Origin of the sequence: Klebsiella sp. MBT K-1, assembly GCF_002556465.1 — a bacterium.
In the GTDB taxonomy this organism is placed as follows: domain Bacteria; phylum Pseudomonadota; class Gammaproteobacteria; order Enterobacterales; family Enterobacteriaceae; genus Klebsiella; species Klebsiella grimontii.
In genome coordinates this window covers 284,387-342,057 of sequence record NZ_PDEL01000002.1, presented here as the reverse complement: position 1 = coordinate 342,057, position 57,671 = coordinate 284,387, and the positions used below count along the sequence as shown (strand labels likewise).

Annotated in this window: 51 protein-coding genes and 1 pseudogene (2 of these 52 running past the window's edge); 19 read left to right on the top strand and 33 right to left on the bottom strand. The window is 54.5% G+C overall.

Annotated features, from left to right (window positions below; translation table 11 throughout):
* Positions 1-548, bottom strand: partial view of a glycoside hydrolase family 10 protein gene (locus tag CMQ96_RS04125; protein ID WP_176518978.1) — the start only. The gene continues 742 nt to the left of window position 1, outside the view; the window shows 548 of its 1,290 coding nt (coding positions 1-548); the start codon lies at positions 546-548; its stop codon lies beyond the left edge, outside the window.
* A 308-nt stretch (positions 549-856) separates the two neighbouring features.
* On the opposite strand from CMQ96_RS04125, the gene CMQ96_RS04120 reads away from it, so the two are divergent.
* Together CMQ96_RS04120 and nqrE are read left to right on the top strand one after the other, a co-directional pair.
* On the top strand, positions 857-2,395 hold the full coding sequence (locus tag CMQ96_RS04120) for a cyclic diguanylate phosphodiesterase (protein WP_049090392.1): 1,539 nt from the start codon (positions 857-859) through the stop codon (positions 2,393-2,395).
* A 120-nt stretch (positions 2,396-2,515) separates the two neighbouring features.
* Positions 2,516-3,127: an NADH:ubiquinone reductase (Na(+)-transporting) subunit E gene (nqrE, locus tag CMQ96_RS04115; protein ID WP_255256979.1), complete on the top strand. Its 612-nt coding sequence runs from the start codon at positions 2,516-2,518 to the stop codon at positions 3,125-3,127.
* Between the two features lie 104 nt (positions 3,128-3,231).
* Here nqrE and ivy read toward each other — a convergent pair whose 3' ends face one another.
* Complete coding sequence (gene ivy, locus CMQ96_RS04110) at positions 3,232-3,675, bottom strand: Ivy family C-type lysozyme inhibitor (RefSeq protein WP_049090393.1); 444 nt, start codon at positions 3,673-3,675, stop codon at positions 3,232-3,234.
* 79 nt (positions 3,676-3,754) lie between these two features.
* Positions 3,755-3,916, bottom strand: coding sequence for a YqaE/Pmp3 family membrane protein (locus CMQ96_RS04105; RefSeq protein ID WP_004120471.1), 162 nt, complete (start codon positions 3,914-3,916; stop codon positions 3,755-3,757).
* A gap of 317 nt (positions 3,917-4,233) precedes the next feature.
* On the opposite strand from CMQ96_RS04105, the gene CMQ96_RS04100 reads away from it, so the two are divergent.
* The gene (locus CMQ96_RS04100; RefSeq protein WP_004137141.1) at positions 4,234-4,464 is read left to right on the top strand and encodes a hypothetical protein; all 231 of its coding nucleotides are present in this window, start codon (positions 4,234-4,236) and stop codon (positions 4,462-4,464) included.
* 50 nt (positions 4,465-4,514) lie between these two features.
* On the opposite strand, the gene CMQ96_RS04095 is transcribed toward CMQ96_RS04100, so the two are convergent.
* The gene (locus CMQ96_RS04095; RefSeq protein WP_049090394.1) at positions 4,515-5,399 is read right to left on the bottom strand and encodes an SDR family oxidoreductase; all 885 of its coding nucleotides are present in this window, start codon (positions 5,397-5,399) and stop codon (positions 4,515-4,517) included.
* A 247-nt stretch (positions 5,400-5,646) separates the two neighbouring features.
* Between CMQ96_RS04095 and treZ the strand changes: the two genes are divergently transcribed.
* Genes treZ through glgX form a run of 3 tightly spaced genes read left to right on the top strand, consistent with a single transcriptional unit; the run spans position 5,647 to position 12,049 of the window.
* Positions 5,647-7,434: a malto-oligosyltrehalose trehalohydrolase gene (treZ, locus tag CMQ96_RS04090; RefSeq protein ID WP_098065996.1), complete on the top strand. Its 1,788-nt coding sequence runs from the start codon at positions 5,647-5,649 to the stop codon at positions 7,432-7,434.
* On the top strand, positions 7,431-9,971 hold the full coding sequence (gene treY, locus CMQ96_RS04085; RefSeq protein WP_098065993.1) for a malto-oligosyltrehalose synthase: 2,541 nt from the start codon (positions 7,431-7,433) through the stop codon (positions 9,969-9,971). The genes treZ and treY overlap by 4 nt, the downstream gene beginning before the upstream one ends.
* Before the next feature lie 2 nt (positions 9,972-9,973).
* Positions 9,974-12,049 carry a glycogen debranching protein GlgX gene (glgX, locus tag CMQ96_RS04080; protein WP_049090397.1) on the top strand — a complete coding sequence of 692 codons (2,076 nt, stop codon included), beginning with the start codon at positions 9,974-9,976 and terminating at the stop codon, positions 12,047-12,049.
* A gap of 43 nt (positions 12,050-12,092) precedes the next feature.
* Here glgX and lpdA read toward each other — a convergent pair whose 3' ends face one another.
* Genes lpdA through CMQ96_RS04060 form a run of 4 tightly spaced genes read right to left on the bottom strand, consistent with a single transcriptional unit; the run spans position 12,093 to position 16,997 of the window.
* Positions 12,093-13,490 carry a dihydrolipoyl dehydrogenase gene (gene lpdA, locus CMQ96_RS04075; protein ID WP_049090398.1) on the bottom strand — a complete coding sequence of 466 codons (1,398 nt, stop codon included), beginning with the start codon at positions 13,488-13,490 and terminating at the stop codon, positions 12,093-12,095.
* A complete protein-coding gene (locus CMQ96_RS04070; RefSeq protein WP_098065990.1) occupies positions 13,474-15,003 on the bottom strand; it encodes a 2-oxo acid dehydrogenase subunit E2 in 1,530 nt (509 codons plus the stop codon). The genes lpdA and CMQ96_RS04070 overlap by 17 nt, the downstream gene beginning before the upstream one ends.
* Before the next feature lie 3 nt (positions 15,004-15,006).
* On the bottom strand, positions 15,007-16,026 hold the full coding sequence (locus CMQ96_RS04065; protein ID WP_004137131.1) for an alpha-ketoacid dehydrogenase subunit beta: 1,020 nt from the start codon (positions 16,024-16,026) through the stop codon (positions 15,007-15,009).
* An 11-nt stretch (positions 16,027-16,037) separates the two neighbouring features.
* Positions 16,038-16,997, bottom strand: a complete 960-nt coding sequence (locus CMQ96_RS04060; RefSeq protein ID WP_004137130.1) for a thiamine pyrophosphate-dependent dehydrogenase E1 component subunit alpha — start codon at positions 16,995-16,997, stop codon at positions 16,038-16,040.
* Between the two features lie 246 nt (positions 16,998-17,243).
* On the opposite strand from CMQ96_RS04060, the gene CMQ96_RS04055 reads away from it, so the two are divergent.
* Positions 17,244-19,997 carry a LuxR C-terminal-related transcriptional regulator gene (locus tag CMQ96_RS04055; RefSeq protein WP_098065987.1) on the top strand — a complete coding sequence of 918 codons (2,754 nt, stop codon included), beginning with the start codon at positions 17,244-17,246 and terminating at the stop codon, positions 19,995-19,997.
* 313 nt (positions 19,998-20,310) lie between these two features.
* On the opposite strand, the pseudogene CMQ96_RS04050 reads toward CMQ96_RS04055, so the two are convergent.
* Together CMQ96_RS04050 and CMQ96_RS04045 are read right to left on the bottom strand one after the other, a co-directional pair.
* A pseudogene (locus CMQ96_RS04050) lies at positions 20,311-20,445 on the bottom strand (transposase domain-containing protein); the annotation flags it as partial.
* A 235-nt stretch (positions 20,446-20,680) separates the two neighbouring features.
* Positions 20,681-21,046: a DUF596 domain-containing protein gene (locus CMQ96_RS04045; protein ID WP_064342704.1), complete on the bottom strand. Its 366-nt coding sequence runs from the start codon at positions 21,044-21,046 to the stop codon at positions 20,681-20,683.
* A gap of 721 nt (positions 21,047-21,767) precedes the next feature.
* On the opposite strand from CMQ96_RS04045, the gene CMQ96_RS04040 reads away from it, so the two are divergent.
* Positions 21,768-22,211 carry a helix-turn-helix domain-containing protein gene (locus CMQ96_RS04040; protein WP_004137028.1) on the top strand — a complete coding sequence of 148 codons (444 nt, stop codon included), beginning with the start codon at positions 21,768-21,770 and terminating at the stop codon, positions 22,209-22,211.
* 67 nt (positions 22,212-22,278) lie between these two features.
* On the opposite strand, the gene CMQ96_RS04035 is transcribed toward CMQ96_RS04040, so the two are convergent.
* From CMQ96_RS04035 to pgtC, 5 genes are all read right to left on the bottom strand, one after another.
* The gene (locus tag CMQ96_RS04035; protein ID WP_004137026.1) at positions 22,279-23,646 is read right to left on the bottom strand and encodes an L-serine ammonia-lyase; all 1,368 of its coding nucleotides are present in this window, start codon (positions 23,644-23,646) and stop codon (positions 22,279-22,281) included.
* 62 nt (positions 23,647-23,708) lie between these two features.
* Positions 23,709-24,992, bottom strand: coding sequence for an HAAAP family serine/threonine permease (locus CMQ96_RS04030; RefSeq protein ID WP_004120369.1), 1,284 nt, complete (start codon positions 24,990-24,992; stop codon positions 23,709-23,711).
* A 350-nt stretch (positions 24,993-25,342) separates the two neighbouring features.
* Positions 25,343-26,593, bottom strand: coding sequence for a two-component system response regulator PgtA (gene pgtA / locus CMQ96_RS04025; RefSeq protein WP_098065984.1), 1,251 nt, complete (start codon positions 26,591-26,593; stop codon positions 25,343-25,345).
* Positions 26,583-28,592, bottom strand: a complete 2,010-nt coding sequence (gene pgtB, locus CMQ96_RS04020) for a two-component system sensor histidine kinase PgtB (protein ID WP_098065981.1) — start codon at positions 28,590-28,592, stop codon at positions 26,583-26,585. Before pgtB ends, pgtA begins: the two co-directional genes overlap by 11 nt.
* On the bottom strand, positions 28,589-29,821 hold the full coding sequence (gene pgtC, locus CMQ96_RS04015; RefSeq protein WP_170960549.1) for a phosphoglycerate transport regulator PgtC: 1,233 nt from the start codon (positions 29,819-29,821) through the stop codon (positions 28,589-28,591). Before pgtC ends, pgtB begins: the two co-directional genes overlap by 4 nt.
* Before the next feature lie 394 nt (positions 29,822-30,215).
* On the opposite strand from pgtC, the gene pgtP reads away from it, so the two are divergent.
* On the top strand, positions 30,216-31,607 hold the full coding sequence (gene pgtP / locus CMQ96_RS04005) for a phosphoglycerate transporter PgtP (RefSeq protein ID WP_024358154.1): 1,392 nt from the start codon (positions 30,216-30,218) through the stop codon (positions 31,605-31,607).
* A gap of 106 nt (positions 31,608-31,713) precedes the next feature.
* Here the strand turns inward: pgtP and lysM are convergent, their stop codons facing one another.
* Positions 31,714-32,163 (bottom strand): peptidoglycan-binding protein LysM, encoded by a 450-nt coding sequence (lysM, locus tag CMQ96_RS04000; protein WP_004136991.1) that lies wholly within the window; start codon positions 32,161-32,163, stop codon positions 31,714-31,716.
* A 473-nt stretch (positions 32,164-32,636) separates the two neighbouring features.
* On the opposite strand from lysM, the gene CMQ96_RS03995 reads away from it, so the two are divergent.
* The gene (locus CMQ96_RS03995) at positions 32,637-33,170 is read left to right on the top strand and encodes a cysteine hydrolase family protein (RefSeq protein WP_004136989.1); all 534 of its coding nucleotides are present in this window, start codon (positions 32,637-32,639) and stop codon (positions 33,168-33,170) included.
* 28 nt (positions 33,171-33,198) lie between these two features.
* Here the strand turns inward: CMQ96_RS03995 and CMQ96_RS03990 are convergent, their stop codons facing one another.
* The 3 genes from CMQ96_RS03990 to CMQ96_RS03980 form a co-directional block, all read right to left on the bottom strand.
* Positions 33,199-33,759: a nucleotidyltransferase family protein gene (locus CMQ96_RS03990; protein ID WP_049089790.1), complete on the bottom strand. Its 561-nt coding sequence runs from the start codon at positions 33,757-33,759 to the stop codon at positions 33,199-33,201.
* 87 nt (positions 33,760-33,846) lie between these two features.
* Positions 33,847-34,491, bottom strand: a complete 645-nt coding sequence (locus tag CMQ96_RS03985; RefSeq protein WP_024358152.1) for a TenA family protein — start codon at positions 34,489-34,491, stop codon at positions 33,847-33,849.
* Complete coding sequence (locus CMQ96_RS03980) at positions 34,491-35,336, bottom strand: BtpA/SgcQ family protein (RefSeq protein WP_098065978.1); 846 nt, start codon at positions 35,334-35,336, stop codon at positions 34,491-34,493. The genes CMQ96_RS03985 and CMQ96_RS03980 overlap by 1 nt, the downstream gene beginning before the upstream one ends.
* A gap of 26 nt (positions 35,337-35,362) precedes the next feature.
* Here CMQ96_RS03980 and CMQ96_RS03975 point away from each other — a divergent pair, with 26 nt between their 5' ends.
* A complete protein-coding gene (locus tag CMQ96_RS03975; RefSeq protein ID WP_098065975.1) occupies positions 35,363-36,235 on the top strand; it encodes a PfkB family carbohydrate kinase in 873 nt (290 codons plus the stop codon).
* Between the two features lies 1 nt (position 36,236).
* On the opposite strand, the gene CMQ96_RS03970 is transcribed toward CMQ96_RS03975, so the two are convergent.
* Positions 36,237-37,190 carry a substrate-binding domain-containing protein gene (locus CMQ96_RS03970; protein WP_004136977.1) on the bottom strand — a complete coding sequence of 318 codons (954 nt, stop codon included), beginning with the start codon at positions 37,188-37,190 and terminating at the stop codon, positions 36,237-36,239.
* A gap of 344 nt (positions 37,191-37,534) precedes the next feature.
* On the opposite strand from CMQ96_RS03970, the gene CMQ96_RS03965 reads away from it, so the two are divergent.
* The 7 genes from CMQ96_RS03965 to tolA all read left to right on the top strand — a co-directional run bounded on the left by CMQ96_RS03965 (position 37,535) and on the right by tolA (position 44,268).
* Positions 37,535-38,557: a LacI family DNA-binding transcriptional regulator gene (locus CMQ96_RS03965; RefSeq protein ID WP_024358148.1), complete on the top strand. Its 1,023-nt coding sequence runs from the start codon at positions 37,535-37,537 to the stop codon at positions 38,555-38,557.
* Between the two features lie 380 nt (positions 38,558-38,937).
* Entirely contained in the window at positions 38,938-39,684 is a 747-nt protein-coding gene (locus tag CMQ96_RS03960; protein WP_024358147.1) for an ATP-binding cassette domain-containing protein, read from the top strand.
* An 18-nt stretch (positions 39,685-39,702) separates the two neighbouring features.
* Entirely contained in the window at positions 39,703-40,704 is a 1,002-nt protein-coding gene (locus CMQ96_RS03955; protein WP_176518974.1) for an ABC transporter permease, read from the top strand.
* Between the two features lie 3 nt (positions 40,705-40,707).
* A complete protein-coding gene (locus CMQ96_RS03950; protein ID WP_024358146.1) occupies positions 40,708-41,787 on the top strand; it encodes a phosphotriesterase in 1,080 nt (359 codons plus the stop codon).
* A gap of 13 nt (positions 41,788-41,800) precedes the next feature.
* A complete protein-coding gene (locus CMQ96_RS03945; RefSeq protein WP_049089785.1) occupies positions 41,801-42,556 on the top strand; it encodes a glutamine amidotransferase in 756 nt (251 codons plus the stop codon).
* Entirely contained in the window at positions 42,556-43,668 is a 1,113-nt protein-coding gene (locus CMQ96_RS03940) for a M20 family metallopeptidase (protein WP_004136962.1), read from the top strand. Before CMQ96_RS03945 ends, CMQ96_RS03940 begins: the two co-directional genes overlap by 1 nt.
* A gap of 171 nt (positions 43,669-43,839) precedes the next feature.
* Entirely contained in the window at positions 43,840-44,268 is a 429-nt protein-coding gene (gene tolA / locus CMQ96_RS03935) for a cell envelope integrity protein TolA (protein WP_049103445.1), read from the top strand.
* Positions 44,269-44,319: 51 nt separating this feature from the next.
* Here the strand turns inward: tolA and CMQ96_RS03930 are convergent, their stop codons facing one another.
* From CMQ96_RS03930 to ttrS, 4 genes are all read right to left on the bottom strand, one after another.
* Positions 44,320-46,314, bottom strand: coding sequence for a TonB-dependent receptor domain-containing protein (locus CMQ96_RS03930; RefSeq protein WP_004870348.1), 1,995 nt, complete (start codon positions 46,312-46,314; stop codon positions 44,320-44,322).
* A 10-nt stretch (positions 46,315-46,324) separates the two neighbouring features.
* Complete coding sequence (locus tag CMQ96_RS03925) at positions 46,325-47,383, bottom strand: YncE family protein (RefSeq protein ID WP_098065968.1); 1,059 nt, start codon at positions 47,381-47,383, stop codon at positions 46,325-46,327.
* A gap of 159 nt (positions 47,384-47,542) precedes the next feature.
* Complete coding sequence (ttrR, locus tag CMQ96_RS03920; RefSeq protein ID WP_024358141.1) at positions 47,543-48,130, bottom strand: tetrathionate respiration response regulator TtrR; 588 nt, start codon at positions 48,128-48,130, stop codon at positions 47,543-47,545.
* Positions 48,105-49,877 (bottom strand): tetrathionate respiration histidine kinase TtrS, encoded by a 1,773-nt coding sequence (ttrS, locus tag CMQ96_RS03915; RefSeq protein ID WP_098065965.1) that lies wholly within the window; start codon positions 49,875-49,877, stop codon positions 48,105-48,107. The genes ttrR and ttrS overlap by 26 nt, the downstream gene beginning before the upstream one ends.
* 176 nt (positions 49,878-50,053) lie before the next feature.
* On the opposite strand from ttrS, the gene CMQ96_RS28280 reads away from it, so the two are divergent.
* Positions 50,054-50,557, top strand: a complete 504-nt coding sequence (locus tag CMQ96_RS28280; protein ID WP_141522376.1) for a hypothetical protein — start codon at positions 50,054-50,056, stop codon at positions 50,555-50,557.
* A 314-nt stretch (positions 50,558-50,871) separates the two neighbouring features.
* On the opposite strand, the gene CMQ96_RS03910 is transcribed toward CMQ96_RS28280, so the two are convergent.
* The 9 genes from CMQ96_RS03910 to CMQ96_RS03870 all read right to left on the bottom strand — a co-directional run.
* Positions 50,872-51,846 (bottom strand): helix-turn-helix domain-containing protein, encoded by a 975-nt coding sequence (locus CMQ96_RS03910; RefSeq protein WP_024358139.1) that lies wholly within the window; start codon positions 51,844-51,846, stop codon positions 50,872-50,874.
* Positions 51,847-51,986: 140 nt separating this feature from the next.
* Positions 51,987-53,273: an FKBP-type peptidyl-prolyl cis-trans isomerase N-terminal domain-containing protein gene (locus CMQ96_RS03905; protein ID WP_098065962.1), complete on the bottom strand. Its 1,287-nt coding sequence runs from the start codon at positions 53,271-53,273 to the stop codon at positions 51,987-51,989.
* The gene (locus CMQ96_RS03900) at positions 53,270-53,665 is read right to left on the bottom strand and encodes a hypothetical protein (protein WP_226331231.1); all 396 of its coding nucleotides are present in this window, start codon (positions 53,663-53,665) and stop codon (positions 53,270-53,272) included. Before CMQ96_RS03900 ends, CMQ96_RS03905 begins: the two co-directional genes overlap by 4 nt.
* Before the next feature lie 138 nt (positions 53,666-53,803).
* Positions 53,804-54,763, bottom strand: a complete 960-nt coding sequence (locus tag CMQ96_RS28275) for a hypothetical protein (protein ID WP_141522375.1) — start codon at positions 54,761-54,763, stop codon at positions 53,804-53,806.
* Positions 54,764-54,807: 44 nt separating this feature from the next.
* Positions 54,808-55,323, bottom strand: a complete 516-nt coding sequence (locus CMQ96_RS03890) for a fimbrial protein (RefSeq protein ID WP_098065956.1) — start codon at positions 55,321-55,323, stop codon at positions 54,808-54,810.
* 10 nt (positions 55,324-55,333) lie between these two features.
* Positions 55,334-55,840, bottom strand: coding sequence for a fimbrial protein (locus CMQ96_RS03885; protein ID WP_148677672.1), 507 nt, complete (start codon positions 55,838-55,840; stop codon positions 55,334-55,336).
* A gap of 13 nt (positions 55,841-55,853) precedes the next feature.
* Positions 55,854-56,606: a fimbria/pilus periplasmic chaperone gene (locus CMQ96_RS03880; protein ID WP_098065953.1), complete on the bottom strand. Its 753-nt coding sequence runs from the start codon at positions 56,604-56,606 to the stop codon at positions 55,854-55,856.
* A 12-nt stretch (positions 56,607-56,618) separates the two neighbouring features.
* Positions 56,619-57,143 (bottom strand): fimbrial protein, encoded by a 525-nt coding sequence (locus CMQ96_RS03875; RefSeq protein WP_098065950.1) that lies wholly within the window; start codon positions 57,141-57,143, stop codon positions 56,619-56,621.
* Positions 57,143-57,671, bottom strand: partial view of a fimbrial protein gene (locus CMQ96_RS03870; protein ID WP_004136415.1) — the 3' portion only. It continues 65 nt past the right edge of the window; the window shows 529 of its 594 coding nt (coding positions 66-594); its start codon lies beyond the right edge, outside the window — the gene reads right to left on this strand; it ends in the stop codon at positions 57,143-57,145. The genes CMQ96_RS03875 and CMQ96_RS03870 overlap by 1 nt, the downstream gene beginning before the upstream one ends.

Here is a 57,671-nt window from a genome sequence, read left to right as displayed (position 1 = left end):
GGGTGCAGAACGTATACGCTGGCGGGAACCTGCGATAGCGTACCGTTAAGCTCGGTGACGGTTTTCGGCCGGGTGTTGACCGAAACGCGATAGGGGTTAAACCAGGCATGAACGCGCATACCGCGCTTATGGGCCTCGTCCAGCATGAACTTAAGCGGATCGTAGCCCGGATCCTCGCCGATTTTTCCGGTCAGCATATCGGACCACGGCAGGATCTTCGATGGCCAGAGCGCTGTGCCATCCGGTTTCACCTGGAAGAAGACGGTGTTAATGCCGAGGCTCTTTAAATTATCCAGCTTGGCAGTCAGCGCCTGCTGCTGGAGGGCGATACGTCGGTTGGCCGTAATGCCGCCATTCACCGATTCCAGCGGCGGCCAGTCGAGGCGCGAAACGGTTGTCAGCCACACGCCGCGTACCGGCTCATGACTTTTGGGTAACGTCGGCTGCCTGGTCGCGGGCGGCATGGGTGTGACGAGAGAAACGGGCGGTTTGCTGCCGCAGTGGGCCAACAGCAGCGCAGCAGCTATTGCTACGGCGGATATTTTCACCTTGTTCAGGAGAAATTTACAGGAGCGGATCGTCATGATATTTGCCAGCTTTTCTGGTCAGCGCACAAAAGAGTCATTTTCATATTATTCGACTTTAAGTCAATAGTTTAGCTACGGGTGCAGCAGCAAAAGCACGCAAACCTCAGGCGAAGAAAACGACTCTCGCATCACGCAACGGTTTGCCATGATATATCATTGATATGCATTAAAACTTGATCGGTTCAGGGCGAGTATAAACAGGATTTATTAAAATTTGGTCAAACTATTGGCCGTCGGCCCGCTGCGGCGCGTCAAACTGGATTAGCACAATGAACGACTCCTTATTACGCCATCGTCTGTGGATATTCTTATTTTTAATTGCGGTGCTGAGCTTCGGTACAGGGCTTTGTTACTGGCAAATGCAAAAAAAAGTGGATAACGATATTCATGCGCGGCTTCAGCAGGCGATAGCCAGCCTTGATGTGACCGTTTCTCATGCGGAGCAGGCCGCTAATATGGCTGAACCGTTCTATGGGAAAAGCTGTAATGAGAATGTCCTGACGGAGCTACGCACGCTGGTGGCTACTATTCCCGATGTGCGCACGGTGAATTTAGGTAAGGATAATGAAATATACTGCACCTCGGTTTATGGCGGACGGAAATTTCAGTTCGATCGCCGCCAATATACGCATGGCGCTTTACGTCTGCTGAGCGGCAGTGAAATCACGCCGCTCCATCCATTGATGGTTTACAGCGAACAGGACGACCGGGGAAATACGATTCTGGTGGGCGTGGATGGCTATTATTTATACAACATTTTAAACGTTCTCGACGGCGACGCTCATCTGTATCTTCAGGTTGGCGACCGGGTAATGACCCATAAGGGGGAAGTGACGACGACCCCGGGTATTCGCGTTCCTGTACGCATGGAATCAGAGCAGTTTCACTATTCGGTTATTGCCGACCGCCACTACGCGTCCGGCCCCGGCGCATTTATCCGTTATGAACAACACACCCTCATCGCCATTATTCTGGCCTCCCTGCTGCTGACATTTTTGTTCAGAAACTACCTCCGCTACCGGAATACGATTGAGTATCAGCTCAGGCAGGCTATCGAACTCAAACAGCTCAAACCCTATATTCAGCCGATTATCGGCAGCGACACCGGTCAGATCGTCGGCGGCGAAGTGCTGGTGCGCTGGGAGCATCCAAAACAGGGGTTTATTGCGCCGGATAAATTTATCTCCGTCGCCGAACAGACCGGTCTTATCAAAGAAGTGACGGCGATTTGCTTTGCTGAGGTGAGTCGCCAGCTCCGGCGACAGCAGTCCGTCATTCCCGCGGGGCTGCTTATCTGCTTTAACACCAGCTCGGTAAACTTCCAGGACGACGAAATTGTGACCCTGTGCCAGACGTTTACCCAACAGATGAAAGCGGCAAAAGTACGCCTTGTCCTGGAGATAACCGAGCGGGAGTCGATTGCAAATACCCTGCAGACGTCAGCGGTGACGGACCAACTCAGGCGTATTGGCGTGCAGTTTTCGCTGGATGATTTTGGTACCGGGTATGCAAACTACAGCTACATCCAGCAGTTTAATCCGGAGATTATTAAAATCGATAAAGTCTTTACCTTCAACATTGTGACCAATAACGCTTCAGCGCTGGTGGTGATGAATATGGTCAATCTGGCGAAAAAATTTCATTGCCAGATTATTGCCGAGGGCGTTGAGGATAAAGAGCAGCTTGAGATGCTCAAAAATATGGGCATTACCCTCTACCAGGGCTACTACTTTTCAAAACCGGTGCCGGTTGATGAATTTATTGAGATGCTTCCGCACACGTTTCTCCAGCGCAGAGAGGGCGAGTAAAGGCGGCTGTCCCGCCTTATCAAAACTCAGGAAATTAAAAGGTGATCGACTCGGCAAAACCGAGTCGTTATTGCCTGTTTCACCCGAAAGTTTGGCATGATTGAGAAACAACTCAACAACATGGAGGTTGTCTTGTTCGAATCTCACCTCAATATTTTTATCCGCGCGGTTTTTGTCGAGAATATGGCGCTTAATTTTTTCCTCGGCATGTGTACTTTTCTCGCTATCTCGAAAAAAATCGATGTCGCATTTCGTCTCGGCGTGACGGTAACAGCGCTGCTGGCGATAGCGACGCCGATAAACAACCTGATTTACAATCATCTGCTGAAAGAGAACGCTCTGATCGAAGGGGCCGATCTGAGCTTTCTCGATTTTATCACTTTTATCGGCGTTCTCGCGGCGCTGGTGCAGATCCTCGAGATGGTCATCGATAAATACTTTCATGCGTTAAACCACGCTTTAGGCCCGTTTCTGCCGTTATTAACCATTCACTGCGCCATTTTCGGCGCGACCATTTTTATGGTGCAGCGTGAATACAGCTTCTTTGAGTCACTCACTTACGGTACCGGGTGCGGTATTGGCTGGGCGCTGGCGATCGTGGCGCTGGCCGGCATACGCGAAAAGTTGAAATACGCCAACATGCCGAAGGGGTTGCGCGGGTTAGGCAGCGTATTTATTACCGCCGGGCTAATGTCGCTGGGGTTTATGTCATTCGCCGGCATCTCGTTGTAGCCGGAAAGGGACGTTATTCTGCCGTCCAGACCCCGGGTCAGAGCGGCAGAATGGGGATGACCGGATTACCGTTCCGGCCACAGGCGTCAATTTTTGGCTACGGGCTACTGCTGAAAGTTAAATGCGTCGGGATGATTTTCCAGGCTGCCGCTCAGGGCGGCAAAGAGCACCGTTTTACCATCGATGGAAAGATCGTCGCTAACGTTAAGCCAGGTCAGTTTCTCCTGGGCGGTTTTTTCATCAACGGTAGAGAAAAGCCCGGTCATCTGTCTGGACTTTTCAGACCACAGCACGGCGAAGCGTTCCGTCGCGCAATCGTGGGGTTTACAGACGCTGAGTACCTGATAAGTCTCTGCGCCAAGCTTCACCGTTCTGGCAGGCGAGGCGGTTCCGCCCGTCTTTACCCAGGCGGGCAGAGGGTGATCTTTTACCATTTGACTAAAGGCTGCCGGTTCCTTTTTGACCAGACTGTCCAGCGTCAAATCGTCTTGCGCCACGGCATTGGTTGCTGCAGCCAGCAAAACGATAGCGGTTAATTGTTTAAGCATGATATTGCTCCTGCGAACTTTCTGCTTCCGTTTAATGTCCGGGGATAAGCCGGCGAGTCAAACTGTAAGATATTTCTGATTAGGTGTTTTTGGTTTGAACCCAAAACGCGTGAATAAGCCCTGGAATATAACCGAGGATGGTTAAAATAATATTGAGAATGAAGGCCCAGCCAAACCCTTTACCCAGCAGCACGCCGAGTGGCGGTAGAATAATCGTCAACACAATTCGCCAAAAACCCATAATATCTCCCTGCTTAGTGAGTTAGCTCATGGTTATTTTAGCGGTTACGTCTGGTTTTGCAAATTTTAACTTTTTGAATAATAAGACTGCTAATATTACCAGCGCCTTGATACTACATATTTAATAAAGAGAAAAGTCGCAATTCACCTTTTTGACATATATAAGATTATTCTACGATATCGCTACATCAGCCGCGCTGACAGAACAAGAGCGTTCCAGCGTAAACATGTTTAAACGTCAATAAGGTATGCAGGTAACGAGGCGGGAAGTGCGCTACACTCGCAGGCAGTTTTATCCAATCGTAAAATGGCGGCGGCATGGGCAACATCATCCTGTATAAAGTTATCGTCATCATGGTCATTGTCTGGTGGGGCTGGAGTCTACTGAGGAGTAAGCAGAAAAAGCAGAGCCTGGAGCCCGCCATTGCGCAGGCGAATGCCAGAGAGCGTTATCAGTGGCGTTATTTCAGGTGGAGCTGGAGAGGTGTGCAAATCGTCTGCGGTTTTTATTTGCTGATAACCCTCATCCAGTTCCTTTTACGCTACTAGCGTCCGTCGCTGCGGCGCGCGAATAGAGCACGCCACAGCGACGATCTCTCTTATGCTACCCCGGTGCCGCCATCAGAGCACCAGACCTGGCCAGAAGCGTAGGAGCACGCGTCGGAAGCCAGGAGTACGTAAAGGGGCGCTATCTCAACCGGCTGTCCCGGTCTGCCGAGCGGCGTATCCTCGCCAAACTGCTGAACCTTCTCCTGCGGCTGTCCGCCGCTTGACTGCAGAGGCGTCCAGTACGGGCCCGGCGCCACGGCATTAACGCGGATACCGCGCGGACCCAGCTGCTTTGCCAGCGATTTCGTAAACGCAACGTTGCAGGCTTTGGTCTGGGCATAATCCAGCAGGATCTCGCTGGGTTTAAACGCCTGGACGGAAGAGGTGTTGATGATAGCCGCGCCCTCAGACAGATGGCGAAGCGCGGCTTTGGTTATCCAGAATGGCGCATAAACGTTGGTTTTAAAGGTCGCGTCAAAAGCGGCGGTAGTCAACTCTTCGATGGATTCGCAATACTGCTGCCTGCCGGCGTTGTTAACCACAATATCCAGCCCGCCAAGCTCCGCGACCGCCTTTTCGACCAGGGTATCGCAAAATGATTCAACCCGGATGTCGCCGGGAATGGCGACGGCTTTTCTGCCCTCGGCCTGTATCAGCGCGATAACGGCAGCCGCGTCGGATTCCTCCTCCGGCAGGTAGCCGATCGCGACATCCGCGCCTTCGCGCGCGAAGGCGATAGCGACTGCCCGGCCAATACCCGAATCACCGCCGGTAATCAGCGCTTTTTTCCCCACAAGCTTCCCGGAACCGATGTAGCTGGTTTCGCCGTGGTCGGGAAGGGGCTTCATTTCCGATGCCAGCCCCGGGGGTTGCTGCGGCTGCTCGACAAACGGCGGAAGTGGATAGTGTAGCGTTGAATTATTTCCTGTTGTCATACCGGCCTCCTTAATAAATGAAATTTAAGATTAGTCAATTATTGCGCATGGGGGATAAAAGAAAGGTAAACCAGGAATAATTAACTGCTTAAAACCAGGAATTATTTACCTGACTTTTCAGCCTATATGTATTACAGCCAAGGTCTTTATAAATAACAGACCCAACGCCGCCAGCACACTTGGCTCATCCTGGTCTAATCTTATATTTCATGCCGCGTTATCTGAATAAGTCGCCTGAGGACATTGAATGGAATCCATATCGTTTCACAAGCATTGGGGGGCGGAGTTTATTGCCGCTGATACTGTCCGTTTTCGCGTCTGGGCAGAAGGTCAAAAGACAATGACGCTGAGCCTGAAGACGCGGGATATTCCGATGGAAGCCGCGGGTGGGGGCTGGTTCCAGATTGACGTCCCTGGCGTAAAGCATGGCGATGAATATATGCTCCTTTTAGCCGACGGCAGGCGTATTCCCGATCCGGCCACGCGCGCGCAGCGCGATGATGTTAACGGTCCCTCGGTAGTTATCGACCCCAGGCTTTTTCAGCCGGTTAACCGCGTCTGGAAAGGGCGGCCATGGGAAGAAACCGTCATCTATGAACTCCATCCGGGCACCTTTACGCCAGAAGGCACCTTTCTGGCCGCCATCGATAAGCTGCCTTATCTGGCAGAGCTGGGGATCACCCAGGTCGAGATTATGCCCGTTGCCCAGTTTGGCGGTTCCCGCGGCTGGGGTTATGACGGCGTATTACTTTACGCACCGCACGCCGCGTACGGCTCGCCGGGGGATTTTCACGCCTTTATTGACGCCGCCCACGGGTTAGGGCTTTCGGTGGTTCTCGATATCGTTCTCAACCATTTTGGCCCGGAAGGCAACTATCTCTCTTTGCTGTCGCCGGGCTTTTTTCATCAAAACCGAATGACCCCCTGGGGTAACGCTATCGCCTATGAAACCGAGGCTGTGCGGCAGTATATTACCGAGGCGCCGCTGTTCTGGCTTACCGAGTACCATCTTGATGGGCTGCGCTTTGATGCCATCGATCAGATTGAAGATCGCTCCGCCAGGCATGTGCTGATAGAGATCGCCGAAAATATCCGCAAAGCCATCCCCGACCGCCATATCCACCTCACCACCGAAGACAGCCGGAACGTCATTTTCCTCCATCCGCGCAATGAGGATGGACAAACCCCGCTGTTTACCGCCGAGTGGAATGATGATTTTCATAACGCCGCCCACGTTTTCGCCACCGGCGAGACGCACGCCTATTATCAGGATTTTGCGCATCAGCCTGCCAGTAAGTTCGCAAGGGCGCTGGCCGAGGGATTTGTCTACCAGGGTGAGCTTTCTGCGCAAACCGGAAAGCCCCGCGGCGTGGCCTGCGCCGCTCAGCCGCCGCAGTTTTTTGTCGACTTTATTCAGAATCACGATCAGACCGGAAACCGTGCGCAGGGGGAAAGGTTGATCTCCCTTGCCGGCGCCGGGAAAACGCGCGTTTTGCTCGCCGCTTTGCTTCTGTCGCCGCATATTCCTTTGCTGTTTATGGGAGAGGAGTTCGGCGAGAGCAATCCCTTTTTGTTCTTTACCGATTTTCAGGGTTCCCTCGCGACGGCGGTGCGGGAAGGGCGGGCAAAAGAGTTTGCCGGACACGCGGGGCACGACGAATCCGTCCCGGACCCGAACGATCCCCTGACCTTTATTCGTTCTAAGCTCGACTGGCAGAAGGCGGCAAGCGAGGAGGGGAAATCCTGGCTGCGCTTCACGCGCAACCTCATCTTGCTGCGCCATCGCTATATCGTCCCGCTGCTGGCGGCAGGGGGCGGCGTCGAGGGCAAGATCCTGCACACGGAGCCGCAGGCGCTGGCGGTGAGCTGGCAATTTGCCGGCGGGACGCTCTCTGTGGCGCTGAATATCGGCGAGGAACCGCTTGCGATGCCGGAAATACCTGGCGAGGTCATTTTTAGCTGGCCGGAACAGCAGGAGGCGTTAACGCCAGACAGTATTGTTGTCCGTTTTGCACATGGAGAAGCCTCAGTATGATCCCTTCCGCGACTTATCGCATTCAGTTCCGTAACGGCATGACCTTCGATCGCGCGGCGGCGCTGGCCCCCTATCTTCAGGGGCTCGGTATCAGCCATCTTTACGCCTCGCCGATATTTACGGCGACCACCGGCTCCACCCATGGCTATGATATTACCGATCCTAACGAGATCGACCCGGCCATCGGGGGCCGCGAAGGGTTTGATCGGATGGTGAAGGCGCTGCGAAACGCGCAAATTGGCCTGATCCTGGATATTGTGCCTAACCATATGGCGACCTCGCTGGAGAATCGCTGGTGGCGGGACGTTATCGAGCAGGGCAAGAACAGCCGCTGGGCGAATTATTTCGATATTGACTGGACGCGTCCCGTTACGCTGCCGTTTCTGGGGGATACCTTTGAGGCGGAACTGGAGAGCGGGGCGCTCGAACTGAAACGCGACCCTGCAACCGGGAAACCGGCGTTCATCTATTATGACCAGGTCTGGCCCCTGAATCCTCAAACCCTGGCGACAGGTGAGCAACTACTAACATCCCCGGATCGCGACGCCATTCTGGCGCTGCACGAGGCGCAAAGCTGGCGCCTTATGTCCTGGCGGGAAGCGCCCAGGCAGCTCTCCTGGCGGCGTTTTTTTGAAATTACCGGCCTAATTGGCGTCAGGGTTGAAGACCCGGCGGTGTTTGACGACACCCATCGACTTATCCTTGAACTGGTGCATTCCGGCATCGTCGATGGTCTGCGTATTGACCATATCGATGGCCTTGCCGACCCGCTGGGGTATCTGCAGCGCCTGCGCCAGGCCACCGGGCCAGAGTGCTACATTACGGTGGAAAAAATCCTCGCGAAGGGCGAACAGCTGCCCGCAGACTGGCCGGTGTCCGGCACCACAGGGTATGAGTTTATCGCTTCGCTGGCGGAAGTGCTGGTGGATGACAATAACCTCGACCAGCTGCAGCAGGTGCATGACGACGCGCTCGGCGGAATGGTGGATCGCCACAAAGCGCTGCGCGAGGCGAAAGGCCTGATGGCGGATCGCAATTTTGAGGGTGAATTTACCACTTTATTGAAGCTGGCCAGCGAACTGGCGCAGCGTAACGGCATGGCGGTCGAGAGTGACGCGCTGCGCCACGCCCTGCGCGAACTGCTGCTGGCCTTCCCGGTCTATCGTACCTACGGCACCGCCGAAGGGCTGACCGCTGGCGATATTACGCTGTTAAACCGGGTGGTTGACCAGGTGAACGCCGAAGAAAACCGACCCGATGCCAACGCGCTTAACGTCATTATCGCTATCCTGACCGGCAATCTGCAGGCGAGCAGCCTCGACATCGCTTCACTCTTCAGGACCCGTTTTCAGCAGCTCACCGGGCCGTTAATGGCGAAATCGGTCGAGGATACGCTGTTCTTTCGTCATAACCTCGACCTGGCGCTGAATGAAGTTGGGGCCGATCCTACGCCTCGCGCCTTCTCATTGTCTCGCTTTCATCAGGAGATGCGCATCCGTCTTGCGCGCCAGCCCGATGCGCTGCTGGGGACGTCGACGCACGATACGAAACGCGGGGAAGATGCGCGGGCCCGGCTTTACACCTTAACGGAAGCCCCGCAGCTGTGGGCGGAAAACCTTGCGCGCTGGCGTCAGATGAATCAAACCCATGTGCGTTTTTTGAACGACGGCACGGCGCCGAACGCGGCGGATACGTGGATGATCTATCAGGCGCTGGCGGGCGCGTGGCCTGCAACACTGCTGCCGGACGATGCCGAAGGGCTGAAATCGCTCGAAACGCGTTTTCTCGCTTTTATGGAAAAAGCGCTGCGCGAGGCCAAGCAGAGAACCGACTGGATCGACAGCAATGAAAGCTATGAGAGCGTGGTGCTTAATTATGTGCAGCAGCTATTTTCTGCGGATAATTCGCGCTTTCTCAACGATTTTCACATTGCCTTGCAGCCCTTTATCCGTGCCGGACTGGTAAACAGCCTCAGCCAGACGGTGATAAAACTGACTGCGCCCGGCGTGCCGGACATTTATCAGGGGAGCGAGGCGCTGAACTTCAGTCTTGTCGATCCGGATAACCGACGTGAACCCGATTTCGCCGTCCTTGCGCAAAACCTTCATACCGGGAATGCGGGTCTGTTCACCCGCGAACCCGCCTGGCGAGACGGGCGCCTGAAACAGTACGTTACCGCTTCTTTTCTCCGATTAAGACAGCGGCATTCAGCGCTCTTCCATTATGGTGACTGGGTACCATTAAAAGTCTCCGGGGAGAGGGAAGATAATCTTATTGCCTACGCGCGCATCAGCGGAGAGGAGGCCCTGATCGTGGTGGTGCCTCGCCTGGCGTTTGACGTTGCGGCGCACGGATTGGCGGAATCTTCCGCAAGGCTATGGGGCAATACTGTGGTAACCATACCAGACGATCTGGCCGGGAAACGTTTTCGCGATGTGTTTAGCGGCGAGAGCCGTCTGGTGGAAACGTCGCTCGAACTGGCGTCAACATCCGGGTGGTTGTTGACGCTTATTAGCGCTGAGCTACGGGGAGAATAACGATGCGCAAGGAAAAAGCTTTTGCAATACGGCCCGGCGACAGCCAGCAGTTGGGGGCTCATTTTGACGGAAAAGGCGTTAACTTCGCGCTCTTCTCCGCGCACGCTGAACGGGTTGAGCTGTGCCTGTTCGATCCTTCGGGGAAAAAGGAAATAGCCCGGCTGGAACTGCCGGAATATACGCACGAAATCTGGCACGGCTACGTGCCCGATCTTCAGCCTGGGGCGTTATACGGTTATCGCGTCTACGGCCCTTACGATCCGGAAAACGGGCATCGTTTTAATCCGCATAAATTGCTTATCGACCCCTACGCGCGGGAGCTGGCAGGCGATATCGCGTGGAACGACGCCCATTTTGGCTATGAGCTGGGGCATGAGGAGAAAGACCTCAGCTTTGATACCCGCGATAGCGCGCCTTTTACGCCGAAATGCAAGGTTGTCGACCCGGATGCGTGCGACTGGCAGGGGGAAAATCGCCCCGACATTCGCTGGCCGAATACGGTGATTTACGAAACGCATGTGAAAGGGTTTACCCAGCTTAATCCGGCGCTCCCCCCCGAGCTGCGCGGCACATTCGAGGGGCTTGGGCATCAGGCCTCCGTCGAGTATATCAAAAGCCTCGGCATCACTTCCGTTGAGCTGCTGCCCGTACATTGGTTTCCCGACGACCAGCATCTGCTTGACCGGGGACTAAAAAACTTCTGGGGTTACAATACGCTGGGCTTCTTCGCCCCCGCGTCCCGTTACTACGGGCCCGCGGGTATTGCCGGGTTCCGCAATATGGTGCGCGCTTTTCATGACGCCGGTATTGAGGTGATCCTTGACGTGGTTTACAACCATACCGCTGAAGGGAATGAGCTGGGCCCGACGCTCTCATTTAAGGGCATCGATAATTTCTCCTATTACCGGACGATGCCGGATCGGCATCGCTATTACATCAATGATACCGGGACGGGAAATACGGTGAATACGTCCCATCCCCGGGTGCTGCAGATGGTGATGGATTCGCTACGCTACTGGGCTCAGTCCATGCACGTTGACGGCTTTCGTTTTGATCTTGGAACCATTCTCGGCCGTGAACCAGAGGGGTTCGATCCGCGAGGCGGTTTTTTTGACGCCATAACCCAGGATCCCGTGCTGGCAAAACTTAAACTGATCGGCGAGCCCTGGGATATCGGCCCCGGCGGCTATCAGGTTGGCGGTTTTCCGCCGGGCTGGGGAGAGTGGAACGACAAATACCGCGATACGGTGCGGGAATACTGGAAGGGGGATAACGTGTCTACCGATTTTGCCGCCCGTTTGCTGGGGTCGGGGGATCTGTACGATTTACGCGGCCGTCGTCCGTGGGCCAGCGTCAATTTTATTACCGCTCATGACGGCTTCACGTTAAACGATCTGGTTTCGTATAACGAGAAACATAATGAAGCCAACAGTGAGGATAATAACGACGGGCACAATGATAACCGTTCCTGCAATTATGGCGAGGAAGGGCCGACAGAAAATCAGGCTATCGTCGCGGTCCGTGAACGCCAGAAGCGTAACTTCCTCACCACGCTATTTTTCTCCCACGGCACCCCGATGCTGCTGGCCGGGGACGAATTTGGCCGTACGCAGCAGGGAAATAATAATGGCTACTGTCAGGACAGTGAGATTTCATGGATCAACTGGGAAGCGCTGTCCGAAGATGACCACGCATTACGCCATTTCACCCAGCGCCTGATCGCGCTGCGCGCGCAACAACCGCTTTTACGCCGTGAAAGCTGGCGCGATGGGCTCGAGATACGCTGGTTTAACGCCGGCGGCGGTTTGCAGCAATCTGAGCAGTGGGATGAAGGGTCAACGTTAGGCCTTGCCATCAGTCGACCCGATCTCGAAGAGGAGGAGGGGATCTGGCACGACGTTCTGATGCTGTTCAATCCGTTTGAGGGCGATGTTGCGTTCCAGATACCGCAGTTCGGCGAAGGCGGCTGGGTTCTTGAGCTGTCGACCGCTGAAGTGAAAAGTGACGGCGTCACCATTACGGAAGCGATTGATTTTGTTCTGGCCGGGCGCAGCATTGCGCTATTCAGACGGCCTTAGCGTACAGGTAAACCCGGCGTTGAATGCCGGGTTTATATTGTCATTATTGATGCAGCGGCTGACCGCTGGCGGCAAGGATGGATTCATGCATGGCTTCAGAAAGCGTTGGATGAGCAAAGATCATCGATAAGAGACTCTCATCTGTAGCCTCCAGATGATGCGCGATACCAAAACCCTGGATCTGTTCAGTGACCTGCTCACCAACCATATGCGCGCCCAGTAATTCGCCGGTTTCGGCGTCGAAAATAGTCTTTACAAAACCCTCCGTCTCACCGCTGGCCAGCGCCTTACCATTCCCCTGATATGCGAACTTACCGACCTTGATTGGCCGTCCCGTCTCGCGAGCCTTCGCCTCTGTCAAGCCCAGGCTGGCAACCTGTGGCCGGGCATAGGTACAACCGGGCACATAGTCGCGGTTAAGAGGGCGTACGCCTTCGACGCCAGCCAGCGTCTCGACGCAGATCACGCCTTCGTGGCTGGCTTTGTGCGCCAGACACGGCGGGCCAGCCACATCGCCGATAGCATAGAGGCCAAATACGTTGGTTCGGCAAGCTGCATCCGTCTTGATAAACCCGCGGTCCAACTCAACGCCCAGCGCTTCCAGCCCCAGGCCTTCCACATTAGGCTGCACGCCCGCTGCCAACAGCACACGTTCGACTTCCAGTGTCTGTTCGGCGCCGGTGGTTTTCAAGGCGCAGCGCACGCCCGTATCGGTGCGCTTTACCTGCGTCAGCAGCGTTTGGCTATGGACGTGTATACCGCGTCGTTCGAACGATTTACGCACGGTAGCGGATACTTCGGCGTCTTCAACGGGCAGAATCTGCGCGGCTTGTTCGACCAGCGTTACGTTGCTGCCAAGATCGTTATAAAGGCTGGCGAACTCCACTCCGATGGCCCCTGAACCGATGATTAATAGAGACTCCGGTAAGCGCTCAGGCTGCAGGGCCTCGAAATAGGTCCAGATTCGCTCGCCATCTGGCTCGACTCCTGGCAACGCTCGCGGCCGGGCGCCAGTCGCAAGGATCACATGATCAGCGCGATAGTCTCGCTCTTCCCCCTGGGGATCGGCGACCGTGACTTGCCCCTTACCGCACAGCCGGGCGGTGCCGGCTATGACCGTCACGCCATTTTTCTTCAACAGGTACTCGACACCTCCGGTCAGCTGTTGCGACACGGCGCGGCTAAACTGCACCAGTTTCTGCAGATCAAAACTCACCTCGCTGAGACTAAAACCCAGCCGATCGGCATGCGCAATAGTGTGCGCCACCTCTGCGCCATGCAGCAGCGCCTTGGTTGGAATGCATCCCCAGTTCAGGCAGATGCCCCCTAAATGCTGCTTTTCCACCAATGCGGTACGAAGCCCTAGCTGGCCGGCACGAATGGCGGCGACATACCCCCCAGGCCCGCCACCTATTATCAGTACATCATATTTGTCGTGCATAGCTCGTCTCCCCGATAAACAACAGCGTCGGTGTTTCAACCAGCCGCTTGAGCGCCTGGAGAAACGCCGCGCCTGACGCCCCATCGATGACCCGGTGATCGCAGGACAGCGATACGGTCAGTTGATGGCGGACGACGATCTGTCCGTCGCGAACTACCGCTCGGGGCTCGCCTGCGCCAATCGCAAGGATCGCGCCCTGAGGTGGGTTTATGATGGCGTCAAACTGCCGTACTCCGAGCATGCCCAGGTTTGACACGCTAAAGGTGCCGCCCTGGAACTCTTCGGGCTTGAGCATGCCCGCCCGGGCTTTGGTTATCAGAGAATGAACTTCGTTTGATATGTCGCTTATCGACCTGCTGTTGGCCGAACGTACGATAGGGGTAATTAACCCGTCCGGCAGCGCAACGGCCACGGAAATATCGGCATCGGCAAAACGTCGGATGCTCTGGGTCGCCTCATCAAACTGTATGTTGACGTCCGGCACCGCTATCAGCGCCATGGCGCAGGCCTTAACCAGCATATCGTTAACCGAAATCTTGACGCCGGGTACTTCGCTGTTGATTTCCTTACGCAATGCTAAGAGTCGGTCCAGGTCGAGATCGACGGTCAAACGGAAATGGGGTGCATGTTGCTTGGACATTTGCAAACGGCCAGCGATCGCTCGCCGCATACTGGACATCGGCAACGTCTCAAAGGCTGTCGCTGACGTGGCTTGTGGAGCTCCGGCCTGGGGTAGCCCATCAAGCAGCAAAGCGGCCGCCAGCACATCATCGCGACTCACCCGTCCAAGTGAACCGCTTTTGCGGCAGTCGTGCAGGTTGATCCCCAGTTTGTTGGCCAGACGGCGCGCCAACGGGGTTGCCGAGACCTGGCTATCATCGGTATGCGATCGCGGCGCTTTGCCGGAACGAACTGGCGGCGGTAGAGAGGCGACGCGGCCGCCTGCGGCAACGATCGCGCTCTCCAGGTCAGCCACGGAGATACGCTCGCCGCGCCCGCTACCGTGGACCTTTTTCAAGTCAACGCCCAACCGCGCAGACAGCCGTAACGCATGGGGAGTGGCATTCACCTGAGTCGGATCGGTTTTGCCTTGCAGGCTGATGGGTACCTCGGTCTGCCCAATGGATGCCGCAGGCTTATTGGCGGGGGCCGATACAAAGGAGGGCGCCGCGGTCGCTACAGCAGGCTCGGTAGTCTGCGTGACAGGAGCTGCTGGCTGCGCCGCGGCCAGACTGGCAGCGAAGGCATCCAGTTCAGCATCGCTTACCGCAGAGTCAGCGACCAGCGCCAAAACAGCGCCGACCGGGAGGGTATCTCCCACTCGGGCGATTATCCGCCGTAGCGTACCGGCGAAGGGGGCCTCCAGAACATTGACGATTTTGCTGGTCTCAATTTCACAGATTTCCTGCCCTTTGGCGAAGCGGTCACCCTCCTGGATGGCCCACCGCGCGAGCACGCCTTCCTCCATTGAAAGACCCCACTTCGGCATTTCAAGTGTCCTGATATCGCTCATAGCTTAATCCTCCAGCACTTGACGGACGGCAGCTTCGATACGTTCAACGCCAGGGATCCAGAGTTTTTCGAGAGCAGGGGAGAACGGTACCGGGGTGTGTGGTGGTGTCACCAGAACAATAGGCGCTTTGAGGAAATGGAATGCCTGGGAAGCAATCAGCGCGGCGACATCATGAGCAAAGCCAAAACGCGCGGCTGACTCGTCGACAATGACCACGCGGCCCGTAGAAGCCACGGATTCCAGAATACCTTCTTCGTCCAGAGGCGAGATTGTACGTGGATCGACCACCTCCACCGAGATCCCCTCCCTGGCCAGTTTGTCGGCGACCTGGTTTGCTTTATGTACCATTGCCGACAACGCGATGATGGTGACATCCTCACCTTCACGGGTATAGTTAGCGACGCCCAGGGGAATGGTATAAATCTCGTCAGGTACCTCGCCCTTGAGGTCATAAAGCATTTTATGCTCGCAGAACACCACCGGATCGTCGTCGCGTATCGACTGGATCAGCAGCCCTTTGACATCATAAGGTGTCGATGGCACGACCACCTTGAGCCCCGGTGTGGTAGCAAAAATATTATAGGGTGACTGCGAATGCTGGGCTGCGGCAGAAAAACCAGCGCCGATCATGCCCCGCATCACCAGCGGCGCCTTAGCCTTGCCGCCAAACATATAGCGGAACTTTGCTGCCTGGTTGTACAGCGCATCATGGCTAACACCGAAAAAATCCATAAACATCAGCTCCGCCACCGGCCGCAGACCCGTTGCTGCGGCGCCGGCAGCCATGCCGACGATCGCCGACTCCGTAATGGGGGTGTCGATCACCCGGTCGGAGCCGAACTGCGTCCACAGCCCTTTAGTGACTCCGAGCACACCGCCAAAAGCCTCTATCCTTGCTTCTTCTGGCGCATTTCCGCCGTGACCGCCACGCAAGTCTTCACCAATCAGAACGACGCGTTCGTCGTGCTCCATTTCCTGGGCCAGGGCTTCCTTGACCGCTTCTCGATAGGTTTTTATAGGCATTGTTATCACCCTCAGTATGAGACGTAAACGTCTGTAAGCAGGTCTTCCGGTGCCGGGTAGGCAGCAGCGCGGGCTTTGAATACAGCATCATCGACAAGTGCTTCAACCTCCGCGTCGATCGCCGCCAGTTCCTCAAGGGAGATGTGTTGTTTGACCCTGGCGGTGAAAATCTTCAGCGGATCATGTTGTTCGCGCAGACGTTGAACTTCGCCCTCAGCACGGTAAAGCGCCGGATCGCCCTCAAAGTGACCGTGCCAGCGGAAAGCTTTGGCCTCAATCACGCTTGGGCCTCCACCTTCTCGGGCGCGCTTGACTGCCTCTGCGGTGGCATCGTAAACGGCAAAGAAATCGGTGCCATCAACCGTCACTGCCGGTAAACCGAAGCCCGCGGCGCGCCCGGCGATATCACGACCACCGACGGCGTAGTCATGGCCCGTTCCTTCGCCATAACCGTTGTTCTCGAAAATAAAGATGGCAGGGAGTTGCAGCACGACTGCCATGTTGATGGCTTCAAATACCAGGCCCTGGTTAGAACCGCCGTCACCGGTAAAAGAGACCCCAACGTTACCGGTCTTAAGGGTTTTGGCCGTCAGCGCAGCGCCGATGGCTAACGGAGGGGCGCCACCCACGATAGCGTTCGCGCCCAGCATACCTTTCGACAGATCGGCAATATGCATTGAGCCCCCCTTGCCCCGGCATAATCCGCTGTCCTTACCGAATATTTCAGCCATCATGCCGTGAATATCGCAGCCTTTGGCAATACAGTGGCCATGTCCACGGTGCGTGGACCCAATGAAATCAGCGTTAGTCAGATTTTCGCAGACCCCCACCGCAATGGCTTCCTCACCGGTATAAAGGTGAATGAAGCCTGGAATATCACCGCTGGTGTTTTCCTGATGCAAACGCTCCTCAAACGTCCGGATTTCGCGCATCTTACGGTAAGCCTGGAGTAAAGCCTGTTTGTTAAGCATCACTTAATTCTCCTCAGTAAAGGTCGTCAGGCGGGCAGGCTGGAAGCCCCTTAACCACGCCGATGCAATGAATCTACGAGTGCGACGAGGAGGTGCGAAGCCACCTTCATGGGGGGGTAGGAGGGGGTTTACATGCTTGAGGTCAAACTTTATAAATTTTATGTATCTATCGAGAGGGGCGGTTCCATGTCGTCCCGGGCTCTGGCGTACAATTGATAAAAAAAGAATACGGGTAGATAACCACGGATGAAGCCATCGGATGTTAAAAGTCGTCAGGCAACTTCACTGGTCTCCGGAGCACTGCGGCTGACCAGAGATTTGCCGCTAATCCTGACCAAATTCGTCCCGCCACGCTCTTCGATACGGCTGCTACAGCGCTCACGGCTTCTTTTACTCCTCGATCGCATGCAGCAACGCCGTCTGGGCGTGGTTTGCGCGGGCGCTGGATTTGGCAAAACCACGCTGTTGGCGCAGTGGTATCAGCACATGATTGCCCGGGGCGAACGCGTTGCCTGGCTTAGCCTCGATGAGGATGATGATGGCGTATGGCAGTTCATTCCTTATCTGCTGCAAGCATTGCGGCCGCTCTATGGCGATTGGGACGCCGACTTTTGGCGCAACATAGAAGAACAGACGCCCTCCAGCTCGCAACAGCTGCTGGCCGGGTTGATTAACCAACTGCATTACTGTCCGCACGATCTGTATTTGATCGTTGATGACTTCCATATGATTAATGATGCCGGCGTATATGAAGCCCTGGGATATTTGCTCAAGCATGCTCCTGCCGCCTTGCATCTGATCATTGGCAGCCGTTTTCACCCCAGTTTGTCCCTGAGCCTGCTTCAGGCGCAGGACCAATTGGTGGAGATCTACGATCGAGACCTGCAATTCACGCTCGAAGAAACCAGAAACTATTTCAGCCAGACGATTGACGTACCACTCAGTAATCAGCATGTACAGCGGCTGCTTTCCGCGACAGAGGGGTGGATCGCCGGCATGAAAATCGCTTCGTTGTCCCCAGAATTGCTCAATGATCCAGAACATCTGCTGCGCAATATCCGTGGTGGAACCCGCGCCATCGCCCGTTATCTGAAAGAGGTAGTACTTGACCCATTGCCCGCGGAAATTTTTGATTTTCTTGTCAAAACATCGTTTCTTAATCGTTTAAATGCTGGGTTATGTAATGGGGTTACTGGGCGTGATGATAGTGAAGCGATACTGGCATGGATTGAGCGGCACAATCTTTTTTTGTCAGCCCTGGACGAACAAGGCTGCTGGTTTCGCTACCATCCTCTTTTGCAGGAAACCCTGCGAACGATATTGCAGCAGAACAACGATATCAACCTCAAGCATTTACATGAATTAGCCAGTCATTGGTTCGTTGAACATAGATTGTGGTCCGAGGCGGTACGCCACGCACTTGCTGCGGGCAAGCCGATCCATAACCCCGGGCAGGATGGCGCGGGCGCGCAGTCACTGGCGGAAGAAGGGGATATAGACACCCTGGTTTCCTGGATGCATCACTTACCTGCGAGTACTGACCCTTCGCGCATTGACCTGCAAATCAATCTGGCCTGGGCGCTGGCGCACTATTTCCGCTTCGATGAATCGAGGCAGTTGCTGGATAATCTTGACCAAATGGTCGTTAATCATCGTGATGATATAGCCCCCAACGCCTGGCTCAAATTACGTGTCGTGCGCGCAATTTGCGAAGCTTTTGCCGAGAAAATCCCGGAAAGCCTGGCGATTGTGGAGCCGTTGCTGGCTAAAGTGCCCTGCGGAGACACCTGGGTCGATGGTCTTATTTGCAATATTCTGAGCTACTGCCACGTGGTTAATCAGCGCTATACCGACGCTCTTGAGGTTCAGCGGCATATGCCTTGCCCGGAAAGTCCATTAGACAATCTGTTTGTCTCGGTTTATCGCGCTTTTATCATTGCTCAGTGCCATCTTGGTCAGGGGGACCTGGAGAACGCCTGGGGGCATGCAGAGAATGCCTTGCGCCAGGCTGAGCGTTATACCGGCCCCCAGTCGACCAGCGGCGCGACGCTTGCGCCGCTGCTGGCAGAAATGGCTTACGAGCGTAAGAACCTGGACTCCTTAAATACGCTGTTAGCAGATAGACTCGAATTCATCGATCGGTTTGGTCCGCCCGACGCCCTAAGTCGCTGCTATACCTATCTTGCGCGTCAGGCCTTGAATGACGATATGCCGCATGAGGCAGAACGGCTGCTGGAACACGCGCAGCGACTAGCGGTGTCTCGCGGATGGCAACGGCCGCAGGCTTTATTGTTAGCAGAGCAGGCGAGGGTGCGCCTGCAGCGCGCGAATTATCCAGGCGCAGAGCAGCTGCAACGGCAACTTGAACAACTGGCGGCCCGTGCCACAATTGATGCCGAAAATCCTTGTCAACGCGCAATAGCTCAGTATGCAATCGTCAGCCGCAGCCGCCTTCTTCTGGCGTCAGGCCAGGCCCCACAAGCCAGCCTTTTACTGGGTGAACTCGTGACTGAGCAGGAGCGTCGGGGCGACCGGCTATCCGCAGCGCGTCTTCGTACGCTATGGTCATTATCCTTGTGGAATAGTGGCGAAAACGCGGCTGCCGTGGCTGCATTGCAGCCCGCCCAGCAATTAGCGGCACAACAGCATCTCAAACGAATTTTTCTTGATGCTGGCGAGACATTGCAGCCTCTGCTTGTCCGTGTACGCGAAACCTCGGCAGCCAGCGAAGGGGATGCTCTTTGGCCCGGCAAAGGAAGCCAGTCTGAAGGCAAGCGGATTCAGCGTGAAAATCTTGATGTTAACCTGGATCTCAGTGAGCGAGAGCAGCAGATATTGCAGCTCATTGCTGACGGTCAGATGAACAAAGAAATCGCTCGCTCCTTGACTATCTCTACTGAGACGGTGAAATGGCACATCAAGAACATCTACGCCAAGCTCAAAGTCAGTAGTCGTACGCAAGCCATGAGTCGGGCTCTGGAAATGAAGTTACTGGATTAACCCAGACTCTCAAAAAAGTGCGTGGAACTAAGACGGGCATACTTTCACAGGGAGCAACAAAATTTGTGATGCGTAATTGCACGGTGCTGATCCGAGTGAAACTGCGCGTGACGGGAGGGGCTATATCCAGGCGTTGCGGCGGCAGGTGGATGACAAGATGGTGTTAGTTCTTTAGAGACTGAATGATTTGAATAATCCCGGTTCGGTGGGCGATATGGGTACAGGGGCGAATTGTGGCAACACGGCCTCCCAAATTCTATTTAACATAATATACATTATGCGCACCAATATTGTAGAGACTCAATGTTAATGTCTATCGCAGTTCATTCACCCGATTGATCGGCCAGTCTGCTATGACGTTAAGCACATGACGGAGGTAGCTTTCTGGATCCACGCCGTTCAGTTTGCACGTCCCGATCAGACTGTACAGCAACGCTCCTCACTCTCCTTATTTGGTGGACACCACTTTGTCGGATGCATCAGATTATGACCAGACGGCTTTCGCTGGACGCTTACGGTGAAACTGAGATAACGGAAAAACTGGGGTTCCGTCGTAGAACCCCAAACTGGGCCGAAAAAATTTAAGCCAGATGTAATCTGACAGACACCTGTATAAATAACCGTTAACTGTCAGATCAGATCTGAGCTAATACAGATAAATTTCGCTTTCCAGGCTGCCTCTCCTAAGTCCAATCCTGATAGCCATTTTCGTGAATCCAGACAAGCCCAGCAGGACAAGTATCAGATAAAAACCAATACCCATTAAAAGCGCCACACTCCATCTCTTCAGGAGAATTAGGGAAACTTTCTCTAAACTTAGAGACCTGTTCTTTTATTGTTCCCGTCCAGAACTCGCCACCGTTTCCAAGCTTCACTTTCCCCTCATACATTAAACGCTCAATAAACCAGAGAAATAACTCTTTCTCTTCATCAAATGACAGCGTTATCTTACCTGACAGGCTAGCTGGATGAATATTTTCCCAAATCGTAACCATTGATGCCCCTTCAAGGGCTTCCTTCCTTTTTTTATATTCATCATTTGTAATCATATTTAACCCCCTATCTAAACTTGAGCTCAAACTTATTGCCAGAGAGGTTTGAAGCTTTATTTATATCTTTATTGCCGATAATATCAATTGTCCATCGAGCTTTAGACTCTTGCGCACTAGCTGAATAGTTTCTCAGATTTATAATTTTCCCGTCATACTTAGCGTAGTACACAACACCTTTTGAGTTTCTCACCTCGATAAGAGGTGTGCTTCCAGCAAGTGATTGTGCATAAGTATAGATATCTTTATCATTAAGTGATTCTGAAGCCAAAACTTTTGTTGTGCCTTTCTTGTTACTTCCTCCATCGCCTAACACTTGCGCTATGGGCTTGCCAAAAATATTAATATTACCATCTGGCTGTGATTTATCGAAAAGCTTGACTAACTGACTTCAATCAAGCTTACCGGGGTTATTCAGGCGGGAGCGATGTTTTATGCCTGAACAATTAAATAAGATCAACTCCCCGGAGGCAGCACCGGCAACGGCCCGGCTAAGGGCCATGTGGGTAAACAGCATCAGGATCCTAACGAGGGCAGCCAACGGTAACATTAGTAGCAGGATTATCTTAAATAGATGAAAATACCCCACTATTCCACTTTTCGATGACGCTCCCCAAAAAAATAATGTCGTGATTATCGCAAAAGAGAAATTATCCACTTTATTTGTAAGTCAATATGTTTAATAATCCGTCAGGATTTATTACGCAGTAGAGGAATTAAGATGCGTTTCAGTACCATGCCCGACAGTGAAATTATTTCTGAACTGTGCCGAAGAATTAAAGAAACGCGTATACAGCTGGGGCTATCACAGATTGAGCTTGCCGAACGCGCGCAGGTCGGCGCGGCAACCATTAAACGCGTTGAATTAGGTGAGTCCGTCACTCTCAGCACGCTGATTGGTATTTTGCGCGGCCTCGACCGACTACATCAACTGGAGTCGATTTTATTCGATTCACATATGCGCACCTTTAAAGCGCAGATCAATTCCGGGGCCCCTTCCCGTATCCGCATTCGGAAAAAAACGCATCAGCCAAAAGAGAAGCAGGCCGCCGCGACGCAGACCAGCGAGTCAAACGCCACCATTAACGAATGGTACACCTCATCGGCTTCTAACAGCGTGGTATGGTCTTTCCAGCCGCCTGACGGAGAGAAAAAAAAGCCCTAAACTGTAGGGCCTGCACCGCCGGGGAAAGAAAAAACGCCTGTCGTTAAACAGGCGTTTTTTATGGGACTCAGGATTCACACACCGCGACTTTAATCGCCAGACCGCCGCGGGCGGTTTCACGGTATTTGGCGTTCATGTCTTTGCCCGTCTCAAACATCGTTTCGATAACTTTATCCAGTGAGACTTTCGGATCGCTGGTACGGTACATCGCCATACTGGCCGAGTTTATCGCCTTCACCGCCGCAATCGCGTTACGCTCGATGCACGGCACCTGCACCTGGCCGGCTACCGGATCGCAGGTCAGGCCGAGGTTATGCTCCATGCCGATCTCAGCGGCGATGCACACCTTCTCCGGACTGCCCCCCAGCAGCTCGGCCAGTCCGGCAGACGCCATCGAGCAGGCCACGCCCACTTCGCCCTGGCAACCGACCTCTGCCCCGGAAATGGAGGCGTTCATCTTGTACAGAATGCCTATCGCGCCCGCCGTCAGGAAATAGCGCATAGAGATTTCCGGCGTCACCTCTTTGATAAAACGATCGTAATAGGCCAGCACCGCCGGGACAATGCCGCAGGCGCCGTTGGTCGGAGCGGTCACAACTCGCCCACCTGCCGCGTTCTCTTCTCCGACCGCCATGGCGAACATATTGACCCAATCCATCGCGCTCAGCGGCGTAATCGACTGGCTCTGCGGCGCCAGTACGCGGTGCAGCGCAGAAGCGCGGCGCGGTACCTTCAGCGGCCCCGGTAAAATACCTTCCGTATTCATCCCCCGGTTAATGGCGTTTCTCATGGTCTCCCATATTTTCGCCATATTTTGCTCAACGCTCTCCCTGCCGTGGCGGGCGATCTCGTTTTTCATCATCACCGCGGAAATCGACAGGCAGTTGTCCTGGCAGTGCGCCAGCAGGTTGCGGGCGGAGTAGAACGGGAACGGAATATCGACCTCCGCGCCCTGACTCTTGCCAAAGTTTTCCTCGGTCACGATAAAACCGCCGCCGATCGAATAATAAGTCTGGAAATGGGCGATTTTGCCGTCGCAAAACGCGGTAATGCTCATGCCGTTTTCATGCAGGGGAAGAAACTCATTGTGAAAGCGCATGCATTCCGCCACCGGGAACTCAATTTCGCGCTGGCCTTCTTCAATAAACAGACGATGCATGACGTTGACATCGCGAATGATGTCGGGAATGGCGTCGATATCAACGGTATCCGGTAAATACCCGGACAGCCCAAGAATAATGGCGATATCGGTATGGTGGCCTTTACCCGTTAATGAAAGAGAACCATACACGTCCACCACCAGACGGGTCACTTTATGCAGCAGGCCTTTTTCCTGCAGGGTATCAACAAAATGTTTTCCTGCTTTCATCGGCCCAACGGTATGGGAACTGGACGGACCGATGCTGATTTTGAAAATATCGAAAACGCTAATCATGTGGCACCCATGCGGTTACATAGCAAAACGGATGCGCCGCCGGTGAGCGGCGGCGCTGAAACTTAGCTGAACAGCGAGAAGAAAATGGCGGAGATGGCAATCAGTCCCATCACAACCACAAACGCGTTGCTGATGTGGCCGCTATATTTGCGCATAGCCGGTACTTTGTTGATGGCATACATCGGCATCAGGAACAGGATCATCGCGATGACCGGGCCACCCAGCGTTTCAATCATGCCCAGAATGCTCGGGTTCAGGGTCGCAACAATCCAGGTGGTCACCAGCATGAACAGCGCGGTGATCTTGTTCAGTTTGTTGATTTCGATCGATTTGCCTTTACCGCGCAGAGACTTAATCACCATGCCGTTGAAACCTTCACGCGCTCCGAGGTAGTGGCCGAGGAAGGATTTGGTGATGGCGATCATCGCGATGATCGGCGCCATCCAGGCAATCACCGGCGCGTTAAAGTGGTTCGCCAGATAAGAGAGAATGGAGATGTTCTGCGCTTTCGCTTCCGCCAGGTTTTCCGGGGAGAGGCTCAGCACGCAGCTGAAGACGAAGAACATCACGGTAAGGACCATCATGATGTGGGCAAAGCCCAGGATACGGGAGCATTTGCGCTCGGCGTCCTCGCCGTATTCTTCACGCTTCGCCACCGCAAAAGAGGAGATAATCGGCGAGTGGTTGAAGGAGAAAACCATTACCGGGATAGCCAGCCACAGGGTCATCCACAGCCCATTTCCCGTAGCCGAAGCGCCGCTCAGCGACAGGGTATCCAGTACCGCGCCATTCCATTGCGGTATCAAATACAGCGCCAGTATCATCAACGCAAACACGAACGGAAATACCAGCACGCTCATGGCCTTAACAATCATTTTTTCGCCAAAGCGGACAATACCCATCATACCGACAATTAAAATCAGCGATAAAATGGCGCGCGGCGGAGACACCAGACCCAGCTGGTGAGTAATAAAGCTATCGACCGTGTTGGTAATGGCGACGCTATAGACCAGCAGAATCGGATAAATAGCAAAGAAATAGAGCAGCGTAATGAGCTTACCTGCCCCGGTACCGAAATGCTCTTCAACCACTTCGGTAATATCTTCCCCCGGATTTTTTCCTGACAACACAAAACGGGTCAAACCACGGTGGGCGAAAAAGGTCATTGGAAAGGCAAGAATTGCCATGATGATTAATGGAATTAAGCCGCCAACACCGGCGTTAATCGGCAGGAAAAGCACCCCTGCGCCAATCGCGGTACCGTACAGGCCCAGCATCCAGACGGTATCACTCTTTCTCCAGCCGCTGCTCTCGCGAGCGACGAGGGTATTTTGAACGGTTTCCATAATATGGCCTCAGTAATAAAAATAGGGTCAGAATTTATTGACTCTGATGCAGGTAATAAAAACGCTGTGTTTATTTGGCTATTTTATTAAATGCGACTATGCTAATTCGCTAACAGCGATCACATAACCTGATTGATAGCAGTGACTTTTAACGCATCAAAATTAATACTGAAATTTTATTATTTTTTAAAGTATCATTTTTAATACGTTATTATTTTAATGCGGGTGGTTAATCTCCTGAATATTTATATCTGGCGAACCCGGAGATAACAAACATTATTTGTCATACGATTAATAAAATCAAAGTTGGTGAAGTAACCGAATATGACTCCCCTCCTCCTCTGTGGCCCCTAAAACCCCTTGTAGTGTTCTTTACTCAGGCCATATTTCTTCATTCTGAGATACAGTTTTTTACGCGGGATGAGCAGATACTCCGCCACTTCATTAATCCGCCCCTGATGGATATTCAGCGCTTCGGTAATGATCTGCCGTTCAACGTCCTCGACCCGGCGATCGAGCGGCGTGGGCTCTCCAACGTGCATCTGCGGATTCACCGTGTCCGCAAGCGGTAACACCCCCACTGCAAACAGTTCGGCTGCGTTCGCCAGCTCGCGGACGTTGTTCAGCCACACCCGGCGCATCATTCCTTTCAACAGATGGCTATCCACCTCCGGGACAGGATGATTCAGCCGCTGGCAGGTTTTCTGCAAATAGTGATGGAAAAGCGGCTCGATATCATCAGGCCGCTTAGACAGCGGCAGGCAAGCAATTTGCGTCATCGCGAAGCAGTAATAGAGCTCCGCCACAATCCGGCCGCTGGCCGCCAGCTCCACCAGCGAAGCGTTGCCGATGCCAATCAGGCGAAAAGGCCGCCGTTCAAGACTCTGCGACTGCACCAGCTGATGCTGCTGCTCGTGGGTCAGGTGCTCCGGGTGACTTAATACCAGGGTCCCGCCCTGCGCTTGCGCGATCGGTTCATTAAGCTTATGGGCATTGGCCGGGGTCAGTTCGCAGTAGATAAACGGACCATCGGCGTTGTGCCCCAACTGGTGCAGATAGCGCGCGCCGGTCATACGGCCGGTTCCCGGTTCGCCGTAAAGCCAGACCGCAATATCCGTCTCCGCCAGCTGCTGTAAGCGTTGGCGATACTGTTCCAGCCACTGACTGCGCCCAACCAGCTCAACCCGCAATGTCTGCTGGCCATACTGGCGACGCGCGATCACCGATTGCCGCTGACGTAACGCGGCGTCCACCAGCGAGAGCAGCTTTCCCGGATCGACCGGCTTTTGCAAAAAATCCCAGGCCCCTTTTTTCACCGCGTCCACCGCCATCGGCACGTCGCCATGCCCGGTGATAAGCACAATCGGCAGCTGCTCATCATCCTGATGAAACAGCGTCATCAAGTCGATGCCGGAGCAGCCGGGCATGCAGACATCGCTCAGCACAATACCGGGCCAGTCCTTCTGCACCCACTCCCGCGCCGCAAAGGGATTATCGCAGGCATGGACGTGATAACCCGCCTGCTCAAGCAGCTGCGTATAGGCATCCAGCACGTCGCGATCATCATCAATCAGCAGAATCGAACACTCATTACTCAACATCATTTATATCCGTTAAATTAAATTGCAGCACCACGCAGGCATTGCGCGTCAACGTCGACGCCAGGCGCAGCGTCCCTTCCATTTGCGTCATCAGCGAAACGGAAATCGACAGCCCAATCCCCAGCCCCACATCTTTGCTGGTGGTGAACGGCTTCAGCAGTGACGGTAGCAAGGCCGCAGGCCAGCCGGGACCGTTATCGGCAATCAACACGCACAGGGTGTCGCCGTAGATTTGCCAGCTCACCGTTATTTTCGCCGCGTTCGGACAGGCGTCGAGCGCATTCGACAGTACGTTGACCAGCACCTGATGAACCCGCACTTCATCGCCGCGGATCCAGACGGTTTCATCCGGTATCTTCAGCGTCCCCTGCTGCGGCTTATGGCGCATCGCCAGCAGTTCCCACGCCACCGTAAACGTCTGACGCAAATCAACCGGATGCAGCGGCGTTTCCAGTTCAGCGCGGCGGGTGAACTGACGCAGCGAGCGGATAATCGCGTCAATGCGGTTAATCAACCCTTCCGCTTTACTTAACGTCGCCCGCGCCTGCGCCGTCTGTCCCTGCTCAATCGCCCGTCCTGCCGTAAACAGATACATCGACAGCGCGTTCAGCGGCTGGTTGATCTCATGCGCCAGGGTGGTCATCGTCTGCCCCACCACCGCCAGTTTAGCGGTCTGGATCAGCTCGTCCTGGGTGGCGCGAAGATCGGCCTCAATCGTTTTTCGCTCGCCAATCTCCTGTTCAAGCTGCTGTTTTTGCGCGTTAAGCTGACCCAGCGTATGGCGAAGCAAACCGGCAATACGCCCCAGCTCATCCCGGCCATAAACCGGAATGGTGGCATCCGTCCGGCCTAAACCAATCTGCACCACCGCCTGGTTCAGCGCGGTAAAGCGTTTCACCAGCCGCGATCGGATGAAATAATGATTCAGCACCCACGCCAGCAGCAGCGCCAGCAGCGTCGCCACCAGAATCAACCCGCCGCTCACGCGGACAATCTGCCCCATACGCTGATTAAACATCTGCATTTGCTGATGACTGCTGCCAAGCTGGGCCTCAAGCAGCGTCCTGAAGCGCCCCAACGTGGCTTCTCTGGCCCGGCTGGCGTCCATTAACGCTTTTTGCGCCGTAACATAGTCGCGCATGGTATCCGGCATCTTATTTTTCACCATGCCGATTTCCAGCAGCTCATCAATCGTTTGTCGCAGCGTGATCGTGCTCGGCCAGTCGTCCAGCGCGCGAATATTTTCATCCGACGTTTTCTTCAGGTTTTCGAGATAGCGGATATGCGTCTCCACCAGCATGCCGTCATCATTTCCGGATTTCAGTTCATTAAGCCTGTCGCGCAGGTCGTCAACGATTTGATTCTCAATGCGGGCCAGCGTATAGACCTGCTGCTGTTCGTTCTGGACTTCTCTGGAACGCTTCAGGTACTGCGCCGCGTCGCCCTGGCGGGCTTCTATCTGATCGAGCAGCGTTCCCTGCTGCCAGGTAAAGTCCTGCACCAGTGAATTCAGCTCAGTGGTAAAATCATCGTGCAGCCAGTCGATACGCGCCGAGAGTTCCCCCACCTTTTCGCGTACCAGAAACATGTTGTAGAGCACGCGATCCAGCTCCGACAGCAGCGCGCGGCTGTCCTGTAGAATCACCGCCAGCTGCTGGCGTTCCGCGGGTGACAACCCCTGGCTCAGCCGCTCTATTTTATCCAGATGCTGAATAATCTGGTTACGCAGCTGCAGGCGCACCGTGGTATTCGGCGCCAGCAGAAACTCATTGAGCTGATCGACCACCAGATTGAGATTGCCTTCAATCAGAAAAGCAGAATGGATGCGGGGAAAATACTCGTCCAGCGAATAGCGTATCTGCGAGCTTTGCTCATGCCATGAATAGAGGCTGACGCCGCTGACAATCAGCGTCAGCAGCGCGCCCATCAGAAAAGCCCCGCGCAGGCTGGTGCTGATGCTGATTTGTCGCAAACGTTGCAGCATGGACCGGCCCATCATTTGAGTTCTTCCAGTTTTGCGATCGCCTGACGCTGGTTATTGAGAAACCAGAGCTGCCACTCCATCATTTGCTGCTCGGCAAAGCTCTTATTGTCGAACTGCGCCAGCCAGGCTTCATCCTCACTGCTCGCCGGGTCGACCGGGACACCGGTTAGCAACGCGCGTATCTCGGGCAGCGGACGCTTAAGACGGGCTTCCGCGCTGTGCAGCGCCCGCCAGGCATCTTTCAGCTGGGCGAGACGAAAGCTGATGGCCGTATCAAACATCCGCTGAACCAGACGCTGACGCTTGAGGATCAGGCGATAGTTCAACGGCGGTTGATTCATCAGCCGCGCCTGCTGCGCCCACCGCGGATTGCCTGCCGCCAGCGGCGTCACCGGGTATTTTCCGGTATTGGCATCGGCGAGGATCCGCTGCCCTTCCGGGCTGAGCAGATAGCGAATAAAGCGCCGCGCTTCGCTGGCGTGCTGGCTGTTTTTGAGCACCGCGACATAGGTTGGCGAAACGGCCGACTGCGGAAAATAGGTAAAGGTCAGATGCGGATCATTCAACAGCAGATTGGCATAGTTATCAATTACCGGACCGGCTACGCCCAGCCCGCTTTTAATTTTATCCGCCACGCCAAAGCTGCGCGATGAAATCGTGACCAGATTTCCCGCGCTTGCCAACAACGTCTGCCATCCTTTAACCCAGCCTTTTTGCTGCAACAGCGACTCTACCATCAGATGATTGGTGTCCGAGCGCGACGGGCTGCTCATCAGCAGCGCCCCCTGATAGCGAGGGTCGGTGAGATCGTCCCAGTCCGCTGGGGCGGGCAGATGCCGCGTCGTCAACGCCGAGCGGTTAATCAGTAAACCGAATCCCGACATCGCCACGGCGACGGACGTTGAACGGATGGATTCCGGCACCAAATGTTGGCTGCCTGCCGGCGCGCCGTTGAACGGCGCCAGCTTTTGATGTTCCTGAAGATGCTGCAGCAGCATCGGTGATGAGGTCAGAACCAGATCAACGTTTTCCGCATTTGCCGTATCAAGCAGCTGTTCCAGCGAGGCGCTGGTGCGGTTGAGCGTACGAATCATCACCGACCCCGGCTCGGTTTGCCAGCGCGCGATAATCCACGCGGTGGCGCCGGGAGAAAACGTTGTCGCCATCACCAGTTCTTCGCTTTGCGCCGTACAGGGACTAAACCCGGCGGCCAGCAGCCACAGCGCCCACGTTTTGCTGAGCATCCCGCCCCGACGAAAAAACCTGTTTGTGATCCCGTTCATAAATATTGAAATACCGAAAAAATAGCGTTGAGACAAAACTTACCCGTTTATGACGCCGGGCGGATTAATCATCGCCAGCGGAAAAATAGTTGTTTTGGCAACCGGAAACCTCAGGAAAGATTACCAGATAATGAATGTGGAATTTGTTAATATCCGCACAAGCCTGACATAAAATCCGCGTAAAATTAATTACCCGCAATTTCATTAATGCTCAACGTGTCAAAAATAACGCCTTAATTCATCAATTTGAGTCAGTTTTGACCCATTTTGATGATTTGAATTTTATACCCGCTTATTTCACTCTGCATGCCGACCACTCCTGATCTTCATAGCAATATAAAATACAGGTGACGACATGTTATCAATATTAAAAAAAGGGCCGTCGGCGAATAAAGTGCCTGCTGAAAAAGTGCAGGCAACTTATGGCCGATACCGTATTCAGGCGCTGCTAAGCGTATTTCTGGGCTATCTGGCGTACTATATTGTGCGCAACAACTTCACGTTATCCACGCCTTATCTGAAAGAACAGTTAGATCTTAGCGCCACGCAAATCGGTTTGCTCAGCAGCTGTATGCTCATTGCGTATGGGATAAGCAAAGGCATCATGAGCAGCCTGGCGGATAAAGCCAGTCCGAAAGTCTTTATGGCCTGCGGCCTGGTGTTGTGCGCTATCGTCAACGTTGGCCTGGGGTTCAGCACCGCATTCTGGATCTTCGCTGCGTTGGTGGTCCTCAACGGCCTGTTTCAGGGGATGGGCGTCGGCCCCTCTTTTATCACTATCGCTAACTGGTTCCCGCGTCGGGAGCGCGGTCGCGTGGGGGCGTTCTGGAACATTTCCCACAATGTCGGCGGCGGGATTGTCGCCCCGATCGTCGGCGCCGCGTTCGCTATCCTCGGCAGTGAGCACTGGCAGAGCGCCAGCTACATCGTCCCGGCCTGCGTGGCGGTGGTGTTCGCTCTGAGCGTACTGGCGCTGGGTAAAGGCTCGCCGCGTGAAGAAGGCCTGCCTGCGCTGGAAGAGATGATGCCGGAAGAAAAGGTGGTGCTTAACGCTAAACACGCCGTAAAAGCGCCGGAAAACATGAGCGCATTGCAGATCTTCTGCACCTACGTTCTGCGCAATAAAAACGCCTGGTATGTCTCCTTTGTGGATGTGTTCGTCTATATGGTGCGTTTCGGCATGATCAGCTGGCTGCCCATCTATCTGCTGACGGTGAAACATTTTTCCAAAGAACAGATGAGCGTCGCGTTTCTGTTTTTTGAATGGGCGGCGATTCCCTCCACCCTGCTGGCCGGTTGGCTCTCCGACAAACTGTTCAAAGGACGTCGGATGCCGTTAGCCATGATCTGTATGGCGCTGATTTTCATCTGCCTGATCGGCTACTGGAAAAGCGAATCTCTGCTGATGGTGACGGTGTTCGCGGCGATAGTGGGCTGCCTGATTTACGTGCCGCAGTTTCTGGCCTCCGTCCAGACTATGGAAATTGTGCCCAGCTTTGCCGTCGGTTCAGCCGTTGGCCTGCGCGGATTTATGAGCTACATCTTTGGCGCATCCTTAGGCACCAGCCTGTTTGGCGTGATGGTGGATAAAATGGGCTGGCACGGCGGGTTCTATCTGCTGATGGGCGGGATCGTCTGCTGCATTCTGTTCTGCTACCTTTCTCATCGCGGCGCGCTGGAGCTGGAGCAACAGCGGAAGAACACCCAGCAGCAAGAGGCCGAGCTGGCGCTGGCCGACGCACGATAAGCGCCCGAAACCGGGAAAACAAAGTGCCAGCTTGCTGGCACTTTTCATCTTAAACAGGGTTAGCCGGGTAAAATGTAAACGGCCTGCTGCCGAAGGAATTCACCGCTTACTTAGCCGGAATAATCAGCACCTGGCCCGGATAGATTTTATCGGGATGCGTCAGCATCGGTTTGTTGGCTTCAAAAATACGTTGATACTCATTGGCGGAGCCATACATCGCTTTAGAGATGGCGCTCAGGGTGTCGCCGGATTTGACCGTGTAATAACGACTTTCCGCCCCGCTTTGCGTCACCTTCACACTGTCATTAACCTGACCAACGCCGGTGACGTTACCTACCGCCACCAGAATTTTTTCCTTATCTTCTTGCGAACCGACATCGCCGGTAACCGTCGCGGTGCCGTCGTCCGCAACATCGATATTGACCTTTTCGGCGCCGGGAAGATTAAGACCATCAATATGTTTTTTCAGCTTGTCGGCCTTATCTTCCTTGCTGCCGCCGGAGACGGCGTCCCATATTTTCTCGCCCGCTTCTTTGACAAAATTTAATAATCCCATCGTTCCATACCTCCATGACTGTTTCATGATCGCATTTTCATCAACAGCCGCTAAGTCAATTCCAGGATATACGTTTTGATACCCCGCCAACGCGGCGGCCGCCTGAAGCAGCACAACCTGCCATCAAAGTATAATCAATAAGCGTCAAAGTGCAGGATATTTGCCCGGCAATGGCAGGAAAGTCTGTATTCTGGCCGGGCGACATGTCATGAAATCAGCAGTTGACCTTCATCGTATAAGGCGTGTAGTTTTAAGCGGTTCCGTCCGTTTCTGGTTATTGATCTTCAATGAATAATAAGGTCAGAAAATGATTCATCTAGCCTATTCAACAACGACACGCACCACCACCGCAACCTGCGGCGGCGTGTGCGTATCTGTGGCTGGAACCTGACAGAACAGAACCGCACTCCCCGTTAAAGCGGACGGGGACAAACAGCTCTCCGTTCATCACATACTGAATGGAGACACGCCCCATGATTTCATCTGAACATGCGCTAGTGATTATTGATATGCAGGAGGGGCTTTTCCGCGGTCCGGCTTCTCCTCATTCCGCTGATGCCGTTCTGACAAATATTCTTCTGCTCATCGCTAAAGCCAGGCAGTCACAGGTACCGATCTTTTTTATTCGCCACGTCGGACCCGACGGCTCCCCCTTCTCTGCGAGCAGCCCGTTAACCAGGCTGATAGCCGAGCTGGATGTGGACGTTGAACGGGATATCGTCTTAACCAAAACGTATCCCAGCGGCTTTCGCGACACCGAATTACAGCGCCAGCTTACGCAGAGAGGCGTAAAGCAGCTGGTGATTGCCGGGATGAAAACAGAGTTTTGCGTCGATACCACCTGCCGGGCAGCGCCGGAACTGGGATTCACGGCCGTGCTGATTTCCGATGCGCATACCACAATCGATAATCCTCATTTATCCGCTAAGGACATCATTGGCCATCACAACCGAACGCTGGCGGGCCCGTTTGTCGCGCTTTCAACCGCGGCCGACTGGCGCTTTTGACGAAAACCAGGCGAACAGCGGCTTTGCGTTATGTCGGGACGAGAAGCCGCAGGCCGGGATAACGCTGTAGCCACCGTTTTTCCGCGACGCGCTGGCTGAAAATAGCCAGCTTATGCTGCGCAAATACCGGCGTTGGCCGCAGACGGAGCTCAAAGAGATCGTCCAGCCCGTAGGGCGCGATAACCTCAACATGATCTGTTGCTCCCAATCTGACCGCGATAGCCGTCGCGGTTTCAGGCCAGTACAGCAGCGCATTCTCCGTTGAACGATAAGGTTGATGTCCGTTGCGTTGATGCATTCTGGCCTGATTTTTCACCGACCAGTTAAAAACGGAGTTTTGCTGGCTAAGCCTCTCTTCCAGCGCGCTATCACAGGCGGAAGTCGCGCTTTTCGCGTCGAACCAGACAACATCCACATCACCCGAAACTGGCCTTTGCCCGTAGCCGTGCAGATGATCCCAGACCGCATCTCTGACAAAGCCGGCGCCAATCCAGCCATCGTTGAGTTCCAGCGCCTGCACGGCGTACAGCGCGTTCATTCTCATCGGGTCGTTTAACAACACGCTTTGCAAGAGGTTCTGATATTTCATGGTTTCCCTGTAAACAGCGATCGATCCGCTCAGTGTATCAGCGTTCAGGAGGCGCCGCTTCAGGCGCCCCTGTTATTCACCTCGCGGCTACGCTTCGTACGCGGCGTGATGGAAATCAATTTCCCACTGCAGCACATCGCCGTAAAGCGCCGACAGCGCCTGCTTTTCGCTTTCACTCAGCGTCATGGCGCAGCGATCGAGTTCGTTCTTCAGCCAGAGCGCCTGCTGATAAAATTCGTCCTCGGCGTGCATCTCCACCCAGCGCCGGACGTCCGCGTCGCTCTGGCGATGCTCGCTTACCCCCCGGCACCAGACGTAGTACATCCATTCCGCACCGAACATCATCGTCACGATCTGCTCGTAGCTGCCCTCCCGGGCGGTTCGCAGCATGCCGTCGCGAAAGCGCCGCACGCCGGGCAGATCGTCCGGGTACGCAGCGGGATCGACCCGCCGCTCTGACAACACCTGTTCAAACCACGCGATCTGGGTGTCAACCAGAGCATTCAGCACGCCAATCAGCCAGCGCTGCTGATGAATACCCGGCGCTTTGCTGACCCCGAGGGCAAAAATCGCGATTGCCGTCGCGACAAAGTTGCCCTCAAATACCAGATAGCGGTTGAAGACGGCAGGCGCCAGCCGATCCTCTTCGATATCAACCACAAAACGATGCCGCTGCATCGCCTGCCACACCGGCTGATGCTCGCGCAGCAGGCGTTCGCTAAACGCTTCCATTATGCCTCCTCGAGCGCGGCCTGCGCGACTGACATAAAATGCTTCACCCGGGCCAGCTCAACATCGTTCCACCACACGCCGTCGACCTTCATCGTACTGGCCACGATAACCCCCTGAGTCCGTCCGAGGATCTGGCGCACGTTGGCCGGCGTCACCCCCGAGCCCACCAGCAGCGGTAGCTCCGTCGCCGCGCGGATCTCGTCTATTTCCGCCATCGTGGCGCTATCGCCCGTACGCTGACCGGTGGCAATCACCGCGTCAGCCTCGAAGAAATCGACGTCGCGCGTCAGCTCCTGAATCGAACGATCGGCAACGATGGCATGGCTACCGTGCTTGACGTGGCTATCGGCAAAAACGCGAATATGCTCAGCGCGCAGCATACTGCGGTAGCGCAGCGCCTTAGCGGCCGCCCCTTCAATAAATCCTTCGTTGGCGATATAGGCGTTGGCCCACTGGTTTACGCGGACGAAATCGGCTCCGCCCGCCAGGGCGATAGCCATCGCCGGGATCGCCGCGTTCGCCAGGACGTTAATGCCCAGCGGCACAGCAAAACGCTCGCGCACTTTCTCGGTAATCACCGCCATTAGCGCGGAAGTTTCGTGACCGATATCCTCAGGTTTGGAAAAAGGAATATCCCCGTGGTTTTCAATAATCAGTCCGTGAACGCCGCCTGAAATATAATTTTCAGCATCGCGAAGCGCGCGCTCAATAATATCAGAGACTGATTTCCCTCGATATTTAGGCGCGCCGGGAAAAGGATCGCAATGAATAACTCCAATAACCGCTTTGCTGCGTGAAAAAATAGCTTGTATTGCATTCGTTTTTTCTGCTGAGATAGCAATCATCTTATCCATCCTGTTAAGGGAACACTATGCGTGTTTACGTTACCGGTAATATTACCGTAGATGAAACCTGGTCCATTCCGGATATACCGAAAAAAGGCGCTTCAATTCACGGCGTTAAAGTTTCGCAGGATATCGGCGGTAAAGGCGCGAACCAGGCGATTATATTAGCCCGCTGCGGAATAGAAACGCGCCTAATTGCCGCCACGGGAAATGACAGCAACGGCGTGTGGATCCGTCAGCAGATAAAAAATGAACCACTGACCTTACTACCCGACGGTCATTTCAATCAACATAGCGATACCTCGATTATTTTAAATAGCGCTGACGGCGACAATGCCATTATTACCACTACCGCCGCCGCGGATACATTCCGCCTGGATGAGATTATTCCGCATATCGCGGATGCCGTCGCCGGCGATATTCTGCTACAGCAGGGCAATTTCTCCCTGGACAAAACGCGGGCGCTGTTCCAGTACGCCAAAAGCCGCAGTATGACGACGGTATTCAACCCCTCGCCCGTCAATCCTGACTTTTGCCATCTGTGGCCGCTCATCGACATCGCGGTGGTCAATGAATCTGAGGCCGAGCTGCTCCAGCCATACGGGGTGAAAAGCTTAGTCATTACCCAGGGCGCCGCCGGCGCCTGGCTGCTCCAGGAGGGCCAGCGCCAGTTTTGTCCCGCCGTGCCCGCCGAGGCGCTTGATACTACCGGGGCGGGCGACACGTTCCTCGCCGTGATGCTGGCCTCCGCCCTGCTGCGCGGCGTCGCGCCGGATGCGCTGGCGCTGGCGCACGCCAGCCGGGCTGCCGCCATTACCGTTAGCCGCCGGGGGACGCTCAGCGCGTTTCCCGGCAGCCATGAGCTTGCCGCCCTGTTAACCACGGGCGGCGCGCGCTGACTTACTTAAACAGCGAACGGTAGGAATCGACGTTCGCTTTGGTCACCACCGTCGCCGGAACCAGAATGGTTTTCGGCACGGTTTTACCCGAAGTGATGCTGTTCAGCGCCTTCAGGGCTTCGGCGCCCATCTTTTCCGGGTCCTGCTGCAGTACGGCGGTCACGTAGCCGCCGTCAATACCGGAAATCGCCTTCGCCGTCAGATCCCAGCCAAAGACTTTAATGTCCTTCTGGCGCCCCTGGTTCTCCACGGCGGCGATCGCGCCGAGCAGCGCGGGTTCGCCGGTGGCATATATCGCCGTCAGGTCCGGGTTACCGGTGATCAGGTTTTCCGCCGCGGTCATTGCTTTGTCCTGCACGTTCTGCCCGTCGACAACGTTAGCGATGGTGATCTTCGGATTGCTTTTCAGCGTCTCTTCGAACCCTTTCTGCCGCTGGTTCTGAATAGCCGAGTTCAGCGCGCCGACGATCCCCAGCCGCGCCTGGCCGCCCATCTCTTTTTGCACGTAGTCCACGAAGTATTGACCAATAATTCTGCCGCCTTCAATATTATCAACGCCGACCTGGGCCGCCTGTGGTCCAGCCGGTAATACGGCGTCAATCGCAATCACCGGAATGTTAGCGGCGGCGGCTTCTTTTACCGCGGGCATAATTCCGTTAACATCGATAGCGGCAACCAGAATGCCTTTAACGCCTTGCTGAATATAGTTTTCAATGGCGTCATTTTGCGCCACGGGATTATCGTTAGAGTTAAATATCACTAAATCTTTGCCGCTGGCTTTTGCCGCATCCTGCGCGCCTTTATTCATCAGATTAAAGAACAGCGCCTGCTGATTGATTTGGACCAGGGCATAAGTCGGAGCGGCCGCGCCGGCGGTCGAAATAAAACTCATTGATGCCAGCATCGTCGTGGCGACAGCAAGTAAACGCAGTTTTCCGGTGTTAAATAACATCATCAGTATCCTCGTCGGGAATAGGTGATAGCCAGCAGAGTTCCGCGCCGCATGCGAACGCAGAAGGATTATTTTTTGGCGGGCAAATATCGTCTATGTGGCCAGAACCATCATCGATCGTTCGGCGAATACCTGTTTAACTTCATTCCGGCAACCGGTCCGTGTCGGCGCGCGACTGGAATGACTTAAACGGGTTTGGGAATGACTTCCCGGATGATGCGGTAAACTGCCTATACAATTCTCCGCAGATTAAAATTTGTCAAGCGTTTATTTGAGGCGATTGTGGGCAGAGAAATTGCTGTATCCAGCGCGCTTAACTATGTTACAGATAGCCGATTCTGGCAGAAATGGCGCAGGAAATGAGTATAAAACGCGTATTGTTATCCGATGTCGCAAAGCTGGCGGGACTGTCGAAAGCCACCCTGTCGCGCTATATGAACAACAGTATTGTGCTGCCGCAGGACACCATCGACCGTATCGAAACGGCGATTCGCGAACTGGACTATCGCGGTAATAGCCTGGCGCGCCGTCTTAGCAAAGGCGGCAGCGAGACGCTCGGCCTGGTGCTGCCCGATATCACCAACCCCTTCTTTGCCGAGCTGGCCGACGCCGCCGAAGAGGCCGCTTCCGCCAGCGGTTATAGCCTGGTGCTGTGCATCACCCGCAATAATCCGGAAAAGGAGTGCCAGTTCATCCGCTGGCTGGATACCTGCCAGGTCGATGGCCTGCTGTTCACCACTAACCGCCCTGATAACGGCCTGCTGCGCAAAGAGGTCCAGCGTCACGAACGCATTGTCCTGCTGGATGAAGATATACCCGGCAGTACGGTGCCAAAGGTGTTTGCCGATAACGTTCAGGGCGGGCGGATCGCCACCGAAAAGCTGATCGCCGCCGGACACCGCCATATCGCCTTCGTCGGCGGTCCCGACAAGCTGATGAGCGTCCGCGAGCGCTATCAGGGCTTCTGCACCGCGATGGAGCAGGCCGGTCTGAGCTGGCCGCCCGAATGGGTGATGTACGGCGACTACCAGCGCGAGTTCGGCCAGCAGGCGCTGCGTTACCTGTTTAGCCAGCCGCTTCGCCCGACCGCCGTCTTCGCCGCCAGCGACTACCTGGTGCTGGGTCTGCTTGACGGGCTGCGCGCCAGCGGGCTTCAGGCGCCGGAGGCGCTGTCGCTGGTCGGCTTCGATGACGCCAACTATGCCGATTTCACCCAGCCGCGTATCTCAACTATCCGCCAGCCCGCCCGCGAACTGGGCCGCACCGCGGTGAATATCATGATGCGCCTGCTGAACAACGACCAGGATATCCCGGCAGAAACCCGCCTGCCGGTAGAATGGATCGGTCGCGACTCAATCAAGATTTGTTAAGCGCGTCCCAAAATGGCGCAAAAGCGCCCAGTTTTGGCGCAAAAAACGATCGATTTACAATCTGTTCACTATAATCAGTAAACCGGTTTACCGGAATGTAATCAATAAACTCTATTGATTACATATGGTTAAGTTACAGGGCTGCTGTGTTGTTCCTGCCCTGGCACGGATGCTGCAATGTTCTTACTGGCGAACAAATATCTTACGTAGCGTTTGTCCTGACTGTGTTGGCGAGTGCTCCACTCCGCAGGTAAACCGGTTTACTAGCATGTAAACCGTGTCGGAGGGGGCATTTTCCGCAGAATGGCGAACATTTTCCCGGCAACAGCGATGGGAGTTATCAGATGCAGCAGCCACACACTACCCCGCCAAGGGTGGAGATGATCAACATCACCAAGACCTACGGGTCGATACGTTCATTGCGCGGAGTCAATCTCGAGCTGGCTCCGGGCGAGGTGCTGGGCTTGGTGGGCGATAACGGCGCGGGGAAATCCACCCTGACCAAAGTACTCTCGGGGGCGGTGATCCCCTCCGGCGGCACGATTCGCATCGACGGCGAACAGCAGCAGTTCGCTAATCCGGCCGATTCGCGCCGCTGCCATATCGAGATGGTCTACCAGGATCTGTCGCTGTGCGACACGGTCGACGTCGCGGGCAATCTGTTTATGGGCCGCGAGCCGATGAAATCGGTCCTCGGTATCCCCTTTCTCGACGAGGCCAAAATGCACGCCGACGCCCGGGAGATGCTTAAAGGACTCGGGATCTCCATTCCGGATACCCGCCTGCTGGTGCGAAATCTCTCCGGCGGCCAGCGTCAGGCCATTGCCATCGCCCGCGCGGCGGCCTTTGACCCGAAAGTGCTGATTATGGATGAACCCACCGCCGCGCTGGCCGTCGCGGAAGTTGAGGCGGTGCTGGAGCTGATTCGCCGCGTTTCCGCTCGCGGCGTGAGCGTGATTCTGATTACCCACCGCCTGCAGGACCTGTTTCTGGTCTGCGACCGGATCATGGTGATGTATGAAGGTACCAACGTCGCCGACCGACGAGTGGCCGACACCAGCCTGAGCGATATCGTTAACCTGATTGTGGGCGAAAAATTCACCGCCCGCTCTGCGGCCGCACATTGAGGTAACAGGATGAGTATCATGAACTTAAGCAGCTCCCGCATGATCCAGCATTCGCTGCCGCGCCGCCTGCTGCATAACCACTCCGGCGTGGTCAGCATCGCGCTCTTTTTCGTCTTCTGCTGCGTGGTGTTCTCGCTGATCACCAGCAACTTTCTCACCGGCACCAACTGGCTCAACATTATCCGTCAGAGCGCTCCGCTGCTGATCGTCGCGACGGCAATGACCCTGGTCATTACCACCGGCGGCATCGACCTGTCGGTGGGTTCCACCCTCGCGCTGGTCGGCGCGCTTTCCGCTATCGCTCTGAATAACTGGGGACTGCCGTGGCCGATGGTACTGCTCGGCGGCCTGCTGCTCGGCGGATTGGTGGGCACCATCAACGGCTTCTTTATCGCCTATGAGGGCATACCGGCGTTTATCGTCACCCTCGCCACCCTGGCCGTGGTTCGCGGCATCGCGCTATTGGTCACCCAGGGCTACTCGATCCCGGTTCCGGCTGACAGCCTGTTTACCTTTATTGGCCGCGCGTGGGTTGTGGGAATCCCTATGCCTGCGCTGATCGGCATTATGATTCTGCTTATCGGGCACATCGTTCTCAACCATATGCGTTTTGGCCGCTACGTGACGGCTATCGGCGCCAACGCCGAAGGCGCGCGACGCAGCGGGATTAACACCAAAGCGGTCACCATGAAGGTCTATATCATCAGCGGCATGGCCGCCGCGCTGGCGGGGATGATTATCACCGCGCGCCTCGGCAGCGGCTCCTCCAACCAGGGCGAAGGTTTTGAACTGCAGGTCATCGCCGCTGTGGTGCTCGGCAGTACCAGCCTGTTTGGCGGCTTCGGCACCATTATCGGCACGCTGCTGGGCGCGCTGTCGATTGCGGTGATTCAGAACGGGCTGATCCTGTCGCATATTTCGCCGTTCTACACCCAGATCGCCACCGGCACTATTATCCTGCTGGCTATCTGGCTGAACACCCGCATTCTCAACCCCGCGCGCTCCGCGGCAAAAGGATAGCAGATGAAAGGATCAATTTTTCGCCATCCCGACCCGCTGCCGGTCGGCGTCAGCAGCGGTTACGTGATGACGGTGCTCGGCCCGCTGCCGATAAGTGAAATGGGCGTGACGCTGATGCATGAGCATATTCTGCTGGATGCCTCCGGCAAATGGGTGCCGCCCTGCTGCTGTAGCGATCGCCATCTTGCCGAAATGCCGGTGAAAATGGAAAACCTCGGCGAACTGTCGCTGAACCCGCTGATGAGCCGCGATAACTGTCAGTTGTTTGACGTCGACGTCGCGATTGAAGAGCTGACGAAATATCGCGCCCTTGGCGGGGAAACGGTAGTCGATCCGACCAATATCGGCATTGGCCGCGATCCCAAAGCGCTGGCGCGTATCGCCCGTCTGACCGGCCTGAACATTATTATGGGCACCGGCCTCTATCTGGAACCCTCGCACCCCGAGTGGGTTAGAACCAGCAGCGTTGAACGGCTGACCGAGCGGCTAATCTACGATCTTGGCGGCGCGGAAGAGAAACCGGAGGTGCTCGCCGGACTCATCGGCGAAATCGGTATCTCAAGCCGCTTTACCCCGGATGAGGAGAAATCCCTGCGCGCTGCGGGCCGGGCCAGCGCCGCGACCGGCGTGCCGATCGAGGTCCACCTGCCCGGCTGGGAACGGCTGGGTCACCGCGTACTGGACATTCTCGAGCAGGAAGGCGCCGATCTGCGCCATACGGTGCTGTGCCATATGAATCCCAGCTTTGCCGATAAGCGCTACCAGAGGGAACTGGCGCAGCGCGGGGCGTTTCTCGAATACGACATGATCGGCATGAGCTATTACTACGCCGACGAGTCGGCGCAGTCGCCCTCCGACGAGGAGAACGCCCGCGCGATTCGCGAGCTGATTGGCGACGGCTATATCCAGCAAATTTTGCTGTCGCAGGACGTCTTCCTGAAAACCATGCTCACCCGCTACGGCGGCCACGGTTACGGCTACATACTCAAGCATTTTGTACCCCGCCTGCGGCGCCACGGCGTCAGCGGCGAACAGCTTGAAACCTTGATGATTGGAAATCCCCAACGGGTCTTCGGCGGATAAAAGGAAAGTCATAATGCAGAAAAAAATCTTACTGGTCGGTGAATCCTGGACCAGCACGTCAACACACGTTAAAGGCTTCGATCAGTTCGCCACCGCCACCTGGCACACCGGCGCGACGGATTTTCTGGCGGCGCTCGCGGACAGTGCCTACGCCATTACCTACATGCCCGCCCACGCGGCGGCGACAGACTTTCCGCTGACGCTGGAAGCGCTGCTGCAGTGGGATGCGATTATTCTGTCGGATATCGGCGCCAATACGCTGCTGCTGCATCCGGACACCTGGCTGAAAAGCCGCCGAACCGCCAACCGTCTGACGCTTTTGCATGACTACGTGGCCGGCGGCGGGTCGCTGATGATGATCGGCGGCTATTACAGCTTCCAGGGAATCAACGGCGGCGCGCGTTATCGTAATACCGCGGTGGAGAAAGTGCTGCCGGTCCGCTGCCTGGCATGGGACGATCGCATTGAAACGCCGGAAGGTTGCTATGCCGAGGTGACGGAATCCCACGCCCTGTTTAACGATATTCCGGGCGAATGGCCGTGGCTGCTGGGTTATAACGAAGTCGAAATGCATCCGGAGGGCAAACTGCTGGCGACGGTCGCCGGTACCGGTCATCCGCTGCTGGCCGTTCGCGAATATCAACAGGGTCGCTCGCTGGTGTGGACCAGCGATATGTCGGCACACTGGCTGCCGGAAGAGTTTGCCAAATGGCCCGGCTATCGCCAGCTGTGGATTAACTGCCTTGACTGGCTGACGGAACATCGCTGATGACCACCACCCTTGAACTCGCCCGGCAGCTGCTGGGCTTTAACACCATCAACCCGCCGGGCAGCGAAGCGGACTGCATGCGGTACTTTGCCGACTGGCTTAACGCTAACGGTTTTGCAGTTTCGCTGTCGTCATTCGGCGAGAGTCGCAGCAATCTGATCGCCTGGCTCCCCGGGGCAACGCCTGGTAAACCGCTGGCCTTTACCGGGCATCTGGATACCGTGCCGCTGGGAAATGCCCGGTGGCGGTACGACCCTTTCGGCTCGCAGATGGAAGACGGGCGCCTTTATGGACGCGGGTCCAGCGATATGAAAGCGGCGATAGCGGCGTTTGCCGTCGCCTGCGTTCAGCAGCGGGAAACGATCCTCGCCGGGCGCGGCGCGGTATTGCTGATTACCGGCGGGGAAGAAACGGGCTGCGACGGCGCGCGGGCGCTGATCGCCTCCGCGCCGTTGCCGGAAGTGGGCGCGCTGATCGTCGGCGAGCCCACCGCCAATTATCCGGTTATCGGCCATAAAGGCGCGCTCTGGTTACGCTGCGAAACGCGGGGAAAAACTGCCCATGGCGCGATGCCGGAGCTGGGGATTAATGCTATCTATCTGGCGGCGGATGCGCTGGCTAAAATCCAACATTTTTCGCCGGGCGCGCCGCATCCGCTGATGAAGCAGCCCACGGTAAACGTCGGACGTATTGAAGGCGGGCTAAATATTAATTCCGTGCCGGACCGCACGCGTTTCGATGTCGATATCCGCAGCGCGCCTGATTTACAGCACGCCACCATCCGCCAGCGGTTGACCACGCTGCTTGGCGAGAGCGTCACGGTGTCGACGCTGGTCGATCTGCCCGCGGTACTCAGCGAACAGGATCACGCGTGGATAAAACAGGTTTATCAGCGTTGCCAGCCGCTGCACGATCGGCCGCTTGAGCCGCGGGTGGTGCCCTACTTTACCGACGCCTCGCTGCTGCTGCCGGCGTTGGGCAATCCGCCCTGTATCATTCTCGGCCCCGGCGAGCCGTCTATGGCTCATCAAACCGACGAGTACTGCCTGCTCAGCCGGCTGGAAGAGGCTGAACAGCTGTACGGGAACCTGATTCGCGACTGGATGGCGTAAATCGGCCGCGGCGAAGGAAAAAAATACGTGACAGTGTCACTTAATGCCGCTGCCGCGCGTTCAATCCGCCGCAGGAAAAATCAGCGATTAGCGTTTGAATAAAATCGCGGAATAACAGAGGATAACCGCCTCGCATCCGGAATAGCTCATCGCCAGCAAGGAGGCATTACCATGTTCGTGAAAATCAGCCCGCTGCTCATTTGCCCCCTCGCTTTACTCCTTTCCGCCTGCTCGGGTAGTGCTTCTGCGCCGGACAGCACCGAAGACGCTAAAATATCGGCAGAAGTGGATAAGATACTTCGCGATTATCAAACGGGTTCAGATACTTCACCGCAGGCCAATGCCTCACGCTATCTGACCCAGATCCAGAAGGCTATCTTCGCTAAGATAGACCAGCCGGCGTCCTGGCAAGGGCAAACATGCTCGGTGCGCTTAACGCTACAGCGTGACGGGACGGTGGAGAATCCAACGGTCGAGAACGGCGATCCGGCGCTATGCGCGGAGGTGATGTCCGCGCTGAAACAAGCCACAATCCCGCCTGCGCCAGACGAAAAAACCTATCAAACATTCAGTCATGTCGTTCTGGACTTCAGGCCCTGACAGATCTTTGTGGGATCCTTTCGCAGAGGCCATTCGGCCCCTGCTTCATTGTCAGAACTCAATGCGCCCGCCGAAATTATAGCGCCGCCCTTCCAGCATCGCCGTCTGCCGGTAGGCGGTGGTGTAAACCGGATTTACATCAAACAGATTGTAGATCCCGCTCATCAGGGTGACGCGCTTAGTCAGGTGGTAACGCGCGCCTAAATCCACCAGCGCGTAGGCGTCCGTTGCGCTGGACTTGCCGATATCCGGCGATCTGCTGCGCCAGCTGGCCCTGGTCCATAGTTCCAGATCGGAAGTGGTGTTCCACGTCAGCGAAACGTTGGCCATACTGCTGGGGAAATCGTTTAGCGCATAGCCTTTATACTCGCCGCTTTTCTGTTCGCTGTGGGTGTAGGTATAGTTGGCGTTCGCCTTCAGCGCTGCGGTCACCTGCCAGTCGCCGTTCAGCTCCACACCGTAGATCTGCGCATCACCGACGTTAATATATTGCGACACGCTATCGGCGGTATAGCCGTTGTATTGGCACTTCTGGGTAGCCGATGAGGTACAGATGGTATGGTCGCTGATTTTATCTTTAAATTTGGTGTAAAAAAGGGTGGCGTCGAGCGCCAGGGCATCCCGCTGCCAGTACACGCCCAGCTCGGTATTGATGCTTTGTTCCGGCTTGAGATCGTCGTTGCCAATACCGATTTCAGAATAAGGATAAGCCCCGTAGACGCTGGTAAAACCGGCATTATTCTGGCGTAAATCCGGTTTTTTATAGCCGGCGGACACGCCCCCTTTCAGCGCCCAGGTTTCGTCAATGGCCCAGTTACCGTACAGCTTAGGCGTAACGTGATAACCGAAATAGCTATCATGATCGAGGCGCGCCGAGGTCGTCAGGGTAAAGTCCGGGACGATCATCCACGCGTCTTCCGCGAATACCGCCCAGCCGTGGCGGGTAATTTTACTGACCGGGGTGACGCCGGGCGCCTGTTTGTCCGCGATACCGAAGGTGTCATTCAGTTCGTTGCGCGTAAAGTTGACGCCTAACGTCAGCTTGTGATCGGCCAGCGTAAAGGTGTTCGCGCTATTGGCCTCAAAATTATTCTGCTTAATAAACTGCGGGTCCATGCCGGGCACGCGATATTCCGTGCGGGCCTTTTCGTAGCTGATAAAGTTCTTCACCTCCAGCAGGTCATCACCGTACCACGCATGCTGTGACAGCGAGGCCGCATCGCGGTCAAAACCCCAGTACCACTCTTTGTCGTTATGGGTTTTCTCCTGATTGCCTTTGGTGGCGTTCAGATCCCAGAGCTGGGTATCGGTTGGCGACAGAGAAATCGTGGCATCCAGATTTCCGGACTGATGTTTAACAAAACGTTCTTTCGTGGGGCTGTCATCATCGCGACGATCAAGATAATCCGCGCCCACGCTGACCCCGAGTTTACCCGGCACTACCGGCCCCATAAAGAACGCGTTAGTCTGGTTGGTGTTGCCGTATTCGCTTTTCTCCTGCAGGAAGTAATTATCCTCCAGCACCCCCGTCCATGCGTCGAGGTTATACGCCTTTTTGGTGATGACGTTGACCACGCCGCCAATAGCGTCAGAGCCGTACAACGAGGACATCGGCCCGCGAATGACCTCAATCCGTTCAATAGCGGCCAGCGGCGGCATAAACGCCGCTTCCGTCCCAATATGATGCCCGTAGGGACGAGATTCGCGGGTAGATTGCTTGATGCCGTTCACCATATACGAGGTATAGGTCGAATCCATACCGCGCATCTGAACATCGCCGGTCGCCAGGCTGCCGTGACCGTTGCCCACCAGCACGCCCGGCATCTCGCGCAACGCTTCGGATATGTTCTGGTTTGAGCGGGTATTCAGCGCCTTCTCATCGAGCACCGAGATCGTCGCCGGCGCCTCGCGTCGCTCCTGGCTGAACCCGCTGGCGGTGACGACCATCTGCTCTTCGTTTACCGAAGCGCCATCTGCGGCGAAGGCTGCCGCGGGTAGATTCAAGGCGAGCGCCATCGCCACGTCCAGGCGTGTTTTTATCGTCACAAAAAAATCCTTAGAATTTAGTTAGATCAATCTTGAGAACGTAGTCAGCCTGGTCGCTTTTTTCGTCCTGTTTGACGCTGGCATAGAGCGTTCCGCCATCCGCTGAAAGCACCAGGCTGTTGGGCATGGCCGCCGTTTTGATGGTGTGTTTGAGATGGTTGGTTTTCGCGTCGATGACGCTTATCGAGCGATCGTTACGATGGGTCACATAGATTTCATCGCGCCCGGCGTGATAGAGCACGGCGATGGAGTTTGGCGAAGCGATACGATCGACCAGCTTGCCGGAGTCCAGCCGCACCACCAGCACATCGCGGGTATTGGTATCGGCGATATATCCGACTCCGGCGGCGCTGTTCAGGGCGATATTGAGGAAATAGTGCTCCGATTCAGCCGGGTCGACCTTCACCCGGGAAAGCAGTTTCGACGTTTTGCCATCGAGGGTAACCAACTCCCCGTCGCCGGTCACCGCATAAACCTTCTCACCCGCGGTAGCAACGGCAAACCCCACCGGGTCGATGTTCTTCAACGTATCAATTAGCTGCTGCTTGCGGGTATCGACCACCCAAAGCGGGCCCTGGCCCTTGCGCCCGATCCCTGACACATACAGACGCCGGTTTAGCTTATCCAGCACCACTTCGCGGACGTGGGCCTGTTTTTCCGGATCTGAATCATCGCTGAGCTGAAGCGTTTTAATCACCCTATTGGTCTGCGTATCCAGCAGCGTCAGCGAACCATCCAGCGCATTGCCCAAATACAGGATATGGTTTTCTTCATCCAGAGAGAGCGCAAAGGCGCGGCGTTCGGTGGCGATTTTCTCATCAATCCGCAGAGAGTCGGCCGCAAGTCGAAACACGACGCCCGCCGTTTTATCTTTATCAAATGAGGGCGCGGAGGCGGCATACAGCGCCTTCTGACCGCGATCATAGGCCAGTTCATAAACGCCATGGCCAAGAGGCTGAGAGCGGAATTCCCGCTCGCTGAAATCTTTTGCCGACGCAGAAAGCGCATGCAGAGAAAACGAAATGACCAGCGCGCCGCGCACGGCTTTCTTCAGGGATGCGATAGACATGTAATTTTTCTTTACAGTATTTTACGGAATGCAAACAATAATGAAAATGAATATCGTTTGCAATTACATATTCCTCCCTCTTCCCTACCATTTATTGTGTTGTGATAGACGCCGCTGCGGTGTAGGTGCCGGCGGCCATACCGCCATGTTGAGAACCCATCACCGGGTAACTCGCTGTAATTTGCTGACTAACTCCGCCAGGCTCCCCGCCTGCATTTTCTCCATCACCCTCGCCCGATGAACCTCCACCGTGCGTACGGCAATACTCATCGCCTGCGCAATCTCCCGATTCATGAGCCCTTTCATCACCAGCAGCGCAAGTTCTCTCTCTTTAGGGGTAAGTTGCTGATAGCAATCGACGACTTTTTTCTGTGCAAAGCGCTCGCCGGAGACCGTGAGCCCATGTTCCAGCGCCGCCTGCAGCGGTTTTAGCGAAACCGGCTTTTGCAGAAAATCCACCGCACCGCGTTTCATCTCCTCTACCGCCATCGGCACGTCGCCATGCCCGGTCAAAAACACCACCGCCAGGGTACTACCGCGCTGACGCAGCGCCTCGTGAACCGCCTGGCCGTCCAGCACCGGCATCCGCATGTCCAGCAGCACAACACCGACCTGATACAGATCGGCCTGCGCGAGGAACCGTTCCCCCTCTTCCCAGCACACCGCCTCATAGCCCAGGCTCTCCAGTAAAAAAGCGCATGCCCGGGTCACTGCCGGATCGTCATCTAAGAGATGAATTATCGCCATTGTCGCTCCGCTCTTCTTGATGCGTGAATGCCAGTACCACTACCGCGCCGGGCCGTCCATCGGGCGCCGTTTGATTCCTTATGCCGATCTCTCCCCGGCCATAACGCACCAGCCGCTGACAGATAACCAGCCCCAGCCCCATTCCCTCTTGCCGGCTGCTCTTAAACGGCTGGAATGCCTGCGCTAGCTGCGCGTCATCGATACCGCCGGCGTTATCCTGCAGGACGATCCTCACGCTTCCGGCATCGCGAACGGCATCAATCCACAGCATCTTCGCTCCGGCCTGCGCCGCATTGAGGATCAGATTCGCCAGCACCTGCTCAAGCAGAACAGGCGGTAAGACGATGGTCAGGGCGTGGTCTATGTTGCTTATCATCCGAAGTCCGGGAAACTGTCGCGGCACGTGCAGCCACTGCCAGACATTATCAATCGCCTGAACAATGCGAACGCTCTCCCACTTTTCGGCCGTAACGGATTCTCCTTGCGCCTGGCTCACCCAAAGCCGCAGATTACGCAGCGTCTCCGCCCCGCGCTGCGCCTGAAGATCAATGTTCTCCAGCGCCGACAGTAAAGGATGCTGCGGATCCTGCTTCTGCAAGCGGATCGAACAACCCTGAGCATAGTGCCGGATAGCCGACAGCGGCTGATTTAACTCATGTGCGAAACCCGAAGTCATTTCGCCGAGTACGCTTATTTGACGGGCCGTTTCAAGGGCCTGCTCCTGCTCGCGCAGCCGGATGGCGCTGCGTTCAAGCTGCCTGCCGCGCCGTCGCACCAGCAGCATCACCCAGATATAATTGAGTATCAGTAGTATCAATATCAGCCCGGCTCCCGCCACCAGCAGGCGATTCTGAACAAACCAGTTCCTGACATCCATCCATAACAGTCGCTGCTGAGGATGCTGTTTCAGTTCGCGCATGAGCGCTTCGGCCTGGCTGGTTGAGGCAGGCGCGCCCCAACGAAAAACCGCATTATCAGGCGCATTAAGCAACACGCGGGTCACGCGATCGGCCACCTCGTCGCTTACGGTGGGCAGCGCGGCAAAAGACCAGTCTCTGTAAAGCCGGGTACTGGTTACGCAAGGTGCGGATTCCGGGCGTGTTATCAGCGCGACAAAATCAACTTTATCAATCAGCCCCTCTTCATCCATCATTTCCAGCAGACACGCCGGAACAATGGCTGCCTGCACGGCATTTTCGCGCAGCAGATAAATAAGCGCATCGGCTGGAAATCCGGTGAAGCGCAGATGGAGATCGCTGTCTGGCCGCAATCCGGCATCGCTCAGCGCTTTGTATCCCAACAGGTAGCCGCCAAAAGCCAGGGGATCGATGGCGCCAACCGTTTTCCCGATCAAATCCATAGGCGTCTTAATTTCGCCGTCGCGACGGGCCAGGATGACGCTTCCTATTATGTTCTTCACGCCATGAGAAGCGCGCAATGAGGCCAGCCAGCGTAAGGGGAAATGAGTATTTAGTTGAACAAACTGCCCGGGGTGGGTCACGACAAACTGCACGCTACCGTTCTTGACCGCTTTCTGCATCTCATGCAGATCCAGCGGACGAATATGGAACTGCTGATCCGGCATCTGCTGATTCAGAAATGATTCCAGCGGCTGCCAGCTGCTGCGAGCAATGGCATCGCCGCGAATCGACAGCAGACCGATATACCATGAGTCCGCCCGTGCCGGACAGATCAGCAGTAATGTAGAGATCAGCAGCGCCAAACGCCCCATCGTTTTCGCTCCCACTCAACCATCCCTTTCACTATATTGATTTAAATCAACTATTAGACGGGTATGTGGTTAACCACAATAGCGATCCCCCCGCCGAGATTTTTACACTACGAATCATCAACACTGTTTATGTATCACAAGCAAGTCAATGATGTTGTAAATATTTCTTAGCCGCCGCGCGAGGGGAAAATATGGGCAAAAGTAAACTACCGTTTCTTGGGCAGTCGGGCATTGCGAGCGCCGACGCTTCTCGGGTTCCGCACATCCAGGCAAAAAAAGAACAGGTTCGGTCTCGCTCCCAGGAGATCGGCTGGCTCTTGTGGGCGTTACAGTATGTTTTTTTTATCGGCGTGGCGCTGTTTGTCTCTGTCCGCTGCGGGAGCAAAAAGCTGACGCCGCTGCGCGAGAGACGCGTGGACCTTCATCAAACCGCCTGTTCCGGGTGTTTTTATGTCTCTTCAACTCCGAAGTCGAAGATGCCCCGGAGTGCACCATTGACTCTGTTATTCAGCCGGGCGTTTACGGCACCATTTTCTGCTAAACGTTACGCCGTCATCGATCGGCGGATTTATACCGCGGGCCATTTCCGCGCTCGGCATGCTGATATTCTGGCACATGGTATTGTGTCGTTATATTTTTGCCCTCTATCCCCAGCCCACCGTTCCGGGTTGCGGGACCTGCCAGCCGCGGCTTAGCGCGCTGACTCACTGACCGATTTTTTTGCCATGCGGATCCGCTCGTGAGGGGGCATGGCGTTGGTTACCGGCCAGGGACCTCCCCGCCGGCTGGCGTATTTCTGATGATAAATAAAGCGTTAAATTGATAAGAGATAGAGCCTGAGCACCCGCCTCCTGAATGAGACGTTCTTCTTTATAACCTCAACACCACTGTGCGCCGTTTTTTCTGATAAGGCGCAATAATAGCATTAGTATATTTAATCATTTATGAAAAAATGAGTTAACGATATTCTTATTCAAACGAGACAGCGTATTGTATAGTTGTCCTGTGCTTAACTTGCTAATTTCCAGCGTAGCGTATTACTTCTCCCGCTCCCGGTTTTAATGCTTATTACGGCTCCGGAGTTTTCCATCTGGCATAATAAATAGCGCATGCTGTAAATACTAATATCCATTTCGTTGGCGATCTCTCGTGTCGTCAGCCAGATTTCACTTTCGGATTGTTTTAAATGTAAACGACTGGTCGTCAGGCGTTTCATGCTTTGCAACGTACGGTACTTATCATCTGATTCATCACCGCCTTCAGGAGAAAGTTTTGTTTTCCAGATAAGCCGATCGTCAGCATATTCCGGAACATGATGCTGGACAATTTCAGCGTATTTTTTTGAAACAGCCTGAGAGCCTAACCACAGTACGAAGTCGCTATACCTTTTTATATTGATTTTACGCATAATAGAACGGCGATAGCTGCTCAATGCTTTTATAGAACAACCCATTTTTTGCGAAATCTCATAATGCCCCAAGCCTTGACTTAAATACCCTAGCATCAACTGTTCTCGCCATGCCAGTTGGTAAGGCCCTGGGCATTTAGAGCAGTTTGGCTTACGCAGATCCGGAGGGCCGCTCATCGAGTCAGCGAAAAATAAAGTAAACAATTTTCTGCGAATAGTGGCCACGGAGTTTCTCATGGTAATAACGGCATTGATGACCGGACAGTTAATATTCCGATCGTAATGCTCGCTACGCGGATATACACTTAACCATTTTTTACCTAACATTTTGAACTTATATTCATTGTGTGTACGGAACTCATGACACCCCACCCAATCAAACACTTTTTCACCCGGCGTGTGGAATTTCACGATCAGATCCGCGGCCATAGGCTCGCTAGTCTTAGAGATAATCACTCCGCCCTGATACTCCTCTTCAAACAACTCTTTCAACAGGAATATAAGCCCCATGGAAAAATAATTATTCTCAGTTGCTATATGCACTGGCAAGTGTAGTGGTTTAGCAGTAGGTACCATAATGAACCTCCTTCCGGTTTGATTCAGCTCGTCCTGTTTACATATATGAGCTTAAGTTAATTATACAATTGAATTAGTACAAAGACTCTCGAGTACACGAATTATATATTAAAAGAAAAGTAAATATTTAACCTTTACATTTACATTGTACGTTGTTTAACCACTCGAACTTTCCAATGCTCGACATAGTTTCCCCGTTCTGCTGGGTCGCCGTATTCATTTACTTTCACCGCTAATTCGGCTTCACCATTCAAGCGTATTTTTTTTGCAACCACCCGCAGCCAGGTCGGCAGCTCGCTAATTTTTTCTTGCAGTACCAGACCAGAAAGATCGGAGTCTGCAATCAAGGTTCCGTCAGTCAGACGACGTATAAACGAAAGCGTTAATTCGGTTGCCGACTCATTGTCGGGTAATACCTCGTTACCGGTATGGATGACCCGGAACCAGGCTTCGTTACCGGCAGCTAATGTATTTTCCTGTTTAATAAAGTTATGTAACCATTCCTTGTCGCGTACCTCCCTGTTTTTCATGGTTTTCTTTATAGCATCGCTGACGCGCTGATTAGCCCTGGCAAGATGTTGTTCAAACGCCTCCTGAGACAGGCGGCGTTCTCCGCGTAGCGTTTCCGTTATCCCCGCCAGAAATAATTTACGATCAATCTGAACACCTTGTTCATTTCGCTGTTCAAGCAGTTCAACAATATCAACACCCATCGCCATACCGGCGGCAAAATCCGCTAAATCTTGTTCACTTGTAGGGAGTGGTGGATACTTTGCCAGCTTCAGATTTTTTTGCATTTCCTGCGTCAAACGCTTCCACTGCCCATTCTCCGCCTCCAGTTTGCCGAGCTTTGACATAATTAAATGACGTTCTTTGTCGTTATTTTTTAAAATAACATTTTCACCCTCACGCTGGGCTAACTTATCGCGCATGCTTTTTATTTCGTCTTTCTGTTTCAGATATAGCTCTTGTATCATTCGCTCTGAAGGCGTGGCGGAAATATGTTGAATAACCGATTTCAGCCAGCGGCCTAAGATACGAGAATCAGGTAGATAAACGTCTGTTTCGTTCTTGTTTATTATTTTTTGCTCCCTCCTCACCTCCGGATATTTGATAACGCCAGAAGGCGGAATATCAGGAGTTTTCGCAGATTTTTCATCTCTCTCTTTTATTTTTGCCGGCACCGTTGTGGCTTTCACCGCGACGGACGGCCTGGCGTTAATCTTTTCTTTAGCAGACGCTTTTGGCGGCGTCTTTGATTTTTCCCGCGGCGCAGGACGTCTCTCTTCCTGCGATTGCTCGCTGCTTTTATTGACTTCTTCGCGCTGGGTCCAATCCCTGGCATAGTTTAAGACATCGGCCTGAACGCATGGAATCATCGTGACACCGAGAATGAAGACGATTGCATTCCCTGCTCGATGACTCATTCGAGTTTATCCCCTGTTGGTTTGACTGCCAGACTATTTAGCATTTCTCCACGGATCTCTGAACATAGTTTTACCGCCTGGAACTTATATAAAGCATCAATGGCATGACGCGTTTCTGGATTTATTGCGTTACGAACGCTGGTATATCCCGAAGCGCCGTGCATAACTCGCTCAAAGCGAGCTTTTAATTCGGTATATCTGAGTTGATTAACGGTACCGAGCGCACTTAATTCCTTTTCGCATTGAACCATATCGACCTCCCCCTCCGGATTTGTCGGGGGGGCAACCGCTTCCCCAGAGGAAGTCACTAACGACGGTGCTTTTTTAGGCACACAACCGGTTAAAAAAAAACCTGCAAAAATAACTGCGACAACGCCTGATTTAATCATCATATTATTAACTCCAGAAATATTTCCCATCGCGCACTCTCATTACCAGAACAGTAAAAATAGTTCCCAATGAAGATGGCGATGATGATAAAGATGCCGTTCAATTCGCTGAAAAATAAATCAACGGCACGCTTTTAGTTATTACAAATAATTTATCGCTAATATTCCGGTCCCGCTAATAGCCCCCGTACTGGTCGGCGTACCATCGAGGGTTACGGTAATATTTAATGTATTTGTTGCACCCGTAGAGACTCTATTGGTTTGTAACGCCTGATTATTCGCACTCACCGTCGCGGTGACGCCGCGACCCAAATCAACTTTATTTCTTCCGGTGGTAGTCACATTACTCAAATATAAATTATAAGTCACACCCGCATCGCTACAGGCCATCACCGCGCTTTTGGTCATCGACTGCCCCGAGACCGCGGCTGGCGCCATATCACCAAATTCAAAATTCAGCGCGCCGGTACTCATGCCACACCATTCCGGATCGGGTTCAGGTACAACCGTTCCAGGAAATCCAGGCTGACAAGGTTCTGCCAACGCAGGAGTAAAAACTGTATATAAATCACCGGTTCCCGGGTTAATTGCGCCGAAAATCAGGCATGGTGGCGCATGAGCTGGGTACGATGAGGGCAACGCGACGCTAGCGGTACCGGAGAAACCATATTTCTGAAAGAAACGCGCGGCCATCATCTGATGCGTACAATAAAACGGATTATCGGTACAATAATCCGTTGTAGTACCGCCAGAAACTGTGCGCACTGGATCGGTATTGCTGACGGTTAAAATAGGAGTCATGGTTCCCCCGCCGAACCAGTGACCGTTCATCGATGTCGACCAACCATAAATCATATATAGCCCCCAGGTTGCGGCCCGGGTGCCCTCTATTGAGGCGTAAGTCTGCGCACTTAAATCTGCAGCCCAGTTAACTGATACGGAACCACCGTTTGCCGTGAGAGACTGTACCGTCGGGCATCCGCCCCCCTGATTGCCAAAGGCATTACAATCCGCCGCCGAAGCCGTTTCAGACCATAGCAGAGCATTGCCGAGTATTATACCCGCCGCCAGTATTAATCTTTTTAAGTTTCTCTTTTCCATAAGCACCCTACCGCGTTAAATAGTATTCCGACCACGGGACTCCGTTACAAATATTCCGCCTTCAAGGTCACCGTCGCCTCGAACGGCCCTTCAGCCAACTCAATATTCGACCTTTGCACCAGCAATGCTTCGATTTTAGGTATCGCCGAAAGGCTGATTTCTATCGGCGAATCAAACTGAAAAGGCTGACCGTCACGAAAGATCTTCACCCCAAGATTGCCGATATTGCCCATCGATGTGGCAACCGTCGCGCGATCGGTTGTATCAAATGTCGCCAGGGTTCCCCGAACGCTAAGCATCAGTTTCCAGTCTTTACCCGCTGTGCTGTCGCACACCAGGTTGTACGGCACATCCTTACGATAAACGCCATCACTGACCTTTTTGATCGACAGACGATCGCCAAACGGTACATGAATGGTTTTATCGTTGTCGATCGAGCACGGCGGCGGATTAACCAGCGTTCCTTTAAAGATGACGTCGGCTTCATTGGCGGCCATCGCCGGACTAACGCCAACGAAAAGGATGTTGAGTAAAAGCGCGGCTGTTGTTAGCTGACGCATTAGATAATCCTCATTGATAGCTAAACACCATAGTCGCTGAACCGTTAAATGCCCCGTCTGGTAGCGAGGCGTTGGTCTGCATGACCGGAACCGCATACAGAGCCGGAGGTTTATTTTCGGCATAGGTAAAACTCAGCACTCCGCTATTGGGAGCGATAGTCGTTTTACTCGCGTCGTACACTTTTATCCCAAGGCCCGTTACATCGGTGGTAAACAGCTGGCCGTTAAATGACGCGCCGTTACCTTTGAGATTAATTTTTAACGTATTACGAAGCAGGTTTGTGCATTTCAGCGTATAGACAATCGGCGTTTCGTAGTTCGCACCATCAATTCGGGTGGTCAGTACTTCACCAAAATTGACCACAATCTGTTGATTGTCATTGATTTCACATTCAGGTTCGACAATATTGCCGGTGATAGTCAACGTGGTTGTTCCACCGTCTGATGCCAGGCCGTATGGTGATGCGGCTATCAGGCAGCAAAGAACGGCAAGGCGCCCTAATTTCCATGTTTTCACTTTCTGCCTCCCGTCAGCTTTCAGGCGTGATAACCGGCTGCGCCTTACAGGCGGAACCGGTACACTGGAATGGCAGCAAACGTAAGCTACCGTAATCATTAACAAACACCAGAACAGGCGTGGCGCCTAAGTCTGATGCGCCTACGCTCAGCGTCGTCTGCGCCTTTGGCGCGACCATCACCGGCTCAAAGCCTTCCTTGCCCTTCCCCTGCACGGCGCTGCGACCTTCGACAAACGTCAGGTGGTACGGCGTCGGGTTATTCAGCGTGTAGCGATTGCCATTTTTGGCCAGCGTCACGTTCTGGATGCCGGGAAAGGATTCGGATTTCGCATCAACCTTTATAGAAGCCGGACGCCAGAAAATTTTCAGCCGGGTCTGCAGCGCCAGCGTTAAGACGTTTGGCTTATCGCTGCGCGGCGGAATTTCGCGCAGGTTGAACCAGAACACGCTCTCCCTGTCTTTCGGCAGCTTGCCGATATCCGGTAGAACCTGAACCCGCACCGCGCTTTTGGAACCGGCTTCAATGCGCTGCACCGGCGGCAATACCATCAATGGGCTCGTGACCTTGGCCTCTGTTTCATCCTCTATCCAGGTCTGCGCCAGATAGGGTTCCTGAGTATTCCGATTCGTCACGCTCATACTGACGCTTTTGTCCCCTTCATTAACGATCACCCGTGAACGGCTAACCGTTAATGCCGCCTCAGCGGGTAACAAAGAACTCGCCGATAACACTGCAACCGTGGCAAAAACGAGCGTTTTCTTCATAACGAGCCACCTCTAGTCGTACTCAAGCAAAAATGTTGTCACGCATTCGAAATCCCCTTCACGCACCCGGCTATGGACCGGCGCGGAGACAAAGGCCTGAAAATTTAAATTGGTGTCACCCGTTGTCAAGGTTGCCGGACGCATGGCGGTATTAGGTAATACCGGCGTACCATCCGCGTCTTCAACGGCGATAGCGATCCCGCCCGCTGTCCCGGTAACCGCGAAAAGTCCTGGCTGATCGATATCTTCCGTGCCCATGAACGTGACCTTTACCGTGCTTCCCAAAGACAGGTCGCAGTTGATGAGCATGATCGAGAAACGCTCGCGTTCACTCAGGTGATATTTGATAAACGTTTTCGACGGTATGTTGCGAAAATCAACGATTTGATCTTCTGAATCCACGTGCAGTTCACACGGGTCAGCCACCAGATTACCGGTGAAGTAAACATCCGTATCAGCATGCGTGGCCGATATACTGACCAGCAGCAGCATGGGAATACCCACCAGGCTTAGCGCTCGCGCTATGTGTCTTTTCATTATTCGTACTCCAGGCCGACATTCACTACGCTGCGCCATTCATTGGCCAACAGCGGCGCAGGAAGACGCCACAGCTGCGCCTGAAACACCAGATCGTTGCGCCCGGGAGTCAGGATCTGCGGCCGGCTTGACATACCAGGACGCAGAAGCTCGCCCCGCGGGTCGCTCAATCGCAGCGCCACCCCTTTCACGCCTCCATGAACCCTGAAGAACCGACTATCCGTAGGTTCTGTTTCCCCGTAAATAGTCATTCTTACGGCGGATTGCCCGTTAAGCATCAGCGAACCCCGCATCAACTGATGGTCTCGCATAAACTGATACTCGCCGGGGCAGCGATCTAACTTGATATATATCGCTACCGGCGTCGTAACCGAACCTGGCTGATCCAGTCCCCAGGCGACGGTACTGCCCAAATCGATCTCTTGTTCCGCCGATTCCGGCAGCAGTACACACGGAGACGCAACCAGCGTGCCCGTGGCGCGAATCCCACCGTTGAGGCCGTCGGTGTCCCAGTTTGCGGCGCTAGCC

Coding starts and splice junctions, on each gene's coding strand:
- CMQ96_RS28275 (WP_141522375.1), bottom strand. CDS start 54,763: ATGGAAAAGAGAAACTTAAAAAGATTAATACTGGCGGCGGGTATAATA.
- CMQ96_RS04070 (WP_098065990.1), bottom strand. CDS start 15,003: ATGAGCGATATCAGGACACTTGAAATGCCGAAGTGGGGTCTTTCAATG.
- CMQ96_RS03985 (WP_024358152.1), bottom strand. CDS start 34,491: ATGGAAGCGTTTAGCGAACGCCTGCTGCGCGAGCATCAGCCGGTGTGG.
- treZ (WP_098065996.1), top strand. CDS start 5,647: ATGGAATCCATATCGTTTCACAAGCATTGGGGGGCGGAGTTTATTGCC.
- CMQ96_RS03960 (WP_024358147.1), top strand. CDS start 38,938: ATGATCAACATCACCAAGACCTACGGGTCGATACGTTCATTGCGCGGA.
- CMQ96_RS03890 (WP_098065956.1), bottom strand. CDS start 55,323: ATGCGTCAGCTAACAACAGCCGCGCTTTTACTCAACATCCTTTTCGTT.
- ivy (WP_049090393.1), bottom strand. CDS start 3,675: ATGCTTAAACAATTAACCGCTATCGTTTTGCTGGCTGCAGCAACCAAT.
- CMQ96_RS03910 (WP_024358139.1), bottom strand. CDS start 51,846: ATGGTACCTACTGCTAAACCACTACACTTGCCAGTGCATATAGCAACT.
- CMQ96_RS03900 (WP_226331231.1), bottom strand. CDS start 53,665: ATGATGATTAAATCAGGCGTTGTCGCAGTTATTTTTGCAGGTTTTTTT.
- CMQ96_RS03945 (WP_049089785.1), top strand. CDS start 41,801: ATGCAGAAAAAAATCTTACTGGTCGGTGAATCCTGGACCAGCACGTCA.
- CMQ96_RS04040 (WP_004137028.1), top strand. CDS start 21,768: ATGCGTTTCAGTACCATGCCCGACAGTGAAATTATTTCTGAACTGTGC.
- ttrR (WP_024358141.1), bottom strand. CDS start 48,130: ATGGCGATAATTCATCTCTTAGATGACGATCCGGCAGTGACCCGGGCA.
- CMQ96_RS04100 (WP_004137141.1), top strand. CDS start 4,234: ATGGGCAACATCATCCTGTATAAAGTTATCGTCATCATGGTCATTGTC.
- CMQ96_RS04060 (WP_004137130.1), bottom strand. CDS start 16,997: ATGCTTAACAAACAGGCTTTACTCCAGGCTTACCGTAAGATGCGCGAA.
- nqrE (WP_255256979.1), top strand. CDS start 2,516: ATGGAGGTTGTCTTGTTCGAATCTCACCTCAATATTTTTATCCGCGCG.
- CMQ96_RS03905 (WP_098065962.1), bottom strand. CDS start 53,273: ATGAGTCATCGAGCAGGGAATGCAATCGTCTTCATTCTCGGTGTCACG.
- pgtB (WP_098065981.1), bottom strand. CDS start 28,592: ATGATGGGCCGGTCCATGCTGCAACGTTTGCGACAAATCAGCATCAGC.
- pgtC (WP_170960549.1), bottom strand. CDS start 29,821: ATGCTCAGCAAAACGTGGGCGCTGTGGCTGCTGGCCGCCGGGTTTAGT.
- pgtA (WP_098065984.1), bottom strand. CDS start 26,593: ATGTTGAGTAATGAGTGTTCGATTCTGCTGATTGATGATGATCGCGAC.
- CMQ96_RS04105 (WP_004120471.1), bottom strand. CDS start 3,916: ATGGGTTTTTGGCGAATTGTGTTGACGATTATTCTACCGCCACTCGGC.
- CMQ96_RS28280 (WP_141522376.1), top strand. CDS start 50,054: ATGGGCAAAAGTAAACTACCGTTTCTTGGGCAGTCGGGCATTGCGAGC.
- CMQ96_RS03875 (WP_098065950.1), bottom strand. CDS start 57,143: ATGAAAAGACACATAGCGCGAGCGCTAAGCCTGGTGGGTATTCCCATG.
- pgtP (WP_024358154.1), top strand. CDS start 30,216: ATGTTATCAATATTAAAAAAAGGGCCGTCGGCGAATAAAGTGCCTGCT.
- glgX (WP_049090397.1), top strand. CDS start 9,974: ATGCGCAAGGAAAAAGCTTTTGCAATACGGCCCGGCGACAGCCAGCAG.
- CMQ96_RS03970 (WP_004136977.1), bottom strand. CDS start 37,190: ATGATGTTATTTAACACCGGAAAACTGCGTTTACTTGCTGTCGCCACG.
- CMQ96_RS04055 (WP_098065987.1), top strand. CDS start 17,244: ATGAAGCCATCGGATGTTAAAAGTCGTCAGGCAACTTCACTGGTCTCC.
- CMQ96_RS03880 (WP_098065953.1), bottom strand. CDS start 56,606: ATGAAGAAAACGCTCGTTTTTGCCACGGTTGCAGTGTTATCGGCGAGT.
- CMQ96_RS04030 (WP_004120369.1), bottom strand. CDS start 24,992: ATGGAAACCGTTCAAAATACCCTCGTCGCTCGCGAGAGCAGCGGCTGG.
- CMQ96_RS03995 (WP_004136989.1), top strand. CDS start 32,637: ATGATTTCATCTGAACATGCGCTAGTGATTATTGATATGCAGGAGGGG.
- CMQ96_RS03940 (WP_004136962.1), top strand. CDS start 42,556: ATGACCACCACCCTTGAACTCGCCCGGCAGCTGCTGGGCTTTAACACC.
- CMQ96_RS04045 (WP_064342704.1), bottom strand. CDS start 21,046: ATGATTACAAATGATGAATATAAAAAAAGGAAGGAAGCCCTTGAAGGG.
- lpdA (WP_049090398.1), bottom strand. CDS start 13,490: ATGCACGACAAATATGATGTACTGATAATAGGTGGCGGGCCTGGGGGG.
- CMQ96_RS03975 (WP_098065975.1), top strand. CDS start 35,363: ATGCGTGTTTACGTTACCGGTAATATTACCGTAGATGAAACCTGGTCC.
- CMQ96_RS04120 (WP_049090392.1), top strand. CDS start 857: ATGAACGACTCCTTATTACGCCATCGTCTGTGGATATTCTTATTTTTA.
- tolA (WP_049103445.1), top strand. CDS start 43,840: ATGTTCGTGAAAATCAGCCCGCTGCTCATTTGCCCCCTCGCTTTACTC.
- CMQ96_RS03965 (WP_024358148.1), top strand. CDS start 37,535: ATGGCGCAGGAAATGAGTATAAAACGCGTATTGTTATCCGATGTCGCA.
- lysM (WP_004136991.1), bottom strand. CDS start 32,163: ATGGGATTATTAAATTTTGTCAAAGAAGCGGGCGAGAAAATATGGGAC.
- CMQ96_RS04095 (WP_049090394.1), bottom strand. CDS start 5,399: ATGACAACAGGAAATAATTCAACGCTACACTATCCACTTCCGCCGTTT.
- CMQ96_RS03980 (WP_098065978.1), bottom strand. CDS start 35,336: ATGATTGCTATCTCAGCAGAAAAAACGAATGCAATACAAGCTATTTTT.
- CMQ96_RS03955 (WP_176518974.1), top strand. CDS start 39,703: ATGAACTTAAGCAGCTCCCGCATGATCCAGCATTCGCTGCCGCGCCGC.
- CMQ96_RS03925 (WP_098065968.1), bottom strand. CDS start 47,383: ATGTCTATCGCATCCCTGAAGAAAGCCGTGCGCGGCGCGCTGGTCATT.
- CMQ96_RS04065 (WP_004137131.1), bottom strand. CDS start 16,026: ATGCCTATAAAAACCTATCGAGAAGCGGTCAAGGAAGCCCTGGCCCAG.
- CMQ96_RS03990 (WP_049089790.1), bottom strand. CDS start 33,759: ATGAAATATCAGAACCTCTTGCAAAGCGTGTTGTTAAACGACCCGATG.
- CMQ96_RS03950 (WP_024358146.1), top strand. CDS start 40,708: ATGAAAGGATCAATTTTTCGCCATCCCGACCCGCTGCCGGTCGGCGTC.
- treY (WP_098065993.1), top strand. CDS start 7,431: ATGATCCCTTCCGCGACTTATCGCATTCAGTTCCGTAACGGCATGACC.
- CMQ96_RS04035 (WP_004137026.1), bottom strand. CDS start 23,646: ATGATTAGCGTTTTCGATATTTTCAAAATCAGCATCGGTCCGTCCAGT.